This is a genomic window from Mucilaginibacter sp. (assembly GCF_039207105.1).
Lineage (GTDB): Bacteria > Bacteroidota > Bacteroidia > Sphingobacteriales > Sphingobacteriaceae > Mucilaginibacter.
In genome coordinates this window covers 46,199-88,578 of sequence record NZ_JBCECK010000007.1, presented here as the reverse complement: position 1 = coordinate 88,578, position 42,380 = coordinate 46,199, and the positions used below count along the sequence as shown (strand labels likewise).

Sequence of the window (42,380 nt, the reverse complement as noted above, 5' to 3'; positions counted from 1 at the left end):
GCAGGTACCGAAATTGATGTGCCTTTAACCTATGCCGATTATTATTTTATTGAAGCCATGAAAAGGTATCAGGAATATGCGGGCAGTAATTAATTAATATAAACTACAAAAACAAATAAATGGCTTTTGGTAAAAGTAGGGTAGAGGCATTTAGTGATGGTGTTATAGCCATTATCATTACCATTATGGTATTGGAGTTAAAGGTGCCGCATGAAGATACTCTGGCATCATTAAAACCATTGGTGCCTGTTTTTCTGAGTTATATTTTGAGTTTTGTATATGTGGGAATATACTGGAATAACCATCACCACATGATGCACATTGTACGATCAGTAAACGGGAAGATACTGTGGGCTAATCTGCACCTGCTGTTCTGGCTTTCGCTGATCCCTTTTGTAACCGGCTGGATGGGCGAAAATCACTTTACGCAGATACCTGTAGTTTGTTATGGTGTTACTTTGGCTATGACGGGGTTTGCTTATACTATTTTGCAAACAATGCTTATTAAACATAGTGGCCAGCAATCGCTTATTGCTGATGTGTTGGGCAGCGACTGGAAAAGTATGGGCTCGGTGTTAGTGTACATAGTTGCCATTGGCTTATCATGGGTAAGTCCCGTGGTAAGCTTTGTTTTATATGGCGTTGTAGCTGCAATGTGGTTTATCCCTGATAAGCGTATTGAAAATAAATTAACAGATGATACATTAAAAATTGAAGAATAAATATTAGTTTAGATATTATATTCCTGCCAATCAATAAATTAAATTTCTTGAAGAGGTTTCTCCCTGCAAAATGTAAACCTTATCACGGCAATAGTGTTATAGCACTTGTTTTATCAATGTAATTCAGTGCGCCTAAAATTTATGTAAAGTTTATTATTTGGCACAAAATTATACCCTTTTCTATGTTTGATATTGCTCAGTTAAATGAGAGTGAACTGTTGATGCAGGTGGCTTCAGGCAATGAACAAGCCTTTCGAAAATTATTTATGATGTACCACCAGCAATTGGGTGTGCATATGTTGCGCGTAACAAACTCGGCCGAGCTGGCTGAAGAAGTGGTGCAGGATGTATTTTTAAAAATATGGCTTACGCGCGAATCACTGGTAGGGGTTGATAATTTTAAAGCCTATTTGTTTGTGATCTCCAAAAATCACGCTTTAAATTGCCTGAAAAAGCTGGCTAAGGAGCGTACTATGGTAAAACAGTTGGAGGATAGTGATCTGAAAATTATGATACCAGAGGCCGGATATACAGATATGTATTATAATTTACTGGACGAGGCTATTGATCATTTACCTCCACAGCAACAAAAGGTTTACTTACTAAGCAGGCATAACCGCCTTAAATATGCCGAAATTGCCGATCAACTGGAGCTATCGCGCGAAACCGTAAAAAAATATTTGCAAATAGCTACGGTATCCATAACCGAGTATGTGCATGAGCATCTGGAAGTTACCGCTATGCTGCTGGTGACACTTAAAAGTTTTTTAATTTTTTTTAAAATACGATAGCCCCTTTTTTTAGCTGTTAGTTGTCATGTACGTGAGATCGCCCGAAATCTCATTGCCAATTATTTACTGATGACTAACAACTATTCTATATGAGTGCATTTAATGCAAGGTTAAGCTATCTTTTCAATAGCTACTACAATCAAACTGCTACAGCACAGGAACGGGAGGAGTTGTTTGAAATTATTAATGCATCAGCAAATGACGCGGAACTAACCGCGCTTATTCAACAGGCCTGGAATGATCTGGACACCGATGAGCAGCTTTTTGACCCAACAAAAAGCATAGATATGCTTAACAATATTTTACAGAATAAAGCCGATCATGATAACATTTACCCAATCAGGCCTCCCGATAGCCAAATATCATGGGTAAAATTGGGTGTGGCCGCGGCTTTACTGGTATTTGTAAGCCTTGGCGCATATGTTTTTGTAAAGCAAAAAAAGCAATTGAATAAAGAGGATTTAGCCAAAAATCAGCCGGTTCATGATGTTTTGCCTGGTGGTAACAAGGCGGTTTTAACGCTTGCAAATGGTAAAACGATTAACTTGGATAATGCCCGGAACGGAGTTTTAGCCAGGGAGGGTGATGCCCGGATAAATAAAACAAAAGATGGACAGGTGGTTTACCAATCAGCTAATGGCGATCAAAGTGCAAGTTCAGAAATAAATACCGTATCAACCCCAAGAGGAGGGCAGTACCAGCTTGTGCTTAATGATGGCAGTAAGGTTTGGTTAAATTCAGCCTCATCTGTTAGTTTTCCGGCTGTATTTACAGGTAAAACCCGCGATGTTGAAATTACCGGCGAAGCTTATTTTGAGGTAGTCAAGAACCCATCAAAACCGTTCAGGGTAAAAACAAATAATGTTTTGATTGAGGTATTAGGAACTCATTTTAACGTGATGGCCTATAATGATGAAAACTCAGTGAAAACAACCCTGCTGGAAGGTGCGGTAAAAATAAGCAACAGCAAAGATGCCGGTGTTTTGAAACCAGGGCAGCAAGCTTCGCTCAACCAAAACGGACAGATAAAGGTAGTAAACGACCCGGATGCGGAAAACTCTATAGCCTGGAAAGATGGTCTGTTTCAGTTTACCGATGCAGGTATTGAAAGTATTATGCGCCAGGTTGCCCGCTGGTACGATGTAAGCGTATCATATGAAGGCAAAATACCAGAACGCGAATTTACAGGTCGTATTTCCCGCAATGTTAAAGCCTCTGAATTATTGAATATGCTTAAATACGAAGGAATTAATTTTAAGATAGAAGATAAGCATATTACCATAACCAAGTAATTACATAATAACACTAATAACCAACTATTCACCCTTAACAACGCTATGATGAAAAAAATACACAGAACAAGTTAGCCTCTTCAGGGATCCACTGTGTTGATTGTTTGGCTGCGTAAACTTCGGCCCAAACATCAAAAATACAGGTATAAAAAAACCGGGAAGTGTTTGCAGCACCATCCCGGTCAAATATCTGGGTCCCAAAAAAATGCAATCGACGAATTGAAAGTTAATGTTTAACCCAAACTCTACAAACTTATGAATTTTAATTCTAAGGCCACGCCTTTGGCATGGCCTCAATTATCCAAAATAATACTGGCTATGAAGCTCACAGTTATTATTATGATTGCCGCTCTTACCAACGTAAGTGCTAAAAGCTATAGTCAAATAGTAACCCTCCACCAAAAAAACGCCACCGTTGAAAAAGTACTGAAGGCGATTGAAAAACAAACCGGCTATCATTTTTTATATGACAAAAATGATGTTTCAAAAGCAGGAGGGATCAATATTGAACTGGCTAACGCTCCTTTGGAAGAAGCTCTCAACCAATGTTTTAAAGATCAGCCTTTAACCTACAAGGTATTTGATGAAACCATTGTAGTTAAAAAGAAAGAAGAAAACGCGGAGTCGGCAGCTGCCTTTAAGGTACAGGGTACCGTAAGCGACGCTAAAGGCCCATTGCCTGGTGTAAGCGTTAAATTTAAAGGATCAAATTTAGGTACTGTTACCGATGTTAATGGTAAATACACGCTGAATGCCCCTAACGGAACCGGAACACTTGTTTTCAGTTTTGTAGGCTACACCACTAAAGAGGTTGCCATTGGTAACAAAGCACAAGTTGATGCAGTGTTGGAAGAATTACCTAAAGCCCTGAATGAGGTAGTTGTGGTTGGTTACGGTACACAAAAGCGTGTTGACTTAACCGGTTCGGTAGGTAGTGTAAGCGGAAAAGCGCTGCAAGACCGACCGGCTATTAACCTGGAGCAGGAACTTGCCGGTAAAATTGCCGGTGTTAACGTATCAACTAACTCTGGTGCACCAGGCGGCGAAACCAAGATCCGTATCCGTGGTTACAGCTCTATCAACGCGGCAACCGATCCGCTTTATGTAGTGGATGGTGTGATCTGGACAGCAGGTGGCTCATCACTGAACCCTAATGATATCGAAACTATCGACGTACTTAAAGACGCGTCATCAACAGCTATTTATGGTACCCGTGGTGCTAACGGTGTAATTTTGGTAACTACCAAACGTGGTAAAAAAGGTGGTAGTGTTAGCTATGATGCTTACGGAAGTATTAGTGTAATGGCTAAAGAACTGGCTGTGCTTAATTCTAAGCAATGGTTAGCGGTTGAAGATCAATCATATGCCAATATTCCTAAATATGACCCGGCAGGTTGGGCAGCAGGAAACTACACAAAAGATAACCCGGTTACAGAAAGAACAGCCCTTATTGGTAAACTTTTTGATAAGAATTTGAACCCGCTATATGATGTGGATTATCAAAAAGCTACTACACGTACCGCATATAGTCAAAACCATAACGTTACGTTTACCGGTGGTTCTGATAACCTTACTTATGGTTTGTTCCTGAACTATGCAGATGACGAAGGTATCATCTTAAACAGTTATCAGAAACGTTATAATGCCCGTTTAACTATTGATCACCAGGTAAAACCGTGGTTAAAAGTTGGTGCTACTTTAAATTATAACAACTCTGAGCAACGTGACGCAGATGATGGTCCGGGTGGTAATAACATCCCTCGTATGTTAATTGAAATGGTGCCGTTTATACCTGTTCGCTATCCTGATGGTTCATATGGTAAAAGAACTGATTATCCTAACTTAGAAGGTGGTGATAACCCTGTTGCTCAGGCTAATGAAGTTCATAACGTATATCGCAAAAGCGTATTTAGTGGTAACGGTTACCTGAACCTTAACCTGGCGCCAGGACTGGAATTCCGCAGTACTATTGGTGTAACCACACAGGCTAATTATAACCCGCATTACCAAACAAGTTTAGTAGGTGGTGCTACAGTTGATCAAAGCAACAGTTCAGCTTCTATCAATGAGTTTAATGATACCTTCTGGCAATGGGAAAACCACTTGACTTACAACAAGGTATTTAATAAAATACATTCATTAAACGTGGTTGTAGGTACCGAGCGCCAAAACTTTAAAGAATTGGCTGTCGGATCGTCAACTTCAGGTTTATCAGATGATTACTTTGCCTATAATAATCTTGGTGTAGGTGCAACTCCCGGAACACCATTCTCAAATTATTATGGTTGGCAAATTCAGTCGTACTTCGGTCGTATCAATTACGGTTTTGAAGACAAGTATCTGTTAACCTTAACCGGTCGCGAGGATGGTTCATCACGCTTTGGCCCTTCAAAAAAATATGGTTTCTTCCCGTCTGCGGCTTTAGCCTGGCGTGTATCTCAGGAAGATTTCCTGAAAGACAACAAAACCATATCTGATCTGAAATTGAGATTCAGCTACGGTTTAACCGGTAACTCCGAGATCGGTCAGTACCGCTCACAGGCCAACCTGGTATCAGGTTCTACAGTAACAGGGGGCACAGGTACTATAATTGATACAGGCAGCCCGGGTAATCCAGACCTGCAATGGGAAAAAAACAGCGAGTTTAACTTTGGTGTAGCCTTCGGTTTGTTTAATAACCGTTTAAATGTTGATGCGGATGCTTATTACAAAAAAACCAAAGCCTTATTGCTGAATGCACCAATACCTGAAAGCAGTGGTTATAGCAGTGTTTACAAAAACATTGGTAGCCTTGAAAATAAAGGTATTGAGGTAACTATTAACTCTGTTAACGTTAAAACCAATAACTTTAGCTGGAACACCACCTTCAATATCTCGTTCCTGAAAAATAAGATATTGCATTTAGGTGATGCCAACGATGATATCTTTTTGGCACCAACATTTTTATCGCAGTTTAACTTATTGCGTGTAGGTGAACCAGCCAGCGTATTTTATGGCTACAAAGTGCTTGGTACCTGGGGTACAGCTGAAGCTGCTGATGCTGCCAAATACGGCAAACTTCCGGGTGACTTAAAAATTCAGGATACTAATGGCGACGGAAAGATCACTGTTGCCGATAAACAGATATTGGGTAAATCAACCCCATCTGGTTATGGAACATTTACCAATACCTTCCGTTACAAAGCGTTTGACCTGGGTGTGGAGCTGCAGTTTAACTACGGTAACCAGATCATGAACTTAACCCGTCACTCGGGTCAGGATCGTACCGGTCAGGCCAATAGTTATGCCACTGTATTAAATGCCTGGACTCCGGAAAACCAAAATACCAATATAGCTCAGGATCGTCCGGCTTATGTTTATTATCAAACAGAGATCTACTCAACCAAGGTTGAGAGCGGAAACTTTATTCGTGGCCGTAATATAACTTTAGGTTATAACTTCCCTGATAACCTGGTTAAGAAAATTAAACTGAGTCGCTTAAGATTATACGCGCAAGTACAAAATGCTTTCCTGATTACCAAGTATACCGGGTATGATCCTGAAACCTCTACTTACAATGCAGGTATAGATCAGTATGGTAGGCAAACAAACAGCAACTTTACCCAAGGTGTGCAGTTTTATGATTATCCAAAACCAAGGGTTTATCTGCTGGGTATAAATGCGAGTTTTTAATTAAATACCTAAATGAAAATTATTATGAAATTTAATTTTAAAAAATATAAAACCGGTTTGCTCGGCCTTATGGTTATAGCAAGCGCTACCAGCTGCAAAAAATATCTTGACGAGCCAAATAAAAGCAACTTTACGCAGCAAAACTATTTTACAAGCCAAAGCCAGGCACGCGCGTTTGTAAATGGTATCTACGGTAATAACTTTAATAGTGGTCAAAACTACGGCACCTACATTTTCATGAATGGCGATGCTTATGGTGAAGCGCCGTTTATTACACTGGAACTTTTTGCAGGTCATGCTACCTCATTAGGGCAAAGTGTAAACAACAACAACGTTATATTTGAACGTACAGACCCTACTAACCCTGGGTTTGAAACCATGTGGAAAGGTTGTTATACAGCCATAGCCGAATGTAATATCGCATTGAACCGTATCCCGTCTATCAGCATGGACGATGCTACAAAAAAATCAATGTTAGGCGAAGCATATTTCTTAAGAGCATTCTTTTATTATCACCTGGTAAGGTTATATGGCGATGTGCCTTTGATTACTACTCCGGTTGATTTGAATAGCGATCTTTTATATCCGGCTCGTTCACCTAAAGAGCAGGTCTATAACCAGGTAGTGAATGATTTGCTGGCTGCCGAACAATCAGGCCTTCCTGGTAACAATGGTATGCTGGCATCTATGGGTGCTGTACACACGTTATTATCAAGTGTATATTTAACTATGGCCGGATATCCGCTGCAAAAAACAGAAAATTATCAGAAAGCAGCTGATGAGGCTAAATTAGCTTTGCCTTTATATACCCTGTTTGACAATTATGCTTATTTGCATGATAACGCGCACAAAAATCAGGGTGAATTGATATTTCAGGCCAATTATGATGCAACCAAAAATGCAACTAATGCCATCACTCAATTAACTGTTCCGTTTAACCAACCGGTTGGTGTTTATGGTGACCACCTGGGCGCTATGATCCCTACTGATGCGTTTTTTAACAGCTATGAAGCAGGCGACAAACGTACTCAGGAAAAACAGTTCTATTTTTCACAATATCCAGCTTCTGATAACAATTCTATCATTGTTTTTGGTGAACACTGTCTGTACAAATATTTCCATGTGGAAAGCTCTGTATCAGGTACTGCCAATAGCGGTAAATGTGATGAAAACTGGACCTTTTTACGCTTACCAGAAGCTATGCTGACCTTTGCAGAAGCATCAAATGAAGTAAATGGTCCAACTGCTGATGCATACGCGGCTGTTAACCAGATTCGCGCACGTGCTGGTCTGGCACCACTGAGCGGCTTAAACAAAGATCAGTTCCGTATAGCTATCTGGAAAGAGCGTTACCATGAGCTGGCTTTTGAGGATAAATCATACTTTGATATTCAGCGTACCCACCAGATCTATGATGTAAAAAACAATACATTTGGTGTGGCAACCTCAACTGCAAACGAGCAAGGTGTTACTATGAAAGATCAATATTACCTGTGGCCGGTTCCACAGCGTGAGATTTCTACTAATAACAAGTTAACTCAAAATACAGGCTGGTAATAATCGGTGAGTATAAACAAACAAAAAGGCTGCCTCAAAAGGGCAGCTTTTTTGTTTTTAATGCCACTCTTCGTGATAAACAAACTTGGGCATTTGCCATTTATAACGGATAGATAATAAACGCAGTGCTAAGCCAATTGTGCAGGCTATAATAATTGCAATCCCGCTACTACCGCCTAAATATTCAATACCAAGATAAACCGCGCCGGTTACTATCGACGCGCTGGCATATATCTCTTTATGAAACAATAAAGGTATATCATTACACAATACATCGCGTAAAACCCCACCCGCGCAGCCTGTGATCATGCCGCTTAATAAAACTATGCTTACCGGCAGGTTTATTTGCTGCGCTATCTGGCAGCCTATAATGGTAAACACCACCAGGCCCAAAGCATCCAGGTATAGGAATAGCTTTTTTAATTTGGTCATGATGGATGCGATGATAGCGGCCAATAATGCAGCCGCGGCAGTGATGAGTAAATATTCGGGGTGTTCAACCCAACTCATGGGGTAGTGGTTAAACAAGATGTTGCGTACCGTACCACCGCCAAGCGCTGTAACCCAGGCTATAATGCAAACGCCAACCCAATCCATATCTCGCCGGCCGGCCGATAGGGCCGCTGTCATAGCTTCGGCAGTAATGGCTATAATGTATAAAATGTGCAGCATAAGGTTTTGATAAACAGGTGTTTGTTTCGGCTGTTTATCAAATATACTTATTTGCGTAGTTTAATTAATGTGCGGTAATGAAACGTAACGATTATTCTGAGGCTTTGAGCCAGTTTCTGCCTTCGCTGAACCGCGTTACCAGCATGGCGGCAACGGTATCGCCTGTGGCGTTTAACAGGGTCGCCATCGGGTCAACCAGGGTGCCTATAATAATGGCTGGAGGGAGTGCTTCGGGTGGGAAGCCATAGGCTGATATAAACAATAGCTCACCTATATAGCCTCCGTTAGGTATGCCGCCTTCCACAAGGCTTACCAATACCGTCATGGCCAGGGCTATAGCTATGGTATCGGCGCTGTTAAAGCTTTTTCCGAACAAGGCAAATACCACGATCATTTTTACTATTGATGATATGCTCGATCCTTCTTTGTGCAGCGTGCCGCCAATAGGGATAGTAACATTGGCAATAATATCGGGTATCCCGATCTTTTTAGCGGCATCCAGATTGGCCGGTATAGTAGCAATACTGCTACAGGTACCCACCGCCGTTGCCGAGGGTATAATATTATTGCGCCAGTATTTTTTTATGCCCTTTACGCCACCGGCAATAAAGGCGTATAAGCTGAATATCACTACAAAATAAAATGCGCCCACGCCATAATACAAGGCCATTGAGCGGGCGTAGCCACCAAATAATTGCGGGCCAAACACACCTACCTGGTAAGCAAAATAAGCGCCTAAGCCTACAGGGCCGAGCTTCATGATCAGGATAAAGATATTTTTAAATACCTCGTTACCACTGTGCAAAAAATTGGCGAATGCAGCACCCCGCTTACCTGACCGTAACGTGGCGAACCCCGTTAATATGGCAAAAATGATCATGGCGAGCATGCTTTTGCGCGAAAGCAGCTGGTAAAACTCGCTGGTGGTAAATAACTGGGTAAGCTGATCACCGAAAGGTTTTTTAGTCACCGCCTCGGTTATCGGGCTGGCTACCAGGTGTTGATGGATAGGGAATATCCAGGCGGCTATGATGGTTACAATGGCAGCAACCAATACTGTTGATACAAATACAGCCGAAGTAATACCCAGCAGGCGGCCAAGCCGTTGCGAGCTATCGAGCCCGGCAATGGCCGATGCTATGGCAAAAAATACCAATGGTACAACTGCAGTGAATAGCAGGTTCAGAAAAATATCACCTATGGGTTTTAAAGGCTCTACCTTACTGCCCAAAAATATACCGGCTATGCTGCCCGCTATAATACCGGCCATGAGCAGTATAATACCCTTGTAGTTTTTAAACCAACTATTCATGCGGCTAATATAGTTGTTATACGGCAAATAGACTTGGTTGATGTGCTCGTGAACTAATTTGAACTAAAAATCGGACAGGAGAGAAATTTATTAAATCACTATTCTTATTTGTATTTATTCTAAATAAAAATAACTTTGCGCCGGATTTGATCATCCACTACAAGTTAAAATATTTTATAGTACAAGCCCTTACTCCTTTAATTCTTCATCAGATGCCAAAAAAATTACCCCTTGTTCTTTTTAAAAATATCAACCCTCCGTTCTTTTTCCTAAAAACACTTCATACTTTATTTATAACAGGCTTTTTAGGATTGATTTTGAATATCAACCCGGTATCGGCCCAAACATCACCGGGTACCATTAAAGGTACTGTGAAAACCGCCGACGGTAAGGCTGCCGAATTTGTTAACATTGTTATTGCAGAAACTCAACAGGGTGCAAGCGCCGGACAAAACGGCCATTACACCATTAAAAATGTTACACCTGGTACCTATACAGTTTCTGCCAGTTTCATGGGGTTGCAAACACAAACCAAACAGGCTGTGGTAGTGGCCGGCGAAACCATAACCATCAATTTTGTTTTGGTTGAAGGTGGCAAAGAGCTAAAAGAGGTATATATCCAAAGTGCAAAGCACAATAAGTTTTTGAAGAAAGAAACCGAGGATGTGGCCCGTTTACCAATCAAAAACTTAGAGAACCCGCAGGTTTACAGTGTGGTAACCAGCGAACTGATGAAGGAGCAGGTGGTGACCAGCTACGTAGATGGTTTTAAAAACATACCGGGTACAGGCGTACCACTGGTTTACAATAATGGCCGTACCACGCTTTTATCACGTGGATTTGTTACCGGTAACTTTATCCGCAACAGCGTTGCAGGTTATAACTTTAATGCTATTGACCCGGCTGATATTGAAAAGATAGAAGCTATCAAAGGACCTACTGGCACTTTATTTAACAGCAGCCTGGCATCATTCGGAGGTCTCTTTAACCGGGTTACCAAGCAACCGTTTGAAACACCGCGTACCGAAATAGCTTATCAAACCGGTAGTTTTGACCTTAACCGCCTTACTGCCGATGTTAACATGCCTTTAAATAAGGAAAAAACGGTATTGTTCCGTATTAATACGGCTTTGCATAACGAACATAGCTTTATGGATGCAGGCTTTAACCGTAGCTTTTTTGTGGCCCCAAGTTTAACCTACATTGTAAATGATCGTTTATCGGTTAATTTTGATGCAGAGATAGGTAATGGAAACGCCACTTCCGCTTATCGCCTGGCGCCGGATCCGAAAGCTAAAATTTACAATGTCCGGGATCTTGGTATCGATTATAAACGCTCTTTCGCCAACAATAACCTGGATTACCAGAGCCGCCAGATTGATATTTACGCGCTGGTTAATTATAAGATATCTGATAACTGGAAATCGCAAACCATGTTCAACAAAACCTATTCTACAACCAAAGGTTTTGTTACCCAGTTTGCATTGTCAGATACCGCCATCAGACGACAGGTTGTTAAACAGGATTATCCATATTATATCACCAATGTTCAGCAAAATTTTATTGGTGACTTTAAAATAGGTGATTTCCGTAACCGTATTGTTGCCGGTGCAGAATATTACAATCAAAAAAGTAACTGGGCAAATGTTTTGGTAAACATGCCTTTGATCAACTACAAAACCCCGGGAGCTGCATATAATAATTTTACTCCAGAAAAAGTTTCGGCCTTGCTTGCTGCTATGGCACCAAAAGCAAGTGATTATGTTCAGAATAACCAAAGCTCATATGCTGCCTACGTGTCGGATGTGTTTAATATCACCGACAGGTTGAACGCAATGGCCAGTATCCGTATTGACCGCTTTGTTAACAAAGGCGCGTATACACCTGCCGATGGCAAAACTACAGGTAACTTTAACCAAACGGCATGGTCGCCAAAGTTTGGTTTGGTTTATCAGGTAGTTCAAGACCAGGTATCGCTCTTTGGTAACTACATGAATGGGTTCAATAATGTAACGTCAACAAGTGCCGATGGTTCCCCGTTTAAACCTCAATATGCCAATCAGTGGGAAGGTGGTGTTAAGGTTGATTTGTGGGATCATAAAATTAGTTCAACTGTTAGCTATTACAATATTTCTGTAACTAACACCGTCAGGATTGATCCTAATAATTCAGCATTTAATATTCAGGATGGTACCCAGTTAAGTAAAGGTATTGAAGCGGAGATCATTGCTAATCCGTTCACAGGCTTTAATGTTATAGCAGGGTTTGCTTACAATGATAGTAAATTTACCAAAGCTGATATTTCTGTATTGGGTTTACGGCCAGCAGCTGCAGGGCCTGCAAGGTTAGCTAACTTATGGATGAGCTATCGTATTCCTGAAGGTAGTGTTAAGGGCTTAGGTTTTGGTGTTGGCGGTAACTATGGCAGTTCATCATACCAAACTAATACGGCTACATTTAAATTTACCATACCATCATACACTACGGTTGATGCTACTGTATTTTACGATCAGCCCAAATATCGCATAGGAGTTAAGCTGGATAATTTAACTAACGAAAAATATTGGTCGTTCCGTTTGGCACCTCAAAACCCAACCAGATTCACACTTAACTTAGCGCTTAAGTTTTAAGAATAAATAGAAATAAAAGCGTCTGTTCGTCATGTGTGACGGGCAGGCGCTTTTGTTTTATACCTGTGTACAGTAATAACCCATAAAAGACTCACCCGCCCGTTGCTTCGCTCGGGCACCCTCTCTTCGCCTTCGGCGAAAAGAGGGTAGTAGAAAAATTTGTCATTGCGAGCGATAGCGTGGCAATCGCGGACAGTGCAAGTTTTCCTTTCGATTCGCGATTGCTTCGTACCTCAGCACTGACAAATTTTTCTTCACCCTCTTTCCAGCGAAGCTGAAGAGAGGGTCGACAAGCGTAGCGATGTCGGGGTGAGTAGATAAACAGTCTGATTTGATGGGGTTCCGTTTTATGGACTATTACTTTTTTTACGGGATTTAGCACTGATAATCACGGCGAATATGCCATGCCATGCCGAACAATTTAATATATTAGCGGTCAATTATATTGCCGATGCAGATTGAACAGGCCCGGGTATTTATACTGGATAAATTAAATAGCGAGCTTCCTGAACATCTTTTTTATCACAATGCCCTGCATGCTGTTGATGTTTACACAGCATCAAAAAGGATAGCGCAAAAAGAGGGAGTAGCGGCGCATGAACAGCTTTTACTGCTTACAGCTGCCCTGTATCATGATAGTGGGTTTTTAAATGGGCCCAAAGATCATGAGCTAAAATCATGTGAAATAGCACGCCTGTATTTGCCCCGCTTTGAATATTTACCTGATGATATTGAGCAAATATGTGCCATTATCATGGCTACCAAACTGCCGCAAAACCCTCATGGCCATTTACAACAAATTATTTGTGATGCCGATTTGGATTATTTAGGCCGGAATGATTTTTTTGTACTTAGTAAAAACTTATTTTCGGAACTTGTAATAACCGATAGTTTAAAAACAGAATTGGATTGGGATAAAATACAGGTTGGCTTTTTTAAAAGTCACCATTACTTTACCCAAACAGCTATTGAAACCCGCGGCCCTGTAAAGCAGGAACACCTGAACGAGATCATTAAAAGAATATCTTAAATATAATTCATGACAAAAGCAGAACACAGTTTACCTGAAATAATTAAGGATGTAGTAACTGTAATAATCGGTATCTTATTTTGCGGGTTTGCTTTAAAGGGTTTTTTAGTGCCCAACAGCTTTTTTGATGGGGGAGTAACCGGTATATCGTTGCTTATTCATGAATTATATCATATTAACATTGCTTTTGTTATTGTAATTGCCAACATTCCGTTTATTATTATGGGGATGTTTCAGGTGAACAAAGCGTTTGCCCTAAAAACGTTTGCCTGTGTAATTGCATTAGGTATTTGCCTGCATTATGTGGAATATCCGGTTATAACTTCCGACAAATTGCTGGTATCCATTTTTGGCGGCGTATTCATGGGGCTGGGTGTGGGTTTATCTATACGCGGCGGTTGCGCGCTTGATGGTATCGAGATATTGGCTCTTTACACTTTAAAACGGAGCAGTTTTACCATTAGTGAGATCATTCTGGGTATCAATATTATTATATTTTTAATAGCGGCCTTTAAACTTGGGTTACCAACCGCGCTCTATTCCATATTAACGTATTATACAGCCTCACGAACCATCAGTTTTGTAATTGACGGATTGGAAGAGTATACCGCAGTAAATATTATATCGGGCCAAAGCGAAATCATAAAAGAAAGACTGGTGATGGAATTGGGGAGGGGAATTACCGTTTATAAAGGTGAACGCGGTTTCCTGAAAGACAGCTTTGATGTGCATCAGCCGGTTGATATTATATTCACGGTAATAACCCGATTTGAGGTACGCCGTTTAAAAAACCTGGTACATAGCATCGATCCTAAAGCGTTTGTATTCACCAATAGTATTAAGGAAGCAGCAGGCGGGGTGCTGAAGAAGAGAGTACGGGAACATTGATTTTTATTAGTATCAAGTAGTTAGTATCAAGTATCAAGATTTATGTTGAAGTGAATGAGAACAGCTGTCATGATACTTGATACTAATTACTTGATACTTTTTTAACTCACCACCTCATAAATCTCTACCGGTTTGGCTTTGTTTTTTAGCTTTACTTCGCCAATTTTGTTAAGCTCGAACGATTCTTTTGCTTTTTCATATACCTCGCCCGTAACAATGATCTGGCTCGCCTGGGCTACAGATTGCAGGCGTTGAGCCAGATTCACAGCATCGCCAATTACGGTATAATCCAAACGTTTTAATGATGCCGATCCGATATTGCCCGATATCATCTCGCCCGAATTAATGCCGATAGAAACTTCCGGTTTAAAGGTTTTATTGCCATATACTATGGCTTCGGCAGCAAGCATTTTATCTTTTATAGAAAGCGCGGCGTCAATAGCCCGGTCAAGGTGATAGTCGCCCCGGAAAACCGCCATGATGGCATCGCCCATGAACTTATCAATATGTCCGTTTTGCGCTATAATTTCCTTCACCATGCCGTCAAATAGCTTATTAATGAGGCCTACTACGGTGTTGGCCGGCACATGTTCAGATATGGCCGTAAAACCACATATATCAACAAACAGAACGGTGGCGTCAATGGTTTCGTTGCTGAGCAGGCTGGTTTCAAACTCCCTGTGGGTCATGAAGTTTAAAACATTCTCGTCAACATACATGCGCAGTATGTTGTTTTCTTTAATGGCTTGTAAGGTTTTTTTAAGCTCAATAACGTGTAAAAGTGTTTTCTCGATGGTGATATCCAGGTCGTCGAAGTTTACGGGCTTGCATACAAAATCAAAGGCACCGCGGTTCATAGCGGTGCGTATGTTATCCATATCGCTATAGGCCGAAACCATAACGGCTTTCAGTATGGGGTTGGCTTCAGGCAGTTTGGTTAGCAGGGTAAGCCCATCCATCTCGGGCATGTTGATGTCGCTTAAAACCACGTCAATATCAGGCTCTTCTGCAAGCTTTTTCAGGGCCTCATGTCCATTTTGAGCAAATACAAAATCATATACCTTTTCCCTGATCTTTTTCCTGAACTTTTGTTTGATCAGTAATTCCAGATCCGATTCGTCATCAACTACCAGTATCTTGGCCATTATTGTTCTATATGTTTTAATTTCTCTTTCAGGTTAGTAAAATCAAGGGGCTTTGTTAAAAAATCATTTGCACCCAGCTCCATTGATTGTTTGTAGTTTTCGTCGTCGCCGTAAGCGGTTATCATCATCACCACCGGCGGCGGTTTTTCGTAAGTGCTCCTGATGTTTTTAAGCAGCTCCAACCCGCTCATGCCGGGCATATTAATGTCTGATAAAATGAGGATCACTTCAGAATGGTTTTCTTCAAGGTAAGCCATAGCTTCCTCGCCCGATAGAGCAAAGGTAAATACTATTTCACCGTTTTTGATCTCTTTTCTGAACCGTTGTGTAAACAACGGCTGTACATCAACCTCATCATCAACAACAAGTATTTTCATCTGATAAAATTTGTTTTAGTTGCTTACTGCGGGTATGGTAATTGTAAACCGGGCGTATTCGCCCTCTTTGGTTTCTACCTTTAACTCGCCATTATGCGCTTTAGTAATAATATCATAACTCATAGATAAGCCCAAACCGGTGCCCAGGCCGGTAGGCTTGGTGGTAAAAAATGGCTGATAGATTTTATCCAATGCCTGTTGCGGTATCCCCAGCCCATTATCCGCTACAGTAATTTCAACAATACTGCCTCCCTGAGCAGGCTTTATCAGTTTAGTGCTGACATTGATGGTGGGCTCATATCCATCACCAATCAGCTTTTTCTTTTCGGCAACGGAGTAAAACGAGTTGTTGTATAAGTTGAGCAATACCCGGCCCAGGTCCTGGGTCATGGCATCAACCTGACCAATGTTTTCATCAAAGCTGGTTTTCATGGCCGCGTTAAATGATTTATCCTTGGCCCGTAGGCCGTGATAACTTAAGCGCAGGTATTCATCGGCCAGGGCGTTGATGTCTGTAGGTTCTTTTTTGCTGGTTGTGGCACGCGAATGCTGCAGCATGCCTTTCACAATAGCATCGGCACGTTTACCATGCTGGTTTATTTTAGCAAGGTTTTGCGTAATGTCATGCATGATCTCATTGGCCTCTTGCAAACTATCTTCCGGCAGGTTTTTAAACGGGCCATCTTTTAGTTCGTCAAGCAGTTCAATACTAACTTCACTAAAGTTATTTACAAAGTTGAGTGGGTTTTGAATTTCATGCGCTATGCCGGCCGTAAGTTCACCAAGCGATGCCATTTTTTCCTGCTGAACCAGTTGCGCCTGTGTACTTTTCAATTCGGTGAGGGCTTGTTGCAGCTCTTCTTTTTGTTTGGTTAATTCGGCTGTACGCTGCTTTACTTCACCTTCCAAATTAACTTTCATGGCGGCCATCATGCGGTTTTGTTCTTCCTCGTCGCGCCTTTTCTTACGTTCAATCTCCAGCGCTTTGCCCTGCCTGCGGTTGATGAACCACATAGCGCCAAACCATAATATGGCAAACCATTGGGCACTCTCAAAAAACTCGTTGTAATCGTTATAAAAGTTAACAAATACTTTTTCTATGATATCACTAAAAAAAGTGATGATAACATAAGGAATAACCGATGTTACCAGCGGTCTGTTTGTTTTAAACTCGTCGCGCGTAAATGTGAGTGCCGCGAGGGCAAATATCAATAAATGCCCCAGTAAGGTAATAAATAAAGAATGTCCGAAACCACTAAACCCAAGGCATATTACAGCAACTGCCGCATAAAAGGCATAAAGAAGGTATTGGCTCCAGGGGCTGCTGATACCTTCGCTTTTTAAGGTTTTACGCAGTTGGGAAGCCAGGAAAATCGCGATCAAAGGTTCTAATCCAAAACTCATAAAAGTGGTTAATACCGGTATTAATTGATGTATTTTAAAGTTCAGGCATCATGGTTTGCCTAATTTCAAATATATGAAATGTATTAACTGTTCGTTACATATTTTAATGACCAGTTGGCATTTAAATTATATGAATAAGGCATTTAGGTGGTTAAACTTGAATAATGATAAATTTTTTTGGCAACGATGCCTGGTTTAAAATGATAAAAAGTTACCTATATTAGCAATTATGTCCAAACAAACTAACATATTATAAACCAATGGAGAAATCGAGAAGAAATTTTATAAAAAACTCCGCAATCGCGTCGGCTTTAGTAGCAGCTGCGCCTGCCAAAAGTTTTTCTATTTTACATAAAGATATTCAGCCTGATGATCATACCATTGGGCATAATGGGTTTACCTATAAAGCTGATAAAGGGTGGGCCAAAATCAGCGTTAACAGTAATCCGCTGGCCAATTGCCATGAAATGGTACAGGACAGTAAAGGCCGCCTGATTATGTTGGGCGATCATACCCATAACAACATCCTGATATTTGATAAATCGGGCAAGTTGCTGGATTACTGGGGAACATCCTTACCGGGCGGTCATGGTTTAAGTATCAGTAAAGAGGGCGGTGAAGATTTCCTGCTGCTTACCGATTGCGGCTGGGCATCTGACAGAACAGGAGCCAATTATGGTCAATCGGGCCAAGTATTAAAAACTACTTTAGATGGTAAGCTGATCTTTGCCATAGGCCACCCGCGTACCATTGGTATTTACAAAGATGACGAGCCGTTTAAACCTACCGAAACCGCTGTAGCCCCTAATGGCGATATTTACGTGGCTGATGGTTACGGATCTGATTACATTATCCAATACAATAGCAAAGGCCAGTACATTCGTCATTTTGGTGGTCATCACAATACCAATAAAGATCATAACCTGGTTAACGCGCATGGTATTACGGTTGATACCCGCGATAAAAATAACCCTACACTCATCTGTACCTCACGCGAAGAGAACTGTTTTAAAATATTTACGCTTGATGGCAAATTCATCAAACGTATTGATATGCCGGGTATGTATGTATGCCGCGCGGTAATTAACGAGCAGAATATTTACGCCGGTGTTTGCTGGTCAAAAGATGCGGCCGGTAAACGTTTCGATTACTCAGGCTTTGTAACCATACTTGATGCCGATAACAAAGTGATCTCAAACCCGGGTGGTGCCGCGCCGGTTTATAAGAATGGTGTTTTACAGCAAACGCTGCAAGCTACTAATCCCGTATTTCAACATGGTCATGATGTATGTGTTGATGAGGATAAAAACGTATACGTATGCCAGTGGAACGCGTATCACACAGCGCCGGTAAAATTAACACGGGTATAATTGATTTATAACTTAAGGTGAAGGGAATTATTGTAAAATTGACATTTTTAATGATCAGATAGGTTATAAAGCCGATCTAAATAATAAATTTGTCGTAGTTCAATAATCCATCAATGCGGCATGTTAATAACGTGCTGTAGAAACCTTAGTAAGTAAATATAATGTTCATTAACAAAAATGTTTTAAAGGCTGTTGGTATCGGCCTGGGAATGTGTGTAGGTCAGGCTTTGTTCGCGCAGCAAAAGCAACTGGCAGATTATGTTAACCCTTTTGTTGGCGCAAGCACCAATATGCATTTGGCAGGTAATCCTGCAGGTTTAGGTAAAACATTCCCGGGGGCTGCCGTTCCTTTTGGTATGGTGCAGGTAAGCCCTAACACTATAACCGGAGGCGATAATGGCCCGGGCTACAGTTATGAGCATAAAACTATTGAAGGGTTTGCCCTGACGCAAATGAGCGGCGTGGGCTGGTATGGCGATCTGGGAAATTTTTTGGTGATGCCAACCACGGGCTCCTTACAAACCAGCGCAGGTAAAGAAGGTAAGCATGATGGTTACCGTTCCTATTATGATAAAAAGAGCGAAAAAGCTTCGGCTGGATATTATTCGGTGATGCTTACAGATCACCAGATTAAGGCCGAGCTTACAGCCGCGCCTCATAGTGGTATCATGAGGTTCACTTTTCCGCAAGGTAGCGATTCTCGTATACAGATAGATCTGGCCCGAAGGGTAGGTGGTACATCGGTAATGCAGTATGTTAAAGTTGTTGATGATCATACTATTCAGGGTTGGATGAAATGTACACCTGAAGGTGGCGGCTGGGGTAATGGCGACGGTCAGGCATTTTACACCGTTTACTTTTACGCCCAGTTAAATAAGCCCATTAAAGATTATGGCGTGTGGAGCGCCAGCATCCCCGAAGGGCAAACCCGCAAGTTACAGGATATTGAAAGCGATAAATACCAGGATATCATAGCACACGCTGCTATACTGCCGGGCACCAAAGAAAAGCTGGGCAAACACCTTGGCTTCTATGCCGATTTTGATACCAAAGCCAATGAGCAGGTAGTACTGAAAGCCGGTATTTCGTACAATAGCATTGAAGGGGCAAAAAACAATTTAGAGTCTGAAATAAAGGATTTTGATTTTGATAAGGTACACCTACAGGCCCGCGCTTTGTGGAACAAGGCTTTAGCCAAAATTCAGGTTACCGGCGGCAGTACCGAAGAGAAATATAACTTTTATACTGCCCTATATCATACCATGATTGATCCGCGAACCTTTCAAGATGTTGACGGAAAATACCCGGGCGGTGATTTGAAAGCGCACACAGCGGATCATTTTACTAAAAGAACCATATTCAGCGGTTGGGATGTATTCCGCAGCCAGATGCCTTTGCAAACATTAATCAATCCGGGTTTGGTTAATGATCTGATCAACTCGCAGGTTACATTGGCAACAGAAAACGGCAGGCAATATTTTGACCGCTGGGAGCTGTTAAATGCCTACAGCGGTTGTATGATCGGTAACCCGTCTATCTCTGTTATTGCCGATGCTTATAAAAAAGGTATCCGCGGCTATGATATTGATAAAGCTTATCAATACAGCATCAATACGCAGAATAAATTTGGGAATGGTGATCGTGGTTTTAGCACTGGCGGCAGTAGTGTATCAGGTACGTTAGAGTATGCTTATTTTGATTGGTGTATAGCGCAGATAGCCAAATCAATCGGTAAAACGGATGATGCCGCAAAATATGCTGAAAAGGCTAAGGCTTACAAAAATGTTTTCGATCCGGATAAAAACTGGTTCCGCCCTAAAAAGGATAACGGAGAGTGGATGGCCTGGCCTGCTGAGGGTAGGTTAGAGCAAAACTATGGCACGGTAGAAAGTAACCCTTATCAACAAGGCTGGTTTGTACCTCAAGATATTCCGGGTTTGGCCACACTGCTTGGCGGCAATGATAAAGCTATAGCAGATTTGACTGCTTTCTTCGAGAAAGCGCCTGCAAACCTGCTTTGGAACAATTATTACAATCATGCCAATGAACCGGTACATCATGTGCCATTTTTATTTAACCGTTTAGGTGCTCCCTGGCTTACCCAAAAGTGGACAAGGATCATCTGCAACCGCGCTTACCATAACAAAGTTGAAGGCTTAGTAGGTAATGAGGATGTGGGACAGATGTCGGCATGGTATGTGCTCGCTGCAAGTGGTATAGCGCAGGTTTGCCCGGGCGATATGCAGTACGAGATCACCAGCCCGGTTTTTAGTAAAGTAAAGATCAACCTTGATCCAAAATATGCCAAAGGCAAGGCATTTACCGTGGTTGCAAAAAATAACTCGCCTGCTAATATTTATATTCAAAGTGCTACGCTTAATGGCAGGCCATATCATCAATGCCATCTGGATTACGCGGCCATTTCATCAGGCGCTACACTTGAATTGGTCATGGGGCCAAAGCCAAACAAGGCATGGAGGAAATAGTGGATATTTTAAAGACTTACGAAGTTTTCAAAACTTCGTAAGTCTGATGCTTCTTAGTAACTGTAAATAAATAGAAAAGGGTTAACGTTTAAAACGTTAACCCTTTTTGTTACCATGTAATTGCCTGAAAATTAATGTTTCATGCTTCAGGTTACATGCACTTACCACACAAAAGCCAAATAAGCTGAATAGCTTGGTAAAATTAGAACCGTAAACTTTACATTTATTTTTTATTTTAGCCAAGAAAACCGCGGCGGAGGATGAAACGTGCGCCTTTGATAGAAGCAAAACCACGGTTTTAACCAATTATCTGAATAAAATTTTTCTTTTAAAATGATAAGAAAACTTCTTTGTTTTTCGATGTTTTGTGCGCAGCTAATATTAGCTATTGGCGCAAAAGCCCAATCGGCTAATCCGGGGTTGCACCAGCCAGGTTTAGTTATTTGGGATGATAAACCTGCTAAAACCTGGATGACCGAAGCTTACCCAATGGGTAACGGCCGTTTTGGTGGAATGGTATTTGGCGGCCCGGCGCAGGAGCATATCCAGTTCAATGAAATCAGTTTATGGACAGGCGACGAAACAAACACAGGCGCCTACCAGGCCTTTGGTGATCTGTTCATCCATTTTGATGGTAAAGACACCTCGCAAAAAGCCCCGGCCGATTACCGCAGGCAGCTTGACATTAGCAAGGCGGTTCAAGAGATAACTTATACCGATAATAGTGTAGCCTACAAGCGCGAATATTTTTGCAGTTTCCCCGATAAGGTAATGGTGCTGCATTTTACTGCTGGCTCTAAAGCAGCCTACTCGGGCATCATAAAACTGGCCGATGCGCATAATGCAGTTGTTAAAGGTAATGCGGCTTCTTTACAAATTGCCGGTAAGCTGGATAACGGTTTAGCTTATAACGCTACAGCTTTAGTGAAAAACGAAGGTGGTTCAATTACAATTGAGAGTGATGGCAAGGGCGGCTCCCAACTCCACATTACCAATGCCGATGCTTTTACTATTTTACTTTCGGCAGCCACAAATTACAGCAATAAACGCAGCGATGGCTGGCGGGCCGGTAACCCGGATGAAAAAGTGCTGCAATCATTATCAGCAGCATCTGCTAAAACATTTACAGAACTATTAAACAGCCACCTGAAAGATTATCAGGATTTGTTTGGCCGTGTGGCTTTAAACCTGGGCAATACACCGGCTCAGGAAAGTGCCTTGCCTACTTATAAACGATTACTTGCCTACAAAACCAATGGCGACCCGCAATTAGAGGCATTGTTATATCAATACGGCAGGTATCTGCTCATCAACTCATCGCGCAAAGGTGGTTTGCCTGCCAACTTGCAGGGCTTATGGAACGAAAGCAATGATCCGCCCTGGAGAAGTGATTATCACTCCAATATCAATATCCAGATGAATTACTGGCTGGCCGAGCCAACCAACTTGTCTGAGTGTCATTTCCCATACCTTGATTACATCAACAGCATGCGCGAGGTAAAAAAGGAAAGCACTAAAAAACAATATCCCGGCGTACGCGGGTGGACGGTTAAAACCGAGAATAACATTTACGGTGGTTCAAGTTTTTTATGGAATACACCGGGCAGCGCCTGGTATATGCAGGGTATTTGGGAACACTATGCCTTTACAAAAGATAAGGCATACCTGAAAAACTTTGCCTATCCCATTATTAAAGAGGTTGTAGAGTTTTGGGACGATCATTTAAAGCATCGTGCTAATGGAGTATTGGTATCACCGTTGGGCTGGTCGCCGGAGCATGGCCCAACCGAAGATGGGGTAACCTATGATCAGGAAATTATATATGACCTGTTTACCAATTACATTCAGGCTGCTGATATTTTAGGGATAGATAAAACGTACCGAAACCACGTAGCCGATATGCGCAAACACTTATTAATGCCTAAGATAGGCAAGTGGGGGCAATTGCAGGAATGGGAAACTGACCGTGACGATCCAAAGGATACGCACCGCCATTCATCTAACCTGTTTGGCCTGCATCCAGGCAAACGCATCAGTACTATCAAAACACCTCAACTGGCTAAGGCTGCTAAAGTAAGCTTGCTGGCCCGTGGAGACGTATCAACCGGATGGTCAATGGCCTGGAAAATGAATTTTTGGGCCCGCTTGCAGGATGGTGACCATGCCTACAAAATATTAAACAACTTTATCACCCTTGTTGGTGGTTCGGGAGTAAATTATAACGAGGGTGGTGGCTTGTACGCCAATTTGTTCTGCGCTCACCCGCCGTTTCAGATAGATGGTAACTTTGGTTACACGGCAGGCGTTACCGAAATGCTGCTGCAAAGCCAAACAGATGAAATTCAGTTATTGCCAGCGCTGCCCAATAAATGGGCAACCGGTAGCGTACAAGGCTTACGTGCACGCGGCGATTTTGAGATCATCAATATGGAATGGAAGGATGGTAAGATTGTTAAACTATCTATTAAATCATTAGCCGGTGGCATTTGCAAATTACGTGTGCCAAATGCTTTAAAAAGTAGTGCAGCCGTATCAAAAAGCGCGGGAACGGGCCGGGAGTTAGGTTATAGCTTCAGTACACAGGCAGGTAAGGTTTATGATTTTATGGCAGGTATTTAAGCAACATATGGTATGTTAAAATTGAATCATCTTATTGCCCTCGCGTTGATCTGCTTTTTTTTGCCGGTAAAAGGGCAGGATGGTAGCAAAACCGGTCTTTGGAAAGGTTTTGAAAAAGTAAAGTTAACTATTGATGGTCATGAAGCTTATTATGTAAAACCCGCGCATCCGCTGCCGGGTAATCCCTGGGTGTGGCGCGCCTCATTCCCGGATTGGCATACGGAAATTGACAGCATATTATTAACAAAGGGTTTTTACGTAGCGTTCATTAATGTAGATGACCAGTATGGTAGTCCGCAGGCGTTACAGGCCTGGGATAAGTTTTATACCCATTTAACCGTAAAACAAGGTTTTGCTCCTAAAGTTGCTCTGGAGGCAGTAAGCCGCGGGGGCTTATATGCCTATGGCTGGGCCAAGCGCAATCCGGATAAGGTAAGCTGTATTTATGCGGAAACTCCCGTGTGCGATTTCAAAAGCTGGCCCGGAGGCAAGGGTAAAAGCCCCGGTGATGCTAAAGCATGGGCAGAGTTAAAACAGGTTTACCATTTTGCCGAAGAGCAGGCGCTTGCTTATAAAGACAATCCTATTGATAACCTGGAAGGGTTGGCATCATTCCGGGTACCGGTTTTACATACCATTGGTTTGGATGATAAACTGGCTCCGCCCGATGAAAATACTTACCTGTTTGCTCAAAAGTATGTAGCCTTGGGTGGCCCGATGAGTATTCATCCCATAACGCAGGGGCCGTTTGAATTGCAGGGGCATCATTTTAATATTGACAGGCCTGATTATTATGCTGATTTTATTTTTAATAATTCGTACCCGGTAAAAAATATCCTGCCTTACAGCAATTTCTTTAAAACAGCTGGCAAGCTTAATAATTTTTATTACGCTGTTACGGTAAAGAAAAAGGCCACAGTGTCGTTTTTAGGTGGATCAATTACCTTTAACCCCGGTTGGCGCGATAAGGTTTGTAAATATCTGAAAGAAACTTATCCGGCTACCGATTTTCATTTTATAGCTGCCGGTATACCTTCATTGGGTAGTTTGCCCCATGCTTTCCGCGTACAGCGTGATATTTTAGATTCAGGCAAAACCGACCTGATGTTTGTTGAAGCTGCCGTGAATGATAGGGGTACAGATAGCACTACGCAGGTGCGCTCTTTAGAAGGGATAGTACGGCACGTAAAAAAGGTCAACCCTTACACCGATATCATCTTCATGGCTTTTGCCGATCCTCAAAAAACAGAAAACTATAATAAAGGCAAAGTATCGCCCGAGTTGGTAAATCACGAAATGGTAGCCTGGCATTATAACATCCCTTACATTAACCTGGCAATGGAGGCTCATGACAAAATAAAGAATGGAGAGCTTAACTGGGCCGATGATTTTAAGGATATCCATCCCTGGTATCACGGGCAGGAATTATATTTTGCTACTATAAAAAGCTTATTACAAGCCTGCGTTCAGGATCAATATAGAACGCTTGCAAAGGCAAATCTGCCGCAGCCTATTGACAAGGCAAGGTTTGAAAACGGGCATTATTATAATATCACCAATGCTAAATTGGGCAAAGGCTGGCAGATCACCCCGAACTGGAAACCTACCGATGGTTTGTCGGTACGTGATGGTTTTGTAAATGTACCGGTATTAAATTCAGACGAACCCGGTGCCGAGTTATCATTGTCTTTTAAAGGTAATGCGGTAGGTATAGCGGTTGTAGCCGGAGGAGATGCGGGTACCATTTCGTATGCTGTTGATAAAGCCCCCTTTAAAGATCTTGACTTGTTTACAGAATTTAGCAGCTGGCTGCATTTGCCTATTTATCATTTGCTGGGCGATAATTTAAGCGGCGGCAGTCATGTGCTTAAAATTAAAATAAGCGCTCAAAAAAATGACGCGAGCAAAGGGCATGCCTGCAGAATAGTGAACTTTTTTGTGAACGATAAATAACCTTTTTATAAACCTGCATATGATGAAGAAAAAGTTTGGGATTATTTTAGTACTGACATGGGCCACGGGCGTGGTTGGCTTTGCCCAAAATAAATCCTTGAGGTTGCACTACGATAAACCTGCCGCCATTTGGGAAGAAACCCTGCCACTGGGCAATGGTCGCCTGGGTATGATGCCTGATGGTGGTGTAAGCAACGAAAAAATCGTACTGAATGATATTACGCTGTGGTCAGGCTCGCCGCAGGATGCCAACAATTACGAAGCCTATAAAAAGCTGCCGCAAATACGCGAGCTATTATTAGCCGGCAAAAATGTGGAAGCGCAGGCTTTAATTGATAAGGATTTTGTTTGCAAAGGCCCCGGATCGGGGGGCGCTCAATGGGGCTGCTACCAGACTTTGGGTAACCTTGATCTGAAATTTGATTATCAGCAAACTAATAACGCTGAGGTTAAATTCAGCAATTACCAGCGGGAACTTTCCTTAAACAGCGCAGTAGCCAATTGCAGTTACCAGGTTAATGGCGTTACCTACAAGCGTGAATACTTTACCAGTTTTGCCGATGATGTAGACTTGATCAGGCTAACGGTTGATAAACCGGGGACGCTTAATTTCAGCATCAATATTTCCCGTCCTGAACGGTCGGCAACCAGTGTAACAGGAAATACGCTGCAAATGCAGGGCCGTATGGATAACGGTACTGACGGCAATGGCATGCAATATCTGGCCAGTGTTAAGGCACAGCTAAAGGGTGGTTCATTAAGTACCACAGCAAATAGTTTGGTAGTAAAAAACTCCACAGAGGTTATCATCTATGTATCGGTTGGTACAGATTTTCGTAAGCCGGATTTTAAACAACAGGTGCAGCAGGCGCTCGAGGCGGCTATGAAAAAGCCATATGCCGTGCAAAAGCAACAGCATACAACTAACTATCAAAAACTATTTAACCGGGTTGATATTAACCTGGGCCCGGCTAAATCAGCTTCGGAAACTACCGATCAGCAGTTGATCAGTTTTCATAATAATCCGGCTGCCGATAAGGATATGCCAGTGCTGTTTTTTCAGTTTGGCAGGTATTTGAGCATATGCAGTACCCGTGTAGGCTTGTTGCCACCGAACCTGCAGGGCTTATGGGCCAACCAGCTGCATACGCCCTGGAACGGTGACTATCACCTGGACGTAAACGTACAGATGAACCATTTTCCGGTAGAGGTAGCCAATCTGTCTGAACTTAACCTGCCGTTGGTTGAGCTGGTACGTGGTTTGGTTAAGCCGGGCGAAAAAACAGCCAAAGCTTATTACAATGCAGATGGTTGGGTAGCTCACGTAATCACCAATATCTGGGGTTGGACAGAACCCGGCGAAAGTGCCTCGTGGGGAATAACCAAGGCCGGTTCAGGATGGTTGTGCAGCAACATTTGGGATCATTATGCTTTCACCAATGATAAGGCCTATCTGAAAAGCATCTACCCGATTTTGAAGGGTTCGGCGCAGTTTTATAGCAGTATACTGATTAAAGATCCTAAAAGCGGCTGGATGGTGACCGCGCCTTCTTCATCGCCTGAAAATAGCTTTTACCTGCCAGATGGCACACATGCCAGCATTTGTCTGGGTGCTACTATCGATAACCAAATCATGCGAGAACTGTTTACCAATGTAGTTACCGCATCTGAAACCTTGGGTATTGATCAGGCATTTCGGGATACCTTGAAATTAAGATTGAAGCAGATACCGCCACCGGGTGTGATCAGTAAGGATGGCCGCATACAGGAGTGGCTGGAAGATTATAAAGAAACCGAGCCGCAGCACAGGCATATTTCGCATCTGTACGGTATTTACCCGGCATCCGAAATAACTCCCGAAGGTACACCTGAACTGGCTGAGGCCGCCAAAAAGACACTTAATGGTCGGGGCGACGATGGGCCAAGCTGGTCTATCGCTTATAAACTGCTATTCTGGGCACGCCTGCATGATGGTAACAGAGCTTATAAATTATTTACTGAGATCATGAAGCCAACGCAGCGTACTGATATAAACTATGGTGCCGGAGGCGGTATTTATCCTAACCTGTTATCGGCTGGTCCGCCGTTTCAAATAGACGGTAACTTTGGTACCACCGCCGGCATTGCCGAGATGCTGATACAAAGCCATGCCGGTTATATTGACCTGTTGCCTGCCATTCCGGATAGCTGGAAGGATTCAGGATCAGTCAAAGGACTGAAAGCCCGTGGTAATTTTACCGTTGATTTTGCCTGGAAGGCCGGTAAAATAACCGGCTATAAAATTACCTCGGCAAATGCCCGCAAGGTTAAGGTTAAAGTTAACGGCGAGGTAAAAGAGGTGATGACTCAAAAAGGGTAACCATTCATCAACAGTTTCAAATGAAAACTTTATAAGTTAGCTATTAACAATTAACCAATGTCAATAACCTTATTTTCTAAACATAATCCTATACAAGTGAGAAAAACGTTCCGAAATTATTGGGTGCCCTTTTGCCTTACAGCAGGAGCGGTGCTTACCACCGGCAGCAGCTTTGCCCAACAGGTAACCATCCCGGTTGAAACGCAGCACAATGCGCTGGTACTGCAAACCGATGCCGAGAAAAACCTTAAAATGGTTTACTTTGGCGCTAAACTGGGCAATACCAAAGAATATGAATCTATCCAGAAAATGTATAATCAGTCCGATGATTCGGGTATTCTTAACTCGGCCTATACACCGTCTGGTTCAGCAAACCTGGCCGAGCCTGCTATAACAGTTACCCATGCCGATGGCAATAAATCATTAAGTCTGGCTTATGTGAGCCATGTAGTAACCAAAGTTGATGATGATATTTCCTTATTAACCGTTACGTTGAAAGATCCGGCTTATGATTTTGAGGTTAAACTGTTTTACAAAACCTATTTTAAAGAGGACGTTACCGAACAATGGTCGGTTATAAAGCATGGCGAAAAGGGGATAGTTACCCTGAATAAATTCGCGTCAGCAAACCTTAACTTAAAAGGTGCAGGCTTTTGGCTGAAACAATATCATGGCAACTGGGCTTTGGAAATGCAGCCCGAGGAAGCCAAGCTGACACATGGCATTAAAACCATTGATAGTAAACTGGGTACCCGTGCCAATTTATATGAGCCATCTATGTTCATGGTATCTATGGACAAACCAGCTACTGAGGATGAGGGCAAAGTATTATTAGGCGCATTGGAGTGGTCGGGTAATTTTAAAATAGACCTGGAGCTTGATGTAGCTAATAATTTAAGGGTAATAGCAGGTATTAACAATGCTGCTTCTGAATATCACCTAAAACCGGGCGAGGAATTTACTACACCTGCATTGGTATATACCTACTCTGACCAGGGTAAGGGAGATGCCAGCCGCAAGCTGCAAAACTGGGCCCGCAAATATAAAATTGTTGATGGCGAAGGCACAAGGCTTACTTTGCTGAATAACTGGGAAGCTACCGGTTTTGATTTTAATGAAGCCAAATTGGCCGAATTGTTAAAAGATACCAAGAAACTTGGTGTTGATATGTTTTTGCTGGATGATGGCTGGTTTGGTAACAAATACCCAAGAAATGACGATCATGCGGGTTTGGGCGACTGGCAGGAAAACAAACAGAAATTGCCTAACGGTATCAGTTCATTAGTTAAAGAGGCGCAGGCCAATGGTGTAAAATTTGGTATCTGGATTGAGCCCGAAATGGTTAACCCGAAGAGCGAATTGTATACTAAACATCCTGATTGGGTGATTAAACAACCTAACCGCCCTGAAAAATATTTCCGTAATCAATTGGAACTTGATCTGGCTAATCCTAAAGTGCAGGATTTTGTTTTCGGTGTGGTTGATGATCTGTTCACCAAAAATCCTGATCTGGCTTATATTAAATGGGATTGTAACGCGGTTATCTATAATGCTTATTCAGCATATTTGAAAAAAGATCAGTCGCACCTGTACATTGATTATGTGCGTGGTTTATACAAAGTATTGGAACGGGTTCGGGCTAAATATCCTAAAGTGCCTTTGATGTTATGTTCTGGCGGCGGCGGCCGTGTTGATTATGGTGCCCTTAAATATTTTACCGAGTTTTGGCCAAGCGATAATACCGATCCGCTGGAACGTATTTTTATCCAATGGGAGTATTCTTACTTCTACCCGGCTATTACCAGCTCAAACCATGTTACCGATTGGGGTAAGCAACCACTTAAATTCCGTACAGAAGTAGCCATGATGGGTAAACTTGGTTTTGATATTGTGATCAGTAAGTTGAGTGCCGATGACCAGGCTTATCTGCACGAGGCTTTAAAAAATTATAACAGCCTTAAAGATGTGATCTGGCACGGTAACCAATACCGTTTACAAAGCCCCTGGGATAACGATGCGGCCTCTATCATGTATGTTAGTGAAGCAAAATCAACAGGTGTCGTTTTTAATTACCTAGTTAATAACCGTTATGGTACAGGCACCCATGTTCCGGTACGCCTGAAAGGGCTCGATCCGAATAAAAAATACCAGGTAAAAGAAATCAACCTTTATCCGGGAGCCAAATCATCATTAGAAAATAACCTGACCTTAACCGGCGATTTCCTGATGACCGTGGGTGTAAACCCGCATGTAAATAGCAACAGAACAAGCGTTGTTTTGCAGATAGATGAAGTGAAATAAGTTATAGCTAACACATAAACAAAAAAGGTGCAGCCACTGGCTGCACCTTTTTTGTTTATACAGGGATTTAAATATTAAGCCTCAATTGCCGGTGTATATTCACCTCTGCGTGCGGCATTGTTAATGCTGGCGCGTTTATAAAGGAGTTGCTGAGCAACGGACACATTCTCATCCTTACCGGCCCAATATTCCATTGCAGGTTGCTGAACAGCCCGGGCGAAAGAAAAAGTAAGCGCCCAGGGCAGCTTGTCGTTATACTTAATATGCATGGCATTCAGGTGCGCGCTGGCATCCTGTGCCGCTTGCCCGCCAGATAAAAAGGCTACGCCCGGGACAGCTGCGGGTACACAGCGCAACAGGCATTCTACAGTAGCATCAGCTACCTGTTCAACATCTGCCTGTACTGCAGCATCCAATCCGGACACTACCATGTTTGGCTTTAATATCATACCCTCCAGGTAAATGCGTTGCTGTATCAGTACCTCAAATACAATATGCAGTACCCGTTCGGTTACTTCAAAGCAGCGCTCAATGCTATGGCTGCCATCCATCAAAACTTCCGGTTCTACAATGGGTACTATGCCAGCTTCCTGGCACAGCGCCGCGTAACGGGCCAGCGCATGAGCATTGGCATAAATGCTGCCATCGGTAGGGGTATCATCAGCAATAGTAATTACAGCGCGCCATTTAGCAAATTTTATGCCCTGCGCAACGTAAACTTTTAACCGTTCACGCAAACCATCAAGTCCTTCAGTTACCTTTTCTCCCGGGAAAGCGGGTTGAGCTTTAGCTCCCTCATCCAGTTTAATGCCCGGTATAATACCGCCTTTTACCAGCAGATCAATAAACGGTGTTCCATCATTTGCCGCTTGTTTGGTGGTTTCATCAAATAATATGGCACCGCTTATACATTCGCCAAGCCCGGGTGTGGTTACTATCATTTCGCGGTATTTTCTGCGGTATTCTTCGGTTTGGGGTATACCGGCTTCCGCAAAGCGTTTATTGCAGGTGGCTACACTTTCGTCCATTGCTAAAAGACCTTTATCATCGGCCATGAGTCGTTGGGCAATGTTTCTCAATAATTGTTTATCCATGATGGGGTAGTGTTAATTTAAAGCTACAAACATGGTGGAGTGCAGCTTTGTTTGTTATAGTACAAAAGGTTTTCATCACTAATTTATGAACTTAATTCAATAAAAAATGTAATGGAAAATCAATATTTATGGAAGAAATTGTAAATTGTAATCATAAACTAACCTTGTAAAAACAAAAATTATGAATTCACGCCGCGACTTTTTACAAAAATTGGGGCTATCTGCCCTGGCACTGCATTTAACGCCGCTTTCGGGCTGGGCAAATAATCCTGTAAACCATCATGAAAAACCTTATGACGGTAAAATACTTAGAGTTGCTATCATGGGCCTGGGTGGTTACGGTACCCGTGTTGCCGAAGCTATGCAATCATGTACAAAAGCTAAGCTGGTTGGCGTAATAAGCGGCACACCCTCAAAGGTTAAGGATTGGCAAAGTAAATATGGTATCCCGGCTAAAAACTGCTATAACTATGAAAATTTTGATGCTATTAAAAATAACCCTGATATCGACGCGGTGTATGTAATTACGCCTAATGGTTTGCATCATGACCAGGTTATTCGCGTGGCAAAGGCAGGCAAACATGCCATTTGCGAAAAGCCCATGTCTGTTAATGCCCAACAGGGGCAGGAAATGGTTGATGCCTGTAAAAAGGCCAATGTGAAATTACTGGTAGGCTACCGCATGCACTTTGAACCTAAAACACTGGAAGTTATCCGGATGAGGCAAAGCGGCGAGTTTGGAAAAATCATGTTTTTTCAGGGCCAATGCGGTTTTACCATTGGAGACCCAAAACAATGGCGGTTGAATAAGCAACTGGCCGGCGGGGGCTCTATGATGGATATTGGTATTTATGCTATTAATGGATCAAGATATATGACAGGCGAAGAGCCTGTTTGGGTTACCGCACAGGAAACCAAAACCGATCATGAAAAGTTTAAGGAGGGGGTTGACGAAACCATCCAGTTTCAGTTTGGCTTTCCAAGCGGCGCTGTGGCATCTTGCTTATCAACTTATAATATGAATAATCTCGACCGCTTTTTTCTTGACGGCGAAAAGGGGTTTGCCGAGTTACAACCGTCAACAGGTTATGGCCCTATCAAAGGCCGCACGCATAAAGGCGAACTCAACCAGCCAGTAACCACGCATCAAACCGTGCAAATGGATGAGATGGCGGGTATCATTTTTGAAGGAAAACAGCCCATTGTGCCTGTAGATGGTGAAGAGGCGGTAAAAGACCTTAAAATTATTGACGCTATTTACCAGGCGGTTAAAACCGGCCAAAAGGTTGCAATTAAAGTTTAATAACTATCATAATCTTTAAATTTTTACAGGCCCGGTAAGCAATTGCCGGGCCTGTTTATTTACCAAACGTTTTATTATTCCATTTCAGGCAACCCTGAAAGGTCTATCTTCGTTTGTTTTCATAGATAAAATCTATCACTATACTTAAATACGTATTTTCTTAAGTTATATAAATTAGGTAAGAAGATACGTTTTATAAATAGTATGTAAAACCTGACTAATTGGTTGATTATTGTATTAAAACATTCAATAATTAATTTAATTGAATGTTTTAATACTAAGGTAAAAAATCCGATATTGCATTTCATGAAACAAAAGTTTGATCAGTTGTCAGCAAAATGCAGTAAGGTCACTACCAGGCACTACAGTACCAGCTTTTCCCTCGGGATCAGGTTTTTGGGGCGTGAACTGCGCGAACCGGTTTATGCCATTTATGGATTTGTAAGGCTGGCTGATGAAATTGTTGATAGTTTTCATGATCATGATAAAGCCGCATTACTTGCAGAATTTAAGGCAGATTGTTTTAAAGCAATTGAATTGGGGATTAGCTTAAACCCTGTGTTGAATGCTTTTCAGCATGCGGTAATAAGGTATAATATAGATCATGACCTGATCCATCTGTTCTTCAATAGCATGGAAATGGATCTGAAAATTCAGGATTATACACGCGAAAAGTATGATGAATACGTTTTAGGTTCTGCACAAGTTGTTGGCCTCATGTGTTTGCGTGTATTTACACATACTGATGCACAATTGTATGAGCAGCTGAAACAACCTGCAATGAAATTGGGTTCTGCTTTTCAGAAAGTCAATTTTTTGCGGGATATTAATGCCGATTACCATGAGCTGAACCGGAGTTATTTCCCCGGGGTAGATATGGATACGTTTACAGATGCCGATAAAAAATTAATAGAAGAAGAGATCAGTTTGGAGTTCAGAGAAGCGTTAACAGGCGTTAAGCAATTGCCGCTTACCGCCCGGCGAGGTGTTTACCTGGCGTATGTTTATTATAAAAAATTATTTCAAAAGCTCACTTGCCTGCAGCCGGATAGGGTGATGACCGAAAGGATCAGAATATCTAACGGTCACAAATTATGGCTAATGTGTGGGTCTTTTGTTCGTTTTCAAATGGGTTTATTATGAGTGTGATTGCAGATGATACGTTAATATTAGTTGATGAACAGGATAGGGAAATAGGTACGGCGGGTAAAACAGAGGTGCATTATTCGGGGCAGCTTCATAGGGCTTTCTCGGTATTTATTTTTACCGGTGATGGCCGCCTCCTGTTGCAGCGACGGGCAGGAAGCAAATATCACTCTGCCGGTAAATGGACAAATACCTGTTGCAGCCACCCCAGACCCGGTGAAAAAACCGAAGACGCAGCGCGCCGGAGGTTGTTTGAGGAGATGGGTTTAAGTTGTAATCTGATCCATATGTTTAGCTTTACTTATCGTGCAGAAATGGAAGATAGGGTAATTGAACACGAGTTTGATCATGTTTTTTTCGGGATCGCTAACGAGTTGCCCGAGCCCAATCCGGATGAGGTTTCGGCGTATTGTTATCAGGATATGGATGAACTGGTTACGGATATGCGAAAGGATCCTGACAATTACACCGAGTGGTTAAAAATATGCTTTGAACGCGTATTGGAAGCTTATATCAAAATATTTCCCGATCAGCAATTTAGATACCAGCCTGATTAACAGTGAAATTTAAAGGGAAGTATGGGATAATAGCAATATGATCTATCTTTATTAAACCCAAAACCTCATGACCATGCTTTACCCTGGTGTTTTTAATAATGATTTTTTAAATGCCCAAAGGATACTATGCGATCCACCAGCGGATGAGTTTATAAAAGACGTTTTTGAAGATACCACCCAAAAACAGGCATTATTTCAAAACTTAAATGCCCTTCATTATAATGAACAGGCAGATAAGTTTGCGGGCTATTATCCCGGGAATGATTTCATTAATAGTGCAGTTACATTACCTCAATGGGCAAATGCAAAGCTGATGACAAAAGGCGCGGCATTTTTTGCGAATCATGCAGAAGCTATTATGAATTTGCTGGGTTTACTGTCATTGCCCTATTGTTATGCTGCGGCAAATGGCGCTATGGTGCTTTATTTATCAGACAGGTTACGTACTGATACCCATAAACGTTTGCAGGAAACCGGTGAATTTGTGTGGGAGGTAATGGGCCCCGGAGCATTTGATTTTGGAGGGAAAGGATTTACCAGTATTTTAAAAGTACGATTGATACATGCCGCCGCACGTTATTATGTACAAAAAGACGGTAATTGGGATCTGGCTTGGGGAATGCCGGTTAACCAGGAAGATATGGCTGGTACCAACATCGCTTTTTCGCTGATTGTTATCAGGGGGCTGCGTAAGCTTGGCTATACTATTGAACCTGAAGAGCAGGAAGGTTTTCTGCATTTGTGGCGTGTGATTGGGTGCTTGCTGGGGATAAATCAGGAATTGCTGCCATCAGATATTCATTTGGTCAGAGAATTGGAAAATGCTATCCGCACCAGACAGTTCAGAGCATCTGAACAGGGTCAGGAATTAATGAGATCATTAACTCTTATTTTTAATGAAGCTGCAAAAGGCAAGGATCAAAATCCGCGGGATGTGTTGGGTTTGATACGTCATTTACTGGGAGATGAAATAACAACTATGCTGGCTATTGACACGCCTGAATTACCGCCGGATAAATTAAACTTCATCAAGATGTTGAGTTTATGGCAGGATCTGAAGCCGGGAAGCAAACCTCAGGTAGCTTATAAAAGCGCTTATCACAAATTACATAGATAATATTAAAACTCATGAGATCATACCAATTGGTACGCGAACTACTCGACCTTGTTGAAAAATTTGAACAGGAAGATGCCGGCGTTGCACCAACGCTTACAGACTTTGCCGGTTTTTTGGTTAACCACCTGGAAGGTCAGAACGATACCGCTACCACACTTGATGTCCGCTTTGGTGAGGAAGAATTACAAACGCAGCAAATGGCCTACCAGTTAGACAATAGCATTGCCCGTTTATTCATTTATATGAGCCGTTACGCCAAATTCTATATCAAAAAGGCATTGGATGGTACGGCACTACGCTCGGCAGAGGATTTTACAGCCCTGGCGATTTTGTTTACGCATGAAAGTTTATCCAGAAGTGAGCTCATCAGCCGTAATTTGCAGGAAAAGCCTTCCGGTACCGAGGTGATCACCCGCTTGCTACAGGCTAGGCTAATACAGCAGTGGGATGATGAAAATGATAAAAGAACCAAAAGAGTAGCCATCACCAATGGAGGAAAAGAATTGCTATATCATGTTTTTCAGGATATGAACCAGGTGAGCAAAATGGTAACCGGATCATTGTCAGCAGCCGAAAAATTTACGCTCCGTTATCTGCTGCAAAAACTCGAAAACTTCCATTACCATCACCACGAACTAAAAACCATTAAAAGCAAGAACGATCTGACCAAACATGCCGGTAAGTTAGTTTAGGTTACTTTCTTGATTTAAAATAATAGAAAAGGGAGCGTCATTTACGCTCCCTTTCTTGTATAAAACGGTAATATTATTGCTGGCCGTACAATACGCCACGGCCGCCGGTACCCACATACACTTTGCCAAATACCTGCCTGTCGGCGGCTATTACTTTTACGCCGGCAGGGAATTTTTGTGAGGCATCTATCTTATCCCAGTTTACACCAAGGTCTGTTGATCGGTACATGCCCAATACCCCATCTAATGTACCATAGCTATAAGCTGTAGGTGTTGTAGTGCCTGTAGCCGGTGCACCAAAAGATAACGCGGTTGAGGTGCTCAATGCGCTGATCTTTGTAAAAGTTGTACCACCGTTGGTAGTTTTGTAAAGGCCGTTACCATCCAGGCTTACCCAAACCTCGCCGGTTACACCGGGTCTTGCCGTAACAAACAGGTAAGAGTTTTTAGCAGGTATAGCAGTGGTGTTTTGCTGCGTCCATGATGCACCGCCATTGGTAGTAGCATACAAAAAGCCCGATTTATAAATATAAAAACGGTTACCATCTACACAATCGGCAGCTATGGAAAAATCTTTGCTCCAAACATCAACAGCGGCAACAGAACCTACAGGAGCTCCTGTGGCCGCGCTCCATGAAGCACCTCTGTCAGTGGTATAATATACAGCACCACCGGTGCCCCCAGCTATATAAACCATTTTATCCGGACTGGTAGCTGATATGGCTATACGGCCCAACTTAACACCTGCCGGAAGTGTGCGGGTTGTCCAGGTGTTGCCACTGTTGGCAGATGTAGCCAGTACAGTGCCGGTGCCATCATTACCGCTTGCGCCCAGTATAGCAATATTCGCCGGTGAACTTTCGCAATATGCTATGCTGAAGCCCTCATTGATGTTATAAAGTCTTGTAGGGTAAGCGTTAATATTGTCATGACGGAAACCGAACACATCGGCAGCGCCGGAATATAGGGCAGGCCCGCTTGGCGGGGCAGCCATAGTTAATATTACGGTTTCTTCGTGTCCTTTTTCGCGCGTGGTCCAGTCAACCGAGCCGGTTTGCCAGGCATTTGATGTGTACCAAACGCCAAACCAATCTGTGTAATAAAGGTCGCCGTGATGAAGCGGATCAAAAACGATATTTGAAGTAGCGCTCGAGAACCAGCTGGTTGGCCACCAGGTGGGCTCAACAGTTTTGGTGATAGGCAGGGCAGAGGTATTCATTTGCTGCCAGGTAGTACCGCCATCTGATGAACGGTATAAGGGGTTATTAAAGGTTGAATATCGTTGGCATACCGCTATTTTTAAATGGTCAGAAGCTTCTACCGATAAGCCGCAGTAGTTTTTACCAGCGCCGCCCGATGGGGTAATATCTTTCCAGGTGCTGCCATTCCATACGGTAACACCGGTGGTGTGACTAACATATAATTTGCCATCCACAACCTGCATACGGTTGGGCGAGGTTGGTGAGCCAGCTAAGGCTGTAAAAGTTGTTCCCCCATCGGTACTTCTATAAATACCTGATCCCGGAATTCCTACATAAACCTTGGCCGATCTGCCGCTTACCGCGGTAGCCGGATCAAGAACAACCGTACGCACGCCAATACCGCTTGTTCCGGTTGGTATGCTGGTTATTTTTGTCCAGGCCGCGCCTTCATTGGTACTGCGGTAAAGCCCGTCTGAGCGTGTACCGGCATAAATCACGGTACTTGTCAATGAATCGACAGCCAGACATTCACCAATCCAGCGCTGATCGCCGTTACCATTATAAGTGGTCGACATTAGTTTAGCCCAGCTTTGGCCAACATTATCAGAGCGGTAAACGCCATCATTCAGGGCCAGGTAAATGCGGTCGGGCTTATTGGCGTCAAGCGCCATCCCATCAACTCTGATGGTGCTGATACCGTCGAGCATTTGTACCCAGCGTTGATTGGTGCCGTCCCAATGGTACGCGCCGCCAACATCGGTACGTATATACATTCTGTTTGCTGTTGTAGGGTGAATAACAATACCAGTAACATAACCGCCGCCGCCAATGGTTACATTATCCCAGGTGTAGGGGATAACCGCATTTGAACTGGCAACTGTTTTTGAACGGGCCGCGTCATTGCCGGTCGCGGGCAGATTAGCCGCTTTTTTACATGATGATAAGCCCGGCAACATGGAAGCGCAGAGCAGAAATAACGAAACTGTTTTTTTCATAGTGATCAGATTTTTTTAGGATATGGTTTCAGTTTGTACTATTTTGAAGCATTTACAATTGCCGGCCAATTGCTTTTGATCATCAAGACTATAGCCAGGAAAGATTCTACTATATTATTTTTATTAATATTATAATATTTGCCCTGCGGCGCGAGTATAACAGTTTGAGTACTGAGTTAACAATAAAAAGAAATATAGTTAACAATGGCGATGTAGTTTTGAGGCCTATCTGCTTATGAATCCAATTACATTGAAACACACTTTAAAATATATTGCAGGTTTTGCAATGTGTTTATTAAGCCAATATATTTATGCGCAGCAGGCGCTTAAAGACTGTAAAAAGTGCATCATTATGGCCGAGCAGCAGGTACAGCGCGTTGCTATAGCCGATATTGATAAAAGGGAAATTATTTGGGATTGGATACCCGCCAAATCAAACATTAAGCCCGAACATGTAAAATGGTTTACCGCTATAAGCGATGCAAAGCCTGTTTATGATATGAAATATATCCTGGTTACAGCATCTGGTGGTGGTGTCGCGCTGGTGCGCATTGCCGATAAAAAAGCGGTGTTTTATGCCTATGCAGGTGGTAACACGCATTCGGCAGAGATTTTTCCGGATGGTAATATTGTGAGCGCATCCAGCAGCGGCCATTTTCTGACTGTTTTTAAGGTTGATACAGCTATTGCTGCCGAGCAGGTTTATAGTAAGAAAGTCCCTATTGAGTTTGGCCACAATGTAGTATGGGATAAGGAACATCGTGTTTTATGGACAGCAGCCATGAACAAGTTAAAAGCCTTTAAGTATAATTTTAATTGTGATAAACCGGATATTGAACTGACTGAAACCATTGATCTGCAGGGTACCGAGGCGCATGATCTGTTCCCGGTTTATCATGAAAATAAGCTTTGGCTAACTGATACAGCCGCTATATATACATTTGATCCGGCCACCAAGAAGATCGCTAAAACAAGCTTTAGCCGCCATAATATCAAAAGTGTTTCATCAGGCCCTGCAGGGTACCCTATATTGCTTTCAGAACCTAAAGAACAATGGTGGACTGATGCCGTTATCGATACAACGGGTAAGGTGATATTTGAAAAACCTGGCCTTAAAATATATAAAACCCGGTGGTTTTTGCCCAACTTGTTTACCTATCCAGCTAAGGAGGTTTTTAGGCAGTGTAAATAATTATATAACATACAGTAGGTAATTACTTAACAGTTTTGTTGCTCTTTTGCCGCGGTCACAATCACCTGTGATGCCCAAGCACCGGAGCAATGAATGATCATGTTAAACCCTACCTTATTAAACTGCTTGCTGAAAGCAAGGATCATGAGGCCTGCAAATACCTGTGGGATCAGTATCATGATACGCTGATAAAATTCGCCGTTGCTTATTTAAAATCAAAAGAACTGGCAGAAGAGGTAGTGGCCGATGTTTTATACCAGGTTTGGAATACCAAAGATAATTTAGAAAATATTCAGCATTTAAGGGTTTATCTTTTTACCGCGGTACGCAACCGGTGCTATACCCAATTGGCTAAGAAAAAGCGGGAGCAATCATTATTCGTAGTTACCAATGAGTTGAATGAAGATTCGCATGTAGATTTTCATATTAATCCCGAAAAGCAGATGATGAACGATGAACTGAAAAAGTTTATCAGCGAAATTATTGAAGATCTGCCTCCCCGCTGCAAACAAATCTATAAAATGGTGCGTGAAGAGGGCCTTCGGAATAAAGATGTAGCTGCCCAGTTAGGAATATCTATAAATACCATAGACGTGCAATTGGCTATAGCTTTAAAAAAGCTGACAAAGGCCATGCAGTTTTATTACAATAGATAATCATCTTTTGCAGGTGCCATATTTACTGTAAGCCACTAAAAGTATGGATTGTACATCCCCATTTATACCCGAAATGTTGATTATTAAAATAAAATGAAATAATGGTTAGTACAATTTCAATTTATGATTGTCTTCCATATAAAATATTGTTATTAAAAAAATTATTACGATATTATTTATCAGTTTTAAACTATAATATATGATGCAGGAAAAAATGACAAGACGGCAATGGGGTAAGTTAGCGCTTAAGGCTTCATCGGCCTTTGTTGGTGTTTCGGCCCTGTTTTATAGCAAGCCTACATGGAGTAAAGGTGCGCTGAATGAAAAGTATGATGATTTAAAAAATCCCGCGCAGGGAGTAATAATAGGCGTTCAAACTTATAGCTTTCGTGATCGTAACCTTGATGAGGCTATTGAAGCCATGAGCAAACTCGGCATTAAAAGCTGCGAGCTTTGGCAAGGTCACGTTGAACCGGCTGAATTTCAATGGAAAGCCGGTAGTACGCCCGAAGAAACAAAAGCCAAACAGGCAGGTCTTGAAAAATGGAGCGCCGCTTTAAACATGGACGAGATCAAAAAGCTGCGCGAGAAGATTGAAAAAGCAGGGATAAAAATTCAGGCCTATAATGGTTCTATTAAAGATAATGCTTCAGATGCCAGCATCGATACCACATTTCGGATAGCTCAGGCCCTGGGCACCGATCTGCTTACCACATCATCTACCGTGAGTGTGATGAAACGGGTTGATGTTTATGCCCAAAAATACAAGATCAGGGTGGGCATGCACAATCATGACCATTTTGAGAACCCGAATGAAATGGCATCACCAGACAGTTTTGAAAGGGGAATGGCCGGTAATTCAAATTATATAGGTATCAATCTGGATATCGGGCATTTTACTGCGGCCAATCAAGATCCGTTAAGTTACATCCGTGAGCATCATCAAAAAATATATTGCATACATTTAAAGGATAGGAAACGTAATCACGGTATCCGCACCCCATTTGGCCAGGGTGATACGCCTATAGCCGAAATATTGAAACTGATACGTGATAATAACTGGCCTATCCCTGCTAATATAGAATATGAGTACAAAGGAGATGCAGTTACAGAAGTAAAAAATAGTTTAGATTATTGTAATAAGGTTTTGGCCTCATAATTATATGGAAAATAATACGCAAAATTCCGGCATAACCAGAAAACAGTTTATTAAGCAAGCCGCTCTGCTTTCGTCGTTTTTTATAGTTCCGCGCCATGTGTTGGGTGGCAAGGGTTACACAGCGCCAAGCGATAAAATAAATATAGGTTTTATAGGAGCGGGCAGGCAATCGCTTACATTGCAAAAGAGTTTTCTGCCGCTTACCAATGCGCAAATAGTAGCTGTTTGTGATGTATACGAGGTTAAGGTTAATAACTTTGCGCAAATGGTAAATACTTATTATGCCCAGAATGCGCCCCAGCAGCAATACAACGGCATTAAAAGCTACCATGATTATAAAGATATCCTGAACCGTAAAGATATTGATGCCGTAGTAATTGCAGTGCCCGATCACTGGCATGCGGTAATAGCGGTTCAGGCTGCCAATGCAGGTAAGGACATTTATTGCGAAAAACCGCTGTCGTTAACTGTTGCTGAAGGCCGTGCTATGGTTAACGCGGTGCGAAAAAATAAGCGGGTATTTCAAACGGGCAGCATGCAACGTTCATGGCCCGAGTTCAGGCAGGCTGCCGAATTGGTGCGCAATGGCTATTTGGGCGAATTGAAAGAAATTAAGGTAAGCGTAGGCGGTCCGCCGGTTGATTTTAATTTGCCAGAAGAACCTGTAGCTGCTGGCCTGGACTGGAG

30 protein-coding genes are annotated in these 42,380 nt (G+C 42.4%); 23 read left to right on the top strand and 7 right to left on the bottom strand.

Annotation, left to right across the window (positions count from 1 at the left end; genetic code table 11):
* Positions 1–119: 119 nt before the first annotated feature.
* The 5 genes from AAGC65_RS02865 to AAGC65_RS02845 all read left to right on the top strand — a co-directional run bounded on the left by AAGC65_RS02865 (position 120) and on the right by AAGC65_RS02845 (position 8,034).
* Positions 120–722 carry a TMEM175 family protein gene (locus AAGC65_RS02865; protein ID WP_343110896.1) on the top strand — a complete coding sequence of 201 codons (603 nt, stop codon included), beginning with the start codon at positions 120–122 and terminating at the stop codon, positions 720–722.
* Positions 723–904: 182 nt separating this feature from the next.
* Positions 905–1,513 (top strand): sigma-70 family RNA polymerase sigma factor, encoded by a 609-nt coding sequence (locus tag AAGC65_RS02860; protein ID WP_343110895.1) that lies wholly within the window; start codon positions 905–907, stop codon positions 1,511–1,513.
* An 89-nt stretch (positions 1,514–1,602) separates the two neighbouring features.
* Entirely contained in the window at positions 1,603–2,805 is a 1,203-nt protein-coding gene (locus tag AAGC65_RS02855; protein ID WP_343110894.1) for a FecR domain-containing protein, read from the top strand.
* Positions 2,806–3,060: 255 nt separating this feature from the next.
* Positions 3,061–6,477, top strand: a complete 3,417-nt coding sequence (locus tag AAGC65_RS02850; RefSeq protein WP_343110893.1) for a TonB-dependent receptor — start codon at positions 3,061–3,063, stop codon at positions 6,475–6,477.
* Positions 6,478–6,501: 24 nt separating this feature from the next.
* Positions 6,502–8,034: a RagB/SusD family nutrient uptake outer membrane protein gene (locus tag AAGC65_RS02845; protein WP_343110892.1), complete on the top strand. Its 1,533-nt coding sequence runs from the start codon at positions 6,502–6,504 to the stop codon at positions 8,032–8,034.
* Between the two features lie 57 nt (positions 8,035–8,091).
* Here AAGC65_RS02845 and AAGC65_RS02840 read toward each other — a convergent pair whose 3' ends face one another.
* Positions 8,092–8,706 (bottom strand): trimeric intracellular cation channel family protein, encoded by a 615-nt coding sequence (locus tag AAGC65_RS02840; RefSeq protein WP_343110891.1) that lies wholly within the window; start codon positions 8,704–8,706, stop codon positions 8,092–8,094.
* Between the two features lie 91 nt (positions 8,707–8,797).
* Positions 8,798–10,018, bottom strand: coding sequence for a dicarboxylate/amino acid:cation symporter (locus AAGC65_RS02835; RefSeq protein ID WP_343110890.1), 1,221 nt, complete (start codon positions 10,016–10,018; stop codon positions 8,798–8,800).
* 212 nt (positions 10,019–10,230) lie between these two features.
* Here AAGC65_RS02835 and AAGC65_RS02830 point away from each other — a divergent pair, with 212 nt between their 5' ends.
* The 3 genes from AAGC65_RS02830 (at position 10,231) to AAGC65_RS02820 (ending at position 14,566) form a co-directional block, all read left to right on the top strand.
* Positions 10,231–12,648 (top strand): TonB-dependent receptor, encoded by a 2,418-nt coding sequence (locus tag AAGC65_RS02830; protein WP_343110889.1) that lies wholly within the window; start codon positions 10,231–10,233, stop codon positions 12,646–12,648.
* A gap of 451 nt (positions 12,649–13,099) precedes the next feature.
* Positions 13,100–13,678, top strand: coding sequence for an HD domain-containing protein (locus AAGC65_RS02825; RefSeq protein WP_343110888.1), 579 nt, complete (start codon positions 13,100–13,102; stop codon positions 13,676–13,678).
* 9 nt (positions 13,679–13,687) lie between these two features.
* Entirely contained in the window at positions 13,688–14,566 is an 879-nt protein-coding gene (locus tag AAGC65_RS02820) for a YitT family protein (RefSeq protein WP_343110887.1), read from the top strand.
* A 101-nt stretch (positions 14,567–14,667) separates the two neighbouring features.
* Here AAGC65_RS02820 and AAGC65_RS02815 read toward each other — a convergent pair whose 3' ends face one another.
* From AAGC65_RS02815 to AAGC65_RS02805, 3 genes are read right to left on the bottom strand one after another with little or no spacing between them, the layout of a single operon-like run.
* The gene (locus AAGC65_RS02815; RefSeq protein ID WP_343110886.1) at positions 14,668–15,711 is read right to left on the bottom strand and encodes an adenylate/guanylate cyclase domain-containing protein; all 1,044 of its coding nucleotides are present in this window, start codon (positions 15,709–15,711) and stop codon (positions 14,668–14,670) included.
* Positions 15,711–16,088, bottom strand: coding sequence for a response regulator (locus AAGC65_RS02810; protein WP_343110885.1), 378 nt, complete (start codon positions 16,086–16,088; stop codon positions 15,711–15,713). The genes AAGC65_RS02815 and AAGC65_RS02810 overlap by 1 nt, the downstream gene beginning before the upstream one ends.
* A gap of 15 nt (positions 16,089–16,103) precedes the next feature.
* Entirely contained in the window at positions 16,104–17,492 is a 1,389-nt protein-coding gene (locus AAGC65_RS02805) for an ATP-binding protein (protein WP_343110884.1), read from the bottom strand.
* Between the two features lie 260 nt (positions 17,493–17,752).
* Between AAGC65_RS02805 and AAGC65_RS02800 the strand changes: the two genes are divergently transcribed.
* The 6 genes from AAGC65_RS02800 (at position 17,753) to AAGC65_RS02775 (ending at position 30,580) form a co-directional block, all read left to right on the top strand.
* Positions 17,753–18,862 (top strand): twin-arginine translocation signal domain-containing protein, encoded by a 1,110-nt coding sequence (locus AAGC65_RS02800; protein ID WP_343110883.1) that lies wholly within the window; start codon positions 17,753–17,755, stop codon positions 18,860–18,862.
* A gap of 161 nt (positions 18,863–19,023) precedes the next feature.
* A complete protein-coding gene (locus tag AAGC65_RS02795) occupies positions 19,024–21,348 on the top strand; it encodes a GH92 family glycosyl hydrolase (RefSeq protein ID WP_343110882.1) in 2,325 nt (774 codons plus the stop codon).
* Positions 21,349–21,681: 333 nt separating this feature from the next.
* Positions 21,682–23,967, top strand: coding sequence for a glycosyl hydrolase family 95 catalytic domain-containing protein (locus AAGC65_RS02790; RefSeq protein ID WP_343110881.1), 2,286 nt, complete (start codon positions 21,682–21,684; stop codon positions 23,965–23,967).
* Between the two features lie 12 nt (positions 23,968–23,979).
* Entirely contained in the window at positions 23,980–25,920 is a 1,941-nt protein-coding gene (locus AAGC65_RS02785) for an SGNH/GDSL hydrolase family protein (RefSeq protein WP_343110880.1), read from the top strand.
* Between the two features lie 19 nt (positions 25,921–25,939).
* Positions 25,940–28,279, top strand: coding sequence for a glycoside hydrolase family 95 protein (locus tag AAGC65_RS02780; RefSeq protein ID WP_343110879.1), 2,340 nt, complete (start codon positions 25,940–25,942; stop codon positions 28,277–28,279).
* A 96-nt stretch (positions 28,280–28,375) separates the two neighbouring features.
* A complete protein-coding gene (locus AAGC65_RS02775) occupies positions 28,376–30,580 on the top strand; it encodes an alpha-galactosidase (RefSeq protein ID WP_343110878.1) in 2,205 nt (734 codons plus the stop codon).
* Positions 30,581–30,654: 74 nt separating this feature from the next.
* Here the strand turns inward: AAGC65_RS02775 and AAGC65_RS02770 are convergent, their stop codons facing one another.
* Entirely contained in the window at positions 30,655–31,674 is a 1,020-nt protein-coding gene (locus AAGC65_RS02770) for a class I fructose-bisphosphate aldolase (protein WP_343110877.1), read from the bottom strand.
* Positions 31,675–31,855: 181 nt separating this feature from the next.
* Here AAGC65_RS02770 and AAGC65_RS02765 point away from each other — a divergent pair, with 181 nt between their 5' ends.
* From AAGC65_RS02765 to AAGC65_RS02745, 5 genes are all read left to right on the top strand, one after another.
* A complete protein-coding gene (locus AAGC65_RS02765) occupies positions 31,856–32,977 on the top strand; it encodes a Gfo/Idh/MocA family oxidoreductase (RefSeq protein WP_343110876.1) in 1,122 nt (373 codons plus the stop codon).
* Between the two features lie 306 nt (positions 32,978–33,283).
* On the top strand, positions 33,284–34,120 hold the full coding sequence (locus AAGC65_RS02760; RefSeq protein ID WP_343110875.1) for a phytoene/squalene synthase family protein: 837 nt from the start codon (positions 33,284–33,286) through the stop codon (positions 34,118–34,120).
* Positions 34,117–34,680 carry an isopentenyl-diphosphate Delta-isomerase gene (gene idi / locus AAGC65_RS02755; RefSeq protein WP_343110874.1) on the top strand — a complete coding sequence of 188 codons (564 nt, stop codon included), beginning with the start codon at positions 34,117–34,119 and terminating at the stop codon, positions 34,678–34,680. The genes AAGC65_RS02760 and idi overlap by 4 nt, the downstream gene beginning before the upstream one ends.
* 67 nt (positions 34,681–34,747) lie before the next feature.
* Positions 34,748–35,797: an oxygenase MpaB family protein gene (locus AAGC65_RS02750; RefSeq protein WP_343110873.1), complete on the top strand. Its 1,050-nt coding sequence runs from the start codon at positions 34,748–34,750 to the stop codon at positions 35,795–35,797.
* 11 nt (positions 35,798–35,808) lie between these two features.
* The gene (locus tag AAGC65_RS02745; protein ID WP_343110872.1) at positions 35,809–36,489 is read left to right on the top strand and encodes a hypothetical protein; all 681 of its coding nucleotides are present in this window, start codon (positions 35,809–35,811) and stop codon (positions 36,487–36,489) included.
* Positions 36,490–36,562: 73 nt separating this feature from the next.
* On the opposite strand, the gene AAGC65_RS02740 is transcribed toward AAGC65_RS02745, so the two are convergent.
* Positions 36,563–38,686, bottom strand: coding sequence for a hypothetical protein (locus AAGC65_RS02740; protein ID WP_343110871.1), 2,124 nt, complete (start codon positions 38,684–38,686; stop codon positions 36,563–36,565).
* Positions 38,687–38,921: 235 nt separating this feature from the next.
* Here AAGC65_RS02740 and AAGC65_RS02735 point away from each other — a divergent pair, with 235 nt between their 5' ends.
* From AAGC65_RS02735 to AAGC65_RS02720, 4 genes are all read left to right on the top strand, one after another.
* Entirely contained in the window at positions 38,922–39,878 is a 957-nt protein-coding gene (locus AAGC65_RS02735; protein WP_343110870.1) for a DUF6528 family protein, read from the top strand.
* A gap of 89 nt (positions 39,879–39,967) precedes the next feature.
* Entirely contained in the window at positions 39,968–40,534 is a 567-nt protein-coding gene (locus AAGC65_RS02730) for an RNA polymerase sigma-70 factor (protein WP_343110869.1), read from the top strand.
* Positions 40,535–40,733: 199 nt separating this feature from the next.
* The gene (locus AAGC65_RS02725; protein WP_343110868.1) at positions 40,734–41,693 is read left to right on the top strand and encodes a sugar phosphate isomerase/epimerase; all 960 of its coding nucleotides are present in this window, start codon (positions 40,734–40,736) and stop codon (positions 41,691–41,693) included.
* Between the two features lie 4 nt (positions 41,694–41,697).
* On the top strand, positions 41,698–42,380 hold a 683-nt coding region (locus tag AAGC65_RS02720; RefSeq protein WP_343110867.1), incomplete at its 3' end, for a Gfo/Idh/MocA family oxidoreductase.

Coding starts and splice junctions, on each gene's coding strand:
- idi (WP_343110874.1), top strand. CDS start 34,117: ATGAGTGTGATTGCAGATGATACGTTAATATTAGTTGATGAACAGGAT.
- AAGC65_RS02750 (WP_343110873.1), top strand. CDS start 34,748: ATGACCATGCTTTACCCTGGTGTTTTTAATAATGATTTTTTAAATGCC.
- AAGC65_RS02795 (WP_343110882.1), top strand. CDS start 19,024: ATGTTCATTAACAAAAATGTTTTAAAGGCTGTTGGTATCGGCCTGGGA.
- AAGC65_RS02730 (WP_343110869.1), top strand. CDS start 39,968: ATGAATGATCATGTTAAACCCTACCTTATTAAACTGCTTGCTGAAAGC.
- AAGC65_RS02820 (WP_343110887.1), top strand. CDS start 13,688: ATGACAAAAGCAGAACACAGTTTACCTGAAATAATTAAGGATGTAGTA.
- AAGC65_RS02745 (WP_343110872.1), top strand. CDS start 35,809: ATGAGATCATACCAATTGGTACGCGAACTACTCGACCTTGTTGAAAAA.
- AAGC65_RS02735 (WP_343110870.1), top strand. CDS start 38,922: ATGAATCCAATTACATTGAAACACACTTTAAAATATATTGCAGGTTTT.
- AAGC65_RS02835 (WP_343110890.1), bottom strand. CDS start 10,018: ATGAATAGTTGGTTTAAAAACTACAAGGGTATTATACTGCTCATGGCC.
- AAGC65_RS02845 (WP_343110892.1), top strand. CDS start 6,502: ATGAAATTTAATTTTAAAAAATATAAAACCGGTTTGCTCGGCCTTATG.
- AAGC65_RS02825 (WP_343110888.1), top strand. CDS start 13,100: ATGCAGATTGAACAGGCCCGGGTATTTATACTGGATAAATTAAATAGC.
- AAGC65_RS02785 (WP_343110880.1), top strand. CDS start 23,980: ATGTTAAAATTGAATCATCTTATTGCCCTCGCGTTGATCTGCTTTTTT.
- AAGC65_RS02800 (WP_343110883.1), top strand. CDS start 17,753: ATGGAGAAATCGAGAAGAAATTTTATAAAAAACTCCGCAATCGCGTCG.
- AAGC65_RS02805 (WP_343110884.1), bottom strand. CDS start 17,492: ATGAGTTTTGGATTAGAACCTTTGATCGCGATTTTCCTGGCTTCCCAA.
- AAGC65_RS02760 (WP_343110875.1), top strand. CDS start 33,284: ATGAAACAAAAGTTTGATCAGTTGTCAGCAAAATGCAGTAAGGTCACT.
- AAGC65_RS02815 (WP_343110886.1), bottom strand. CDS start 15,711: ATGGCCAAGATACTGGTAGTTGATGACGAATCGGATCTGGAATTACTG.
- AAGC65_RS02725 (WP_343110868.1), top strand. CDS start 40,734: ATGATGCAGGAAAAAATGACAAGACGGCAATGGGGTAAGTTAGCGCTT.
- AAGC65_RS02780 (WP_343110879.1), top strand. CDS start 25,940: ATGATGAAGAAAAAGTTTGGGATTATTTTAGTACTGACATGGGCCACG.
- AAGC65_RS02860 (WP_343110895.1), top strand. CDS start 905: ATGTTTGATATTGCTCAGTTAAATGAGAGTGAACTGTTGATGCAGGTG.
- AAGC65_RS02830 (WP_343110889.1), top strand. CDS start 10,231: ATGCCAAAAAAATTACCCCTTGTTCTTTTTAAAAATATCAACCCTCCG.
- AAGC65_RS02765 (WP_343110876.1), top strand. CDS start 31,856: ATGAATTCACGCCGCGACTTTTTACAAAAATTGGGGCTATCTGCCCTG.
- AAGC65_RS02850 (WP_343110893.1), top strand. CDS start 3,061: ATGAATTTTAATTCTAAGGCCACGCCTTTGGCATGGCCTCAATTATCC.
- AAGC65_RS02840 (WP_343110891.1), bottom strand. CDS start 8,706: ATGCTGCACATTTTATACATTATAGCCATTACTGCCGAAGCTATGACA.
- AAGC65_RS02790 (WP_343110881.1), top strand. CDS start 21,682: ATGATAAGAAAACTTCTTTGTTTTTCGATGTTTTGTGCGCAGCTAATA.
- AAGC65_RS02855 (WP_343110894.1), top strand. CDS start 1,603: ATGAGTGCATTTAATGCAAGGTTAAGCTATCTTTTCAATAGCTACTAC.
- AAGC65_RS02770 (WP_343110877.1), bottom strand. CDS start 31,674: ATGGATAAACAATTATTGAGAAACATTGCCCAACGACTCATGGCCGAT.
- AAGC65_RS02865 (WP_343110896.1), top strand. CDS start 120: ATGGCTTTTGGTAAAAGTAGGGTAGAGGCATTTAGTGATGGTGTTATA.
- AAGC65_RS02810 (WP_343110885.1), bottom strand. CDS start 16,088: ATGAAAATACTTGTTGTTGATGATGAGGTTGATGTACAGCCGTTGTTT.
- AAGC65_RS02740 (WP_343110871.1), bottom strand. CDS start 38,686: ATGAAAAAAACAGTTTCGTTATTTCTGCTCTGCGCTTCCATGTTGCCG.